Source organism: Bacillus sp. Y3 (assembly GCF_008123875.1).
Lineage (GTDB): Bacteria > Bacillota > Bacilli > Bacillales > Bacillaceae > Bacillus > Bacillus altitudinis.
This window is the reverse complement of record NZ_VSSC01000001.1, coordinates 634,388-692,058: the sequence shown is the minus strand read 5'-3', so window position 1 is coordinate 692,058 and position 57,671 is coordinate 634,388. Positions and strand designations below refer to the sequence as shown.

The following is a 57,671-nucleotide window of genomic DNA, read 5'->3' as shown; positions in this document are numbered from 1 at the left end:
GTTGTCACAAGAACGACAATAGCAAGAGTAACGTTGAATTTGTTTTTATAGGTTTTTACAAGTCTCCATTGATAATCTTTGTTTGATTTTGTGTTAAATTCGCCGTCTTCACTTAATAATTCTGGTCCAGCTTCTTTAAATTCTTTAATGTCTACTAGTTCATTGTTGATACGAAGTTCTTCTGTTGCCCGATCAAAAGAGACGGTATCTATTTGTTCACCATTATCAATCGTTATTGTTTGAGTGCTGCCTTTAACTACAGAATTGAAAGTATGTAGTTTGCCTTCAATTTCAGTTTGATAAGATTCTTTAATTCCTTGAGGTTCTAGGGTTACTGCGGCTACGGTTTGTAATGGAACTGTTAAAAATAGCGTCATGCCTAAAAGCCCGATTATGAACTTTTTCATTTTGGATATTTCCCCCTTGTTTTTTGTGCAATAATAAATATATGGATAAAAAATGCTTTTCTTTTAAAAAAAGTTAATTGAGGAGTGATTGATGTGTTTTGGAATTGGGTAGTAGGCATGATCGGGATAATCATAGGGGCTTGTATCTTTGCAACGGAGTTCGAAGATGCTACTTTCTTCACTCGCTTTATTTTCAAGCTTATTGCGATTTTACTTCTTGTGTTTTCAGTGGCTTTTATTAAGTGGCGGCGTAAAAAAATACAACAGCATAATAATTCATAGTACTCCCTCCTTTTTTGACATGTTTTCATCCTATCATTGATCGGTTTGAATTTGGGAATTCATTGGAAAATTTCTTTTTGGGTTGCGGTGACCGCAATTTAGGTTCTTTTATATGGGAGGCGAATGTATGATGACGGTAATATCAGTATTGATGATGTTAAATGGTGCTTGTTATTTTGCTGTTGTTTTCTTTTTATTGAGTGTCCCATTCATCAATATGGTCATTACTGGATAATAAAGAACAGGCTGAAGAGCCTGTTTTTTTTACTTAAAATACAAAAACACCACTGCGATTACGTATAAAAATCGATATGTCTTGTGCCCTACTTGCTTAAAAAATGCTTGCGCTATGCCGAAAATTTTACAAATCAATGGATAAATAGGGTTTTATTAGGAGTTGTTATGCTAACATTTATTAAAAATTGGTTTTCTAGGGGGATTGTAAATGGCTTCTATACCGTCTCCAGTTGTAGCGATCAAGATAAATGAATGGTATAAGCAAATAAAAAGATTCAATGTTAAAGAGGCTCAGAAGCTAAGAGAAGAGGTTAGAAAAGAAATCGATGTCATGGAAGAAGATGAACAGGCGGTTCTTTATTTTCAGTTGATGGAGTTCCGTCATCAATTGATGACAGACTATGTGCAGCCTTCTAAAGAACCACTTGAAAAATCGGATTACTTGAAAGCTGTAGAAGGACAAGGAAAGAAGATGTCAGCCATTCTTGAATACTATTTTAATTTTTTTCAAGGGATGTATGAATTCAAAAAAGGAGAGTTTATTAGAGCTATTGTGTTCTATAAGCGCGCGGAAAAGCGCCTAGAGCAAGTAGGGGATGAGTTAGAGAGAGCGGAATTTTATTATAAATTATCAGAAGTGTTTTATCACATGAAACAGACACACGTGTCTATGTATTACGTTGGTCTTTCTTATGATACTTATAAGGCACATAAGAGCAATTCTCTTTATATGATTCGAGAAATTAATTGTCTAACTGTTATGGCAGGTAATTTCATTGATTTTGAATGCAGAGAAAAGGCGCTTCCTCATTTATTGTCAGCTTTAGAAAAATCTAAGGCAATGTCTAATAAGTCAATGATTGTGAAGTCATTATTTAATATTGGGTGTTGTTTTAAAGGATTAGGTGATTTTAATAGGGCACTAGCTTATTTTAATCAGGTGATTCTAGAAGGAGAGCCTATTAATGCTACAGAGTTGCTTTTGGTTTATTATGAATTATCGTTATTTCATTTGAGTCAAAAGGAATTTATTGAGGGTGAAAGATTTTTCAAAAGAGGCTTGGAAGAAGCGAAGAATAGAAAAAATGATCTATTTTTATCGTTACTGATGGTATTGGACATTTTATTTTTAAAAACAGCAAACCTAAGTGAAGTCTTGAGCTCATTGGGAAAATTAGAGAATGAGAGGGGTTATCCATACATGGAAGACCTAGCGCTCGAAGCGGCTCGGTACTATAATGAGAATGGGCGTATGGATGAATCTGTAAAAATGTATGAAAAAGTGATGTACGCCCGAAAACAAATCCAAAGGGGCGACTGTTCATATGAATTTTAAAACGGTTCTTACTGGTTTTTTGAGTGCTTCAGCATTGCTAGGTGTGATCTCATTATCATCTGTCGATTTTGATGTGAATTCAAGAAATGCTACTTCTCCAGAATCCACTGATCTGACTGTAAGAAATGCTACAGGCAGTAGCGTTACTACTGAGGATTTTCCTCTTATAACTTTATCTCAACAAGATAACGATTTTGCTGTGAGGAACGGAACCCGTTCTAGTGAAAATCCTGATGTTCGTTTTGGAACCCGTGATTCTAGATTATCTACTTGATGAATCAAACAGATCTTTAGGGTCTGTCAGGCTGTCGAGGAAATCTCGACAGCCTAATTGTCCCCATTAAAACTTACATCTCTCCATTTTATAATAGAGAAAAGCATATACAATAACGGATCGGAGTGGTTATCGGTTCTACAAATCAGATCCGAAAGCATGTGCTCCGTCTCCTTTTCTTGAAAGCTGCACAAGATCTCAAAAGCACCAAAAGGCCATTTCAAGACATGTGTGGAAGGCCTTTTCATTCATTCTCACCTAACATCATGACGTGGAAAATAAAAAAGAATGTAGAAAAACATGAGTTTCTCTACATTCTGGGCACCCGAAAAGGGTGCTTTCTACCGATAATGCGCAAGAAATGTCTGTCTTGCTTTTTCATATGCTTCTGCATCAAAATGATCTCCGCATTTGTGAATACACCAGGGCTCCACTTGCCTTGCAATCCCAACCTCATATCCCTGCTGTGCAAACTCAAAAGACTGTGACACATCATAAAAATGAAAGCCGTCTAAAAGATCCTCACGCCACTTGATATCATATTGTGTTGCCATAAAAAGACCGTCAATAGCAGAAGCTTTGATATAACCTTGGGGCTCTGTCTGTGGATGACCAGATTCAAACGTTAGCAGCTGATAGGTGTCGTGCCGATATTCAATGACTTTCCCTCTGCAATCATGGCTCTCCCACCAGATTCCATTGTCTGGCACACTTTCTGCACCTATTACCCCAAGCATGCCAAGTGACGGATTTTGCAAGAAAAGTGGGATCAGCTCGAGAAGCATATGCTGTTTGACGATGAGTGTATCTTGATGAAGATAAATTTTAAACTGTGCAGGATGAGTGAGAGCTTCATTGTATCCAGAGGCCATACTTGATGCATGTCTAATGGGAAAAACCTCTACATGATACCCGTGCGGAGCAGGAAGTGAAGCGAGCTGCCGGAAGCAAGCTTGAAACATCGACTCATCATTTACACATAAAACAAATAAGATGGTGGGGCTACTCATTGAGTTGAACCGCCTCAACCACGTATTGATAGGCTGTCGCTGCCTCGTTAAAATCAAAACGGATGCCATGTTTTACGAGTAATTCATGTAGATCATTCATGACGCCCGTATAGGAAGGGTGTTGTACACGAATGGTTTCAAGCTCACGAACATGAAACCCGGCTGACTGAAAGAGGGAATGAATTTCGTGAAGGGTAAAGAAACGTAAATGTGTTTGATCCATTAATCCTGCATCTGTATAAGAAAATCTCCCAGCCAGTAATTCTAAAACCGTTGAAATATGACCAATATTCGGAATGGAAGACAAGATGACCCCTTCCTTTTTCAGAAAAGGTTTGACCTTTTTTAAAACGGCCCAAGGGTCCAATAAATGTTCAAGAACATCTCCGAAAATGATGCAGTCAAATTGTTCATGCTGATAAGGCAGCGCCATCTGTTCAATATTGCCGCATAAAACATGATCCAGCGCTTTCTCAGCCTGCTTTGCTGCATCTTCAAAAGATTCAATTCCATATATGGTACGGTCTTGTTGTTTTAAGACTTTGCCAAGCTGGCCTGTGCCGCATCCGATATCCAAGATAGACGTCCATTCCTTGCGAATACGATGGACAATCACAGGGTTCACACCGTGATAATATTGATCCTTCTTTTGATGATAATAAGATAGGGAATCTGAACTCACGCGCCACCCACCTTTCTTCTTTCTTGTGTCTTATGCTTAATATATGGGTGGGGAGCTTGGTTTTATAACGAAAATGGGCAATTTTCATGAATGATAGCTAAAAAGGGGTCATATAAAGAACAGGGAACGGACTGTCCTCCTAAAAATAGAAAGACAGAACCCCATTGAGTGGAAGGGATTGGTATGATGAGGTGTTCAATTATTGTAGCGTATCGTCATGAAAGGATGTTTAAAAGGTCAATTGACAGGTTAGAACTTTAGCCAAAGCAATCTGAAAGACAAAGGATAACGGCGTTGATTACGGTTTGTTTATCATCTTCTGATCACCGTTGGATGTTAAAAAAGCTTGTATTTCCTCGATGCCTAGTCCAATTTTTTTCGCTTCTTGAATCAAATAAACCCACTCTTCGTCAACTCTTCTTTTCACTTGCGTATCCATAATATCCTCCAGTTCAATAAGACATATTCATCTGCAACCAATGACTTGAACAAACCGTCTAGTAACTGTACGTGTATGTGAATGGAGTACAAAAATAGATTTTTGTCGAAAAATGATGACATTTAACCTATTTTGTAAAATCTATCACCTACCACGTTCCTAAAAAAATGACTAAAAAACCCATAAATATTGAATTCTTACTTCTCATAATAAACAATTGTAAAGTCAGTTAAAAGATTATAAATTAAAATAATGATAAAGACCTAAATCATTTGACTCATATAAACCCATAAGGTTGACATATGCCATCAGCGAGAACAAATTTCATCTTTACAGGACGCACATATTGTTCGTTTGGGAAGTTCTTCTTAAGATGTTATTCTAAAAGAAACAGAATTCACCAAGAAGGAATGAAGAAAGACATGTATAGCCTTTTTCAAAAGTATCAAGAAGTTGTCATGTATCTGATCATGGGTGTGTGTACAACCATTGTCAACATAGTCAGCTTCTATTTATTCGTTGAGATGTTTTCTATGGATTACAAAACAGCAACGGTTGTTTCATGGGTATTTGCTGTGCTCTTTGCTTATATCACCAATAAGAAGTATGTCTTCAAGCAAAAGGCTCGTGACACAAAAAGCCTGATGCGTGAGCTTTCTTCATTTTTTAGTGTCCGTCTCATGTCTCTAGGTGTAGATCTGGGGCTGATGATTTTATTTGTGAGCCAAATGGCGCTCAACGAAACCGTCGCAAAAATTCTTGTTAACTTTGTGATTGTCGTGGTCAATTATGTCGCCAGTAAATGGTTCGTCTTCAAGAAAACAAAAGAAGATGCGATTTAACACATGAAAAAGATAGGTGATGTGAAATGAGCAGCAGGCCAGACGAATTATATGATGCCATATATCAACAAACAGAAAAGCAGCATGAACAAGTGTTGAGGCTAGTCAAAGAAATGACCGCACATCCAGAAGCATTTTCTGAACAAGAAAAGGAAAAGATCAACCGAATGGACATTGCGCTTCAAACAGCGACGGACATTTTAGAAAATTTAATGACCCCTGATACGCAAATGACCATTGTTTTAAGACAAGGGAGAATTCGTGTTGACCTGACGAAAGCGTAAAAGAAGCAGCCAATTGAAAAGCGGCTGCTTTTTATTATGCATCGCTTGTTTCCCGGAGTTGCTTTGGAGACATGCCGATTTTCTTTCGAAAGACTTTATTCAAGTAATTCGCGTTTCGGTAGCCGCACTGTATGGCGATTTCTTCAATCGAGTATTTCGTTGTTTTCAGTAACGTTTCCGCCTTTTCTAAACGAATATTGGTTAAATAATGAATCGGTGTGAAGCCAGTTGCCTTTTTGAATTCCCTCGTAAAATGACTTTTGGATAAACGTGCCGCAGCTGCCATATCGTCAGGCCCAATCTCCTCGTGAAAATGGTGGCTTGCAAATAAGGCCGCTTGGACGATGGGCTCAGGCCATTTCTCCATTTGTCCCTCAAGCTTTGGCAAATATGAATACAGTTCCATGACAAATTGATAAGCAAGGCTAGACCCCTCAAATGGATTGGTAATCCGTCTTTCACTGGCTTCATCATAAATCTTCTTTAGCAGGCGGATCGGTTTGGAATTCGGATGAAAACGCATGACCTGCTTTCCTTGATCGATAAATTGATCAAAGCAAAGGTCACAGGCTTCCCCATAAAGTGTTAAATAGAGAAATTCCCAATGTTCACTGTCTTCTGGAAAATAGTATTGATAAGCACTGGGGCTTTTCACCAGAAAGGCCTGTCCAGGCAATACTTTGAATCGTTTCTGTCCGATTTCAATCATGCCGTGTCCAGACAGTGTGAGCTGAAAGATGCACTTGCCCTGATCCTTCCGCTCTACGCCATTCCAGCTGTATAACGAAGATGATTGAACTTCCCAGCCAACAGACCAGATTTGGGCCGGCAATGTCACATCAGAATGGTGAAAACGAAATGCAAATGCTTCCTTCTTCAAATTGGAAACCCTCCTTCACAGCAAAAAACAACCTTTTTCTATTTTGAATCATGTTACACCTCATATCACATCGTACCATTCACAGCAAAAAAAGGGTATTTTTTAACGATTTTTTTACCATTGAACTTCAGCTGACGGGGCAACTAAAATAAGATTATCAGAAGAGAAAAGGGGAATGGATATGATCGACACATTACGAGCAGCATTTCACCAGCAATTTGGAGATCAGGATGAACTCCGCTATTTTTTCGCCCCAGGCAGAGTCAATCTGATTGGTGAACACACAGATTATAATGGGGGCCATGTCTTTCCATGTGCACTCACTCTTGGTACATATGCTGCGGGAGCAAGACGATCAGATGGACGCGTCAGAATGTATTCCTTGAATTTTGAAGAAGAAGGTGTGAAAGAGTTCGACCTTTTTGAAATCGCTTTCTTAAAATCGGACGGCTGGGCGAACTATCCGAAGGGAGTATTCCAACAGTTTATCGAAGCAGGCATGGATGTGAAAGAAGGCTTTGATATTGTGTATGCTGGCAATATTCCAAATGGCGCAGGCCTGTCATCCTCTGCCTCTATTGAGCTCGTCACGGCTGTCTTGATCAATGAATGGTCGTCATTCGGCGTAACGCAAATCGACCTAGCCCTTCTTGCGCAGCGTGCTGAAAATGAGTTTATTGGCGTGAACTGCGGCATTATGGATCAATTTTCAATTAGTCTTGGAAAAGAAGGTCACGCTATTTTGCTCAATTGTGACACGCTTTCCTTTGAATACAGCCCATTTCGGCAAGAGGGTCTGGCACTTGTCATTGCCAATACAAATAAAAAACGAACACTTGCAGATTCCAAATACAATGAACGCCGTTCAGAATGTCAATCTGCTTTAAACGATCTTAGAAAAGAATTAGATATCGGTCATTTATGTGAGCTCACGGAGGATGAATTCGCTAAGCATGATCATTTGATACAAGATGAAACGTGTAGAAGACGTGCAAGACATGCCATCACGGAAAACGAGAGGACCATGAAAGCAGTAAATTTTCTGAAAGATGATAAAATGGAAGAACTAGGTGCACTCATGAAGGCATCTCACCTTTCTTTAAAGAATGATTATGAAGTCACTGGGCTTGAGCTAGATGCACTGGCTGAAGCCGCATGGCAACATCCAGGGGCGATTGGTTCGCGTATGACAGGTGCTGGCTTTGGGGGCTGTACCGTCAGCATTGTGAAAGAAGAGCTGCTGGACTCATTTATAGAAGAAACAGGTGCGATTTATCAAGAAAAAACAGGCATTCAAGCCTCTTTTTACACAGCTGGAATTGGAGGCGGCGCTAGAGAATTAACGAAGGAGGAATTTTGATGGCAATTTTAGTATGTGGAGGAGCAGGTTTTATTGGCAGTCATGCGGTAGCGGCTCTTTTGGCTAAAGGAGAACAAGTGGTGATTGTGGATAATTTGCAGACAGGTCATAAAGAGGCAGTCGTAAAGGGTGCCGTATTAGAAGAGGGGGATTTAAGGGATCACGCTTTTTTAAGACGTGTTTTTCAAACACATGACATTGAAGCAGTCATGCACTTTGCGGCAGATTCACTTGTTGGAGAAAGTGTAACAGACCCGCTGAAGTACTATGACAACAATGTCGGAGGGGCAACGGCTTTACTTCAGGTGATGAATGAATTTGATGTGAAACGCATTGTATTCTCTTCAACTGCTGCGACATATGGTGAACCAAAGCGTGTACCGATCGTTGAAACGGATGAGACGAACCCAACGAATCCTTATGGGGAAACAAAGCTCGCGATTGAGAAAATGCTGAAGTGGTCTGAGCAGGCATATGGTATTGAATATGTTGTGCTTCGTTATTTTAATGTAGCCGGTGCTCATACAGAAGGGATTGTCGGTGAAGATCATCAGCCAGAAACGCATTTAATCCCGATTATTCTACAAGTGGCTTTAGGAAAGCGTGATCAAATCATGATTTACGGTGATGATTATGAAACAGAGGATGGTACATGCATTAGAGACTACATTCATGTCATGGATTTAGTAGAGGCACACATTCTAGCGGTTGAGCGTCTGCGTGAAGGAAAAGGAAGCGCGACGTACAACTTAGGGAACGGCACAGGCTTCTCTGTGAAGCAGGTCGTAGAAGCTGCAAGAGAAGTGACAGGTCATGCCATTCCTGCACAGGTGGCAGAAAGACGTGCGGGTGATCCAGCTAAGCTGATTGCTTCATCAGAAAAAGCGCTGAAAGAACTAGGATGGAAGCCGCAATATGCAGATCTCCACACCATCATTCAAAGTGCATGGGATTGGTTTCAGAAACATCCAGATGGCTATCAAAGTGAGTAACGTGTAGCAGGCAGGGGAGGAGACAAAGGGAATGGCGATTGATATTTTTGAAAAGCTAGAACAGCTGATTCAATATGGGGTTAATAAAGAGCTGATATCACCACTAGATATGGATTATACAAGGAACCGGCTGCTAGAGGTGCTTGGTCTCGATGATGCTGAGGCAAGAACAGTCTCAGGAGACAGCGACCTTGAAGATATTTTAATGCCGATGCTCGATTGGGCAGTTGAAACAGGTCTTATTCCTGACGGGACAGATACGTATCGTGATTTATTAGATGCCAAAATCATGGGCTGCTTGGTGGCGCCTCCGAGTGTCATCTATGCAAAGTTTGAAGAGAAACGCAAGCATTGCGGACCAAAGGCAGCGACAAGCTGGTTTTATGAAATGCAGCAGCATGCCCACTATATTCATACAGGCAGAATCGCCAAAAATGTGCAGTGGTTTACACCGACAGAAGATGGTGAGCTTGAGATCACGATTAATCTATCGAAACCGGAAAAGGACCCAAAAGCGATCGCTGAAGCCAAAAAGCTTAGTCAAAAGCAATATCCTCTTTGCCTCCTTTGTAAAGAAAACGTTGGGTTTGGGGGACGCATCAATCACCCAGCAAGACAGAATCACCGGATTATTCCGGTGACACTTACAAATGAGTCGTGGTTTATGCAATTCTCGCCGTATGTGTATTACAACGAACATTGTATTGTGTTCAAGGGCGAGCATGAACCAATGCAGATATCTAAAAAGACCTTCGAGCGTCTGCTTTCCTTCATATCTATATATCCGCACTATTTCATAGGATCAAATGCTGATCTTCCCATTGTTGGAGGCAGCATATTAAGTCATGACCACTTTCAAGGTGGTGCTCATGAATTTCCGATGGCGAAAGCAAAGATGGAAGAAGTGTTTTCTCTCGAAAAGTTTCCGAGGGTGAAGGCGGGTATTGTGAAATGGCCGATGTCAGTGATCAGGCTTCAAAGTAGCGACCAGCAGACGCTTGCGGAGGCAGCGGATTTTATATTACATGAGTGGAAAATGTATTCAGATCCAGAAGCGGGGCTGTTCTCTCATACAGGAGAGACCCCGCACAATACCATTACACCAATTGCACGCCGTCATGGGGATGAGTACGAATTAGATCTCGTGCTACGAAATAACCGTACAGACAAGCAGCACCCCGACGGAATCTTCCACCCGCACAAAGAAGTTCATCATATTAAAAAAGAGAATATCGGTTTAATTGAGGTTATGGGTCTCGCCGTGCTTCCTGGAAGATTAGCAGAGGAATTAAGCCTGCTAAAAGCGGCGTTGCTATCCAAACACCCTCTTGAAGAAATCAAAGCCTGCCCGTCTATCATGAAGCACGAGTCATGGGCAGAGCGTCTGATCGAAGAGAATACCTTTACGAAGGACAACGTAGAAGCCATTTTACAAAAAGAAATCGGCCTCATTTTTTCTCGTATACTCGCGCAGGCGGGTGTGTTTAAAAGAACAGAGCAAGGGAAAACAGCATTTAAACGTTTCATTCAAACACTCCATACAGGCAGGTGATGAGTTGATGATTGAACAGGTAAGAACTTTAATGGAAGAAAAGCAACTCGACGGTGTTCTGATTCAAAAGCGTAATAACTTTTCTTGGCTTACAGGAGGAAGAAGAAACCACATTGTGTTAAACACGCCAGAGGGCGTTTGTCAGCTACTTGTGTTGAAAGACGATATTGTCCTAGTTGTGAATCAAATGGAAGAAAAACGAATCATTGAAGAAGAAATGGCGTATTTTGACCATCCCTTTCAAGTCGTCACAATGGATTGGTTTGAGGATGAGACTCCTTACATTCAAACACTCATAAAAGACAAACGAATTGGTGCGGACATTCAAATGGAAGGAGTGGAATGGATCGAACCCGATTTGTCTCGTGTTCGATCGATCCTTTCAGCGCCACAGCTCAGCCAATACGAAACCCTTTGTCATGACACTGCGGTTATTGTAGAAAGTGTCTGTCAAGAAATCGTTCCAGGACAGACGGAGCATGAAATTGCTTCGCTTGTTGCTCAAAGAGCGATCGGGCAGGGAATGACGATAGAAGTGCTGCTTGTGGCAACAGATGACCGGATTCATCAATATCGCCACCCGATCCCAACAGAAAAAGCACTTCAAAAGCATGCACTGGTTGTCCTTTGTGCTGAACGGCATGGACTCGTGGCAAATGTCACAAGATCCGTTTACTTTGGACAGCTACCAAAGGAGCTTGAAGAAAACAAGGAAAGGCTTGCGCGAATCGACACGGTCATGAATGCGGCTACTCGTCCAGGGAACACCATTGGAGATGTATTGAAGGCCGGCATTGCTCAATATGAAAAAGAAGGATTTCCTGATAGCTGGAAAAAGCTTCACCAAGGTGGCAAGACTGGATTTGTGTCTAGAGAGATCATTGCAGTTCCTACATCGGTGGAAGAGATCCAGCTTCATCAAGTATTCACTTGGAATCCTTCCTTACCAGGATTGAAATCAGAAGATACGATGGTCGTCGAGAAAGAGGGGAATCGCTTTTTAACCTATACAGGCAAGTGGACGTATATAGACATAGAACATGAAGGAAGCATCTATAGACGACCAGACATTTTGGTGAGAGACGAATAATGAGAAGCCGGCGATGAGCCGGTTTTTTGCTGGAAGTCTTTAGCGAGTTTCCACTCATTTATCACCATTACCAATCATTACAGCGCATAGGGGGAGGATCGATACTTTCTTTTCTTGTCGACTTGCGTTAAAATGAGTAAGGTTTTTGTTAAATATGGGGATACCTATTTTAGAATTGTTTACCTAGATAAAATTTCATAAAGTTAAATTGAAATTTGACCAAACTTTTTTATTGTGGTAAACCTAAATTTGACAAAGTTCTTGATTGTTTGTCCTTTGCCTTCAACTCTCAACTTTTCAAATTCCTAGAAATTTATTGTGTGTGCAATAATATAAATTTATGGCGAATTTATGACATTTCAATAGAAATCTGTTGAAAAATAAATGAACTTTTGAAAAAAGGGGAGCTAACTCCAACAGATTTTGATAGCATTACAAAGGGAAGAAAAGTTTTCGAAGGCAGATGGCTTTTCACAATTATTCAGCAATTTATACATTATTTAAGGAAGGATGGTGATCTTCTTGTTCAGAGCCATTAAACCTATGCTTTTATTAGCGATGCTCGTGAGTGTTTTTGTATTAGGAGGTTGCAGCAATATCGCTGTTTTAGATCCTAAAGGACCAGTCGCAGCACAACAAAAAGACTTAATCCTTTTATCTATTGGATTCATGCTCTTTATCGTTGGTGCGGTATTTGTACTGTTTACCATCATTTTGGTTAAATACCGTGAGCGTAAGGACGTTGGAAACGCCTCTTATAACCCAGAACTACACGGGAATACGCTTCTAGAAGTTGTCTGGACAGTGATCCCAATATTAATCGTTGCTGCCCTTTCAGTTCCAACTGTAAAAACCATTTACTCTTTGGAAGAGGCGCCTCAAGCAACAAGTCATAAAGATCCACTTGTCGTTTATGCTACAGCAGTTGATTGGAAATGGATCTTCAGCTATCCAGAGGAAAATATTGAAACAGTGAACTACTTAAACATTCCAAAAGATCAGCCGGTTTTATTTAAAATCACTTCCGCTGATACAATGGCATCACTATGGATTCCTCAGCTAGGCGGGGAGAAGTATGCGATGGCTGGAATGGAAATGGAACAATATCTTCAAGCTGATGAAGTAGGCACATATGAAGGAAGAAACGCCAACTTCACAGGCGAAGGCTTTGCTCAGCAAAAATTCAAAGTCAATGCGATGACGCAGTCTGACTATGATAAATGGGTAAATAAAACGAAAAAAGAAGCACCAAAGTTAACGAAGAAAACGTATGACTACTTGATGCTTCCTGATGCTGCAGATGTGCAGACATTCTCATCAACACATTTATCTTTTGCGAAGCACGGAGAGGATTCTGAATATGCACTCCAAGCACGCAAACGTTTAGGTTACCAATCAGTTTCTCCGCATTCCAAGACAGATCCTTTCGAGAATGTGAAGAACTATAAAAGAAAACTAGAAAACGAATAAACTGACTAAGGAAAGGAGGAGGCCGTTATGCATTTAAAATGGGATGAGTTTTTTGTAACTGGAGACCCATTAATTCTTGGTGCGCAAATTTCTATCGCTCTTACTTCCATTGCCATTGTGTTTGTTTTAACCTACTTCAAAAAGTGGAAATGGCTCTGGAAAGAATGGCTGACATCAGTTGATCATAAAAAGCTTGGAATCATGTATATCCTTGCTGCTGTGATTATGTTCTTCCGCGGTGGGGTAGACGGACTGATGATGCGCGCGCAGCTGGCGCTTCCTAATAATACGTTTTTAGATTCAAACCACTATAATGAAATTTTCACAACGCATGGTACGATCATGATTTTATTCATGGCGATGCCATTCTTAATTGGTTTAATCAACGTCGTGGTTCCTCTTCAAATTGGTGCACGTGACGTAGCATTCCCGTATTTGAACAACTTGAGCTTCTGGACATTTATGGTCGGAGCAATGCTGTTCAACATTTCCTTCGTTATTGGAGGATCACCAAGTGCAGGCTGGACGAGTTACATGCCGCTCGCCGGAAATGATTTCTCACCAGGACCTGGACAGAACTACTACTTGCTCGGGCTCCAAATTGCAGGTATTGGTACACTAATGACAGGTATTAACTTCATGGTGACCATCTTAAAAATGCGTACAAAAGGTATGACGCTTATGCGTATGCCGATGTTTACATGGACAACATTGATCACGTCTGTCATTATCGTTTTCGCATTCCCTGTTTTAACAGTTGCTTTAGCACTTATGACATTCGATCGTTTATTCGGTTCAGCATTCTTTACACTCGAAGCGGGCGGTATGCCAATGCTTTGGGCGAACCTTTTCTGGATTTGGGGACATCCTGAGGTATATATCGTTATCCTCCCGGCTTTCGGTATTTTCTCAGAAATCTTTGCGACGTTCTCAAGAAAGCAGTTGTTTGGTTACAAAGCGATGGTTGTATCGATTGTGGCAATCTCTGTTCTTAGTTTCCTTGTGTGGGTTCACCACTTCTTTACAATGGGGAACAGTGCAGCGGTTAACTCATTCTTCTCAATCACAACAATGGCGATTTCTGTACCAACAGGTGTGAAAATCTTTAACTGGCTCTTTACAATGTATCGAGGCCGTATCAGTTTTACATCCCCAATGCTTTGGGCACTTGGTTTCATCCCGAACTTCGTAATCGGTGGTGTGACTGGGGTTATGCTTGCGATGGCAGCTGCGGATTACCAGTACCATAACACGTACTTCTTAGTATCCCACTTCCACTATGTATTAATCGCAGGTACTGTATTTGCTTGTTTTGCAGGTCTTGTTTTCTGGTATCCGAAAATGTTTGGTTACAAGTTAAACGAACGAATCGGCAAATGGTTCTTCTGGGTATTCATGATCGGATTTAACATCTGTTTCTTCCCGCAGTACTTCTTAGGACTGCAAGGAATGCCAAGACGTATTTATACGTATGGACCAGAAGATGGCTGGACTGCACTAAACTTTATTTCAACAATTGGTGCATTCATGATGGGTATCGGATTCATCATCCTTTGCTATAACATTTACTACAGCTGGAGACACGCGAAACGTGAAGTGTCAGGAGACAGCTGGGGAGAAGGACGTACACTTGACTGGGCGACATCTTCTGCAATTCCGCCGCATTATAACTTTGCAGCACTTCCAGAAGTGACGACACCAGATGCATTCCATCATTGGAAGCAAAACAATGTTGACGTTCATCCTGAAAAAGAATTCAAGAAAATTCACATGCCGCACAATTCAGGCAGACCGCTAATCATGTCTGCATTCTTCGGACTTGGTGCATTCGGCCTTGTATTTGAATGGTACTGGATTGGCGTTATCGGCTTAATCGGTGTATTCGCAACAATGATTTTACGTTCATTTGAATATGACGATGGCTACTATATTCCTGTTGAAGAAGTGATTGAAACAGAGAAAAAGAATAAGGAGGCGCAGAAGTAATGGGACATAATGATAGCAGCTATGCAAATGCACCGCTTGAATATCAGTCTGAAACAGGACGTTTAAACATCCTTGGTTTCTGGATATTCCTTGGCGCGGAAATCGTGTTATTCTCAACACTTTTTGCGACCTACTTTGTTCTTCATGGCAGAACAGCTGGCGGCGTTTTGCCAGCTGAGCTATTTGATATGAAGCTTGTATTGATCATGACATTCCTGCTATTGGTGAGTTCATTTACATGCGGGATTGCGGTTCATGAAATGCGCCGTGGAAGTACAAAAGGGGTTGTCATTTGGACGATTCTGACACTGCTTCTAGGTGCAGGTTTCGTTGGTTTTGAGATTTTCGAATTCTTCCATTATGTACATGAGGGTGCGAGCATCCATACAAGTGCATACTGGTCTGCATTCTTTGTTCTTTTAGGAACTCACGGATTACACGTATCCATCGGTATCTTCTGGATTACGGGCGTCTTGTTCCAAATTAAAAAACGTGGATTAACACCACAAACAGCAGCGAAGATCTTTATCTCAAGTCTATACTGGCATTTCCTTGATGTTGTATGGATTTTCATCTTCACAGCTGTGTACTTGATCGGATTAGGGGGGCTTTTGTGATATGGCTGGAAAAACACATTCCTCAGCAGAGCACGAACACTTCCCTTGGAAACACGTAGTCGGCTTCATTCTCTCCATTGTGCTAACCATCTTAGCATTCTGGATTGCTATCGGAGCTGAAATTGGCAGTTCCGCAAAACTATGGATTATCTTTGGTTTTGCCTTCATTCAAGCATTCTTGCAGCTGTTCATGTTCATGCACATGACAGAGAGTGAGAACGGGACTGTTCAAGTCGGAAATACTTTGTTTGGTCTGTTCTGTGCGATCATTTTCGTCATCGGGTCTGTTTGGATCTTCGCGGCTCACTACAGCCACGGAGAGAACAGCAAAGACGGTTATTCACCAACTGCGCCAAAGCAGTCTGAGCATTCAGAGAAATAATAAAAAACCACTCATCTTTCATAGGTGAGTGGTTTTTATGCTGATTGTGATAACGCTTCCAATTGATGATGCGATATCTATCTGCTGCTGAATCTTTTGCGAATGAATGGAAGGCCATAGATGAGGAAAGCTGCAATGTGAGCCAGAATCACGTTAATGGCAAAGAATGCGATCATGAAGGTATGTCCTGCTGGAGATAAACTGCTTGTCATGTAAAGACCGAAGAAAATCCACATAATCATGATGGGTGGAATAGATGCTAATGCAATCTTTCTGTTTTCCAACCATAAAAACAGGGGTGTAGCTGTTGCAATACATAGGTACGCAAAGAACATATCCATCGTATCCAACTCCTTTGTAAGTTGATGTTCAATTCAAATGAGAGGTCAGGATGCAATTGTGTCTGTTTTTAGGAGATATTGTGAACATTTTGTTACAAATATTATACCACAATTGACTTTGAAGTAAACTCAATAATTGGAAAATGGGCCTTATTCCGCAGAAATTGTTTTTTTTGATACCTCAGTTAAGCTTATGCTGGCAAGATGTTCACCTTTCATATCGCCACATAAGTCATTGAATTTTCCCCTTAAAATCTGTAAAATAATCTTTTTAAAGGACTTATGATCGGTTGTCATGATAGAGTGGAAAGGAGTTTTTTCCTATTTTTAGGATGAAAAGTATTTCATTTTTTGAAATTAGAATGGAACCTTTCAGGTGTCACTTCCGTCATATTTAAGGTGAGTTGCTTTTGTGAAAATTTCAATCTAATATAAATAAGGGCTTTTATGTTTTGTAATAAGGGTGGTTAGTTCATGAACAAGCAGAATACATCTCCTTACTATCAGGGAGATTTGATTTTTATATTTTTAGCCTTCTTTGCCATCAGTGTCATCGCTATTTATGCTGCGGGACAGTTTGGGCAATATGGATCTAATGCATGGACCAGACAGATCATTTACTACATGGTCGGGGTCATCTGTATTGTGGCTATTAATTACTTCGATCTGGAACAATTAGAAAAGTTAAGTCTATATATTTTTATAGGCGGCATTATGCTCTTAATTCTTTTAAAAATTGCTCCTGCACAAATAGCAGGTCATGATTTTGCTCCAATTAAAAATGGTGCAAAAAGTTGGTTTGTGTTACCGGGAATTGGAACATTTCAGCCTTCAGAGTTCATGAAAATTGGTTTGATTATGATGCTCGCCTCTGTCATTGGGAAGGCGACCCCAAGAGGAAAACGAACATTAGAAGATGATATTTTCCTACTATTAAAAATTGCCGGCGTGGCTGCTGTACCAGTCGGACTCATCTTTTTGCAAGATGCAGGTACGGCTGCGGTATGTATGTTTATTGTCGTTGTCATGGTCTTTTTATCAGGGGTCAACTGGAAATTGATCTCTCTCATCGGTTCAGTGGTTGTGCTCTTAGTTGCCGCTGTGTTAGCCGTGATTATTCTATTCCCTGATTTCGCACAAAAGATCGGGATTCAGCAGTATCAGATCAATCGGATTACCGCTTGGCTGCCTGATAGTTCTTCGACAGCCAACCAAGCCCAGACACAGGATGCATCTGGATCGGATAAATATCAAGTCGAGCAAGCCATTATGGCAATTGGGGCAGGACAAATTTTCGGGAACGGTGTTAAAAACTTAAAAGTGTATGTTCCAGAAGCACAGACAGATATGATTTTCTCTATCATAGGGGAAGCCTTTGGTTTTGTCGGCTGCGCATTTGTGGTGATCATGTTCTTCTTCCTGATTTACAGGCTTGTTGTGTTGATTGATCGTATCCATCCTTATAGCCGGTTTGCGTCATTTTTCTGTGTAGGATATACAGCATTGATTGTCATCCATACATTCCAGAACATTGGCATGAACATAGGCGTCATGCCTGTAACGGGGATACCACTCTTATTCATCAGCTTCGGGGGAAGCTCTGTTTTATCAGTTCTGATTGGATTTGGTATCGCCTATAATGCAAGTGTTCAGTTAACGAAATATCAAAGTTATTTATTTAAATAAAACGGGTAAAGGGCAGTCTAAGCGTAGGCTGCCTTTTTGTCGTGAGTTCTAACTTTTGAAAAGCAATGTTCATTTGACTTATGATAGTAGGAGTGAAGGAGGTCTTCGAATTGAATAAAACGATAGAAACCATCTTAAATCATCGGTCCATCCGTTCGTTTACAGATGAGCGTCTGACAGACGAAGAAGTGCTGACACTTATCAAAAGTGCGCAGGCTGCTTCGACATCAAGCTATGTACAGGCGTATAGTATCATTGGTGTAACAGATCAGGAGAAGAAGGCGAAGCTTGCTGAACTGGCTGGAAATCAGCCATACGTTGAGAAGAATGGGCATTTTTTTGTTTTTTGTGCAGACTTGAAACGCCACGACTATATCGCAAAAAAAGCAGGGAAAAACCATCAAGAAGCGCTTGAGAATACTGAAGCCTTTCTTATCAGTGTGATTGATGCGGCGCTCGCTGCGCAAAATGTCAGTGTCGCAGCAGAATCTATGGGACTTGGCATCTGCTATATCGGCGGACTGCGTAATCAGCTGAAGGAAGTATCCGAATTACTTGAAACGCCTTCCTATGTGCTGCCGCTATTCGGCCTGGCCATAGGACATCCTGCCAATCAATCATCTCAAAAGGAACGGCTGCCCGTTGAGCTGATCTACCATGAAAACACATATCAGCAGGACGAAGCTCATGTGGATCGTTATTTAAAAGAATACGATGATCGTATTTCATCATATTATGAAGAACGAACAAACGGTGAGAGAAAAGATACATGGTCTGAGCAAATGCTTCGAGGCTTTAGCCAGCCAAAACGTGCCTTCCTCGGAGATTTTGTGAAAGAGAAGGGCTTTAATCGAAAATAAATCAGGAAATCCCCCTTTCGAGTGAGAGAGGGGGATTTCTGTAAGAGGTGCGACATCATGAAATTAAGTATACTGGATCAATCTCCTTTGATTGGAGATGCGACGCCTGCTGAGGCGCTGAAGCAAACCGTCGAGCTGGCGAAGCAGGCAGAGAAATGGGGTTATCATCGATTTTGGGTATCAGAGCATCACTTTTCAAACCGGCTCGCAGGATCGAGTCCAGAGGTGCTTCTCGGTCATTTATCAGCTGTGACGTCACATATCCGTATTGGCTCAGGCGGCGTCATGCTTCCCCACTACAGTGCCTATAAAGTAGCAGAGAACTTCAGAGTGCTCGAAGCCTTGGCTCCGGGCAGAATCGATCTTGGCATTGGACGTGCTCCTGGAGGTATGCCGATCTCCTCCATTGCCCTTCATCATGGAGAACGGAAGCGACTTGGTGATCAATACCCTGAGCAGGTAGAAGAATTAAGGGTGTATTTACATGATTTAGCCGATGAATTTTATCCGCTGCCTCACCTGACCGCTTCTCCGAAAGTAGAAACTGCCCCAGAGGTATGGATGTTAGGTTCCTCTGGAGGAAGTGCACGGCTTGCCGCAAAAGCAGGTGCAGGCTATACGTTTGCTCTTTTCATTAATGGAGAAGGCGGAGAAGACTCTGTGTCGCAGTATATCAGCCGATTTGAACCTTCGGAATTTGGTGATGAGCCGCGTGTCAGTCTTGCGGTCTTCGTTTTATGTGCAGAAACAGAGGAACAGGCAGAAAAATTGGCTGTCAGCTTAGATTTATCATTATTAGCCAATGAGCAAGGACAGAACCTTGGCGGCTTTCCTTCATTTGAACAGGCAAAGGCCTATTCCTACAGTCCATATGAACAAAAAAGAGTAGCAGCCAATCGACAGAGAATGGTTGTTGGCACACCATCTTCTGTGAAGCAGCAGCTGACAGCACTCGCAAAGGCGTATCGTACAGATGAAGTGATCGCTGTGACCATCACACATCACATACAAGACCGTCTCACATCATATCGTTTATTAAAAGAAGCTTTTGATGCATAACGTATGTCATTTTACCATTTGCGCAGCCAATAAAAAGGATAGAGTAGCATCATGGTGAGAATAAAGGCAGCTGTCACCGCCAAGCTAAGCGGATAAATGCAGGTGGTATAGACAGTCAGTTCACATGCTTGATGAAAAGGACGAGGCTGTTTTGTATGTAAAAAGGTAAAAAAATAAACCAAGGTGATCGTGAGAAAAAAAGCCGTCATAAAAGAAACGATCCATAGCCATATCAACATGAATTTCTCTTTCCTCCATACATGATAGAAAAGCCTTGTTGAGCTGATGGGCTCATACAAGGCTTTTTATGTGATTCTTATTTATTCAGGATAAATATCGAATGGTTCTTTCGTTTGAACCGTATCTGATTTGCCTTTCAGGCTTGCATACGCAAGCATTGTATACTCACCTGCTTCTAACTTCTGTCCTTTATTGATCGTGCCATTCCATTTCACACGATGCTCTCCTTTATCAACATGTTGATAAACTCCTGCTTCACCTAAATACTCTCCATCTGTCGAGTAGACGAGGAATGCAAGATTTTCAGCACCGCCTGGGAGATAGCTGCTAATAACATAGCTTCCAGCACGGTTATCCGGCTCTACGGAAACCGAAGTGACGCGCGGGTAATCAGGCTCTTTTACAATCAATAAAGTAGGGATTTCAGTGACCTTTCTGCCATTTTCGCGAATGGTGATACTGCCTTGGTACGTTCCTTTTTTCGTTTTTCCATAATTCACTTGTACTGCGGAAGTAAAGGACCCTGTGGAATTCCCTTTTACTGTGATTTTTTTCGTGCCGTTTGTGCTAATGCCGTTGCCATCGAACTTGTAATCAATGGTATAGGTTTTCGGTGCTTTTGACAGGTTTTCTACTTTGAACTTCTTCGTTTTGATTTGAACGCCCTTTTCTTTTAAGAAAGTGCCGTACGAATAGCTTGCATCAGACACAATAGAAGACGCTTGAAGTGATTCGATGATTCGAACGCTGCCTGTGCCCTGCGTATTGTGAGGGAACGGGCTGCCATTTGGGTCATACAATGTTTCTGCTGTATTCATCATCAGCGCTTTAATTTGCTCTGTAGAATACGATGGTTTTGCTTGTTTAATAATCGCTGCTACTCCGGCTACATGAGGAGATGCCATGCTTGTTCCTTGCTTCGATCCATAGCCGTATGGCTGAGAAGGATCGTGTGTCGGAATGGTGCTGACAATACTCACGCCAGGTGCTGAAAGATCTGGTTTGATCATCCACGTATCGACAACAGGTCCGCGAGATGAGAAGTCAGCGACTTGTTCACTTAACTCTTTCACAAATTGAATCGAGAAAGTCGTTGTATTGTTACCAGCCTCAATGGCTTTAACAAGCGCTGTTCCTTCTGCTTTTGACAGCTTAATCGTCGGAAGGGCCAGACCTGGTACATCCACAGGGATTTCTCCATCGGTATTGTTGTACATGACAACGCCGATCGCACCAGCAGCTTTCGCATTGTCCACTTTATCAACAAAGGCAATGGCTCCACGTTCAATCACTGCCACCTTTCCTTTGACATCGATGTTTTCAAAAGCTTTTTCGTCACCGATGCCTGCTTGGACGAGTGTGACTTGTTTTTGGTCAAGTGCTTTTAAATCATTTTCTTGATAGTAGCCCATCACTTTTGCCGTTGAATAGTTCGGGAATTTCACGTTGTATAGACTGTACGGAAGCTGAGTGGCTCCGACAGAAATAGCATCTCTTGATGTCCCAGGAGATCCAACGGTCCAGCTGTTTGGCCCGCTGTTTCCATTTGATGTCACAGCGACAACCCCTTCAGACATGGCCCAATCCAGTGCGATGCTTGTTGCATAATCAGGGTTATTCACACTGTTTCCAAGAGAGAGGTTCATGACATCGGCTCCGTCAGTGACAGCCCGGTCGATGCCTGCTAGGACATTTTCAGTTGTTCCTGATCCGCCTGGTCCAAGGACACGGTAGGCGAGAAGGGTAGCATCTTTTGCGACACCTTTAATTTGTCCATTTGCCGCAATTGTTCCTGCGACGTGTGTACCATGATCTGTCGATTCGCCTCTAGGATCTCCTTTTGGTGTTTCTTGTGGAGAATAGTCATTATCAACAAAGTCATAGCCTTTGTATAATCCGAAGTTTCCTTTTAAATCAGGGTGGGTATAATCTACTCCAGTATCAATGACAGCGACTTTTACTCCTTTTCCAGAGTAGCCGGCATCCCAAGCTTTTGGTGCACCGATAAATGGGGCGCTTTTATCCATGAGTGGAGAGACATCCTCATTTGGAAGCTGGACGCTTTTCTTTTTCACTTCATCTGTTTGATATGTAACATCCGGATAAACGGCTTTTACTCCGTCAACTGCGAGTAGTTTCGGGATTTCGTTTGCAGGAAGTTTCATAGAGAAACCAGAGAAGACTTTTTCATATTCTTGATGAACACTCGCTTTATCTAGCTTTTTGAGTGCTGCATTCTTTACTTTAGTTCGAGATTTTTTGAGGGAGGCCTTTGTTTGTGCTTCGCCTTCTTGCTTGGCTTCAACTAAGGATTTTTCCTTTAATTCAACAATGACAGTGGTGTGTTTTCTAGACTTAACATTGATTTCGCCGAAGATTTCTGCTTTTTCCAGTTCCACCTGTTTGTTCGATGGAGCGGCAGCAGCCTGACCTGAAAAGAATGTGGATAAGGTAAAAATAGTGGAGAACAATAGAACAGAAGAACGAGAGATTACTTTTTTCAATTAATTTTCCCCTTTCTAGCTGTGTATTTAGGGAGATAGCCTTTCTTTTTGTGGATAAATAGGAAAGATTCACTGCCCGTTATTAAGTATTCCATACGATGAAACCAATTCCTTTACTGAAATGGTCTTATTTTACATAGTCATAAAGAACTATTTTGTTTATAAAGTCACACTTATGCACAATAATCTGTTGATAACTCGATTATTCAGATATATATATGGAAAATAAAAAAATCTCATACACAAAATCTAGTAAGAGGGTGTTGATATGTGGATAAACCCTGTTGATAAGATGTGCTTATCTTTGGGATAGTGTGTGTATAAAATTTTCATAGAAACATTGTGGAACATGATCATCTTCTGCACTTTTCAACAAAACTTCTGAAAACTAGTTCGTTTTTTCACCCAGATTGTGACAAACCTCTCTTTTTTCTCGGGATATGATAGGAACAGTTAATTTGCTAGAACTGCTAGATTCTAAGTAAATCGGAGGGATGTTCAGTGAAGAAATGGAAGAACTGGTTGAGTGTATGGTTTGGTTTTGTGATGAATGTGCTTGTGAATCCTGGTGAGCTGCTGAAGAAGCAGGGGGTGAAAGTGGCAGCAGTGGATGGAGGATTCTTTCTTGCGATGAATGAGAGAAAGCTAGAGAAACTGGCAGATGAAAAGAAAAAGAAGCGCAGGATAGAAAAGCCGTTTCAAGAAAGTCTGATGATGCTTTATGAAAAGACAACGAGAGAGGCTCGTGCCGGTCCGTTCTTATCTTTACAGAAAAGTTGAAACAGGGTAAAATCCCACATAAGACACGTTATCTGTGGGAGAGGATGCCCCTTGAAGATATATAAAATATTGAATAACAATGCAGTGGTTGTAAAGGAGGGTGATCAGGAGAAAATTGTGATGGGGCCCGGAATTGCTTTTCAGAAGGGGAAAAATGACGTCGTTCCCGTTCAAAAAATAGAGAAGATTTTTGTTGTGCGTGAAGAAAATGAGAAATTCAAACAAATTCTTGCGACATTGCCAGAAGCGCATATTGAGGTGGCAGAGCATATTATTAGTTATGCAGAGGGTGAACTCATGATGCCGCTCAGTGATCATATCCACATTTCACTGACAGATCATTTATCCTTTGCCATTGAACGCGTTCAAAAAGGCATTGTGCTATATAATAAATTGCTTGGTGAGATCAAAGTCTTATATAAGCAGGAATATGATATTGGAAAGTATGCCATTCGTTATGTAAAGGAGCGGCTTGGGGTTGACCTGCCGGACGATGAGGCAGGGTATGTGGCACTTCATATTCATACGGCCAAAATGAATACGGAGTCCATGAAGAAGACGGTCAAATACACAACGATGATCAAAGAAATGATCGAGCATATCGAAAGCGTTTTTGAGCGCTCGATTGATGAGGATAGTATTTCATATCAGCGGCTTGTGACACATTTGAGGTATGCATTAGGCAGGTTGGAATCAAATGAAGCATTTCAAATCATGGACGATGACATGCTGACTTTTATCCAAACAAAGTATGATTCGGCTTACCGGTGTGCACTTGGACTGGCTGATTTGCTGAAAAAAGAATATGGACTTCATCTCCCTGAATCGGAGATCGGCTACATCACGCTGCATGTCCAGCGTCTGCAGGATGCCGAATTGGTGTAAAGGTTGTGCCTGTCCGCAGGCTTTTTTTTATGCACACTACTCTAATTAGTGTATATGGGTCATTTGATTCGAAAAAATAGGTTGACGCAGGTCACGCTCTTATACTATGATGAAAGCGTAATCAAAAACCAATATCGTGGGATTGTGACTGTCAGGCAGGCAAGACCTAAAATTTGCGTAACGAGGGGACGTGTATGTCCTTTAATCGTTAGTGAATTTTAGGTCTTTTTTGTTTTAAAAAAAGGGGGAGACAACATGGATTATCAAAAAACAGCCAAAGAATTAACAACATTATTAGGCGGCAAAGAAAATGTCATTAGCGCAACACATTGTGCCACACGACTCCGATTGGTGATGAAAGATGAGGCGTTGATTGACAAAGATGCCATTGAAGAACTTGAGGGTGTGAAGGGTGCCTTCTCAAGCTCGGGTCAATTCCAGATCATATTTGGAACAGGTTCTGTCAACAAAGTATATGAGCCTTTTGCTCGTGAGGCGGGTCTTGAGGCAGACGACGAGAATCAAAAACCTGCCAGCCATGATGAAGCCGTGAAGCAAAAAATGAATCCACTTGCACGTTTTGCCAAGACGCTATCGAATATTTTTGTACCAATCATTCCAGCAATTGTAGCAAGCGGTTTATTAATGGGCCTATTAGGCATGATGAAAGCCTTCAAATGGGCTGATCCAAGCTCTGCCATCTTCCAAATGCTAGATATGTTCTCAAGTGCTGCCTTTATCATTTTACCGATTTTAATTGGGGTTAGTGCAGCCAAAGAGTTTGGTGGAAATCCATATTTAGGAGCCGTCATTGGGGGCATTATGATTCACCCGAGCTTGCTGAATCCATGGGGACTGACAGACGCAAAACCAGAATATATGCATCTATTCAACTTTGATATTGCTCTTCTTGGTTACCAAGGAACGGTCATTCCCGTGTTATTGACTGTGTATATCATGTGCGTGATTGAAAAGAATTTAAGAAAAGTTGTGCCGAACAGTATTGATTTACTTGTGACACCGTTTGTGACGGTGATTGTGACTGGATTTGTGACGTTTATTGCTGTAGGACCGCTAGGAAGAATGCTCGGTACAGGAATCTCAAATGCACTCACTTATGTTTATGACCATGCAGGATTCTTAGCTGGACTGATTTTCGGAGGAGCTTATTCTTTAATTGTACTGACAGGTGTTCATCATAGCTTCCATGCGATTGAGGCAGGACTTCTGAATGATATTGGACGGAATTATTTGCTGCCGATCTGGGCCATGTCCAACGTCGCTCAAGGCGGAGCAGGGCTGGCGGTCTTTTTCTTAGCAAAGCGTGCAAAAACGAAAGAAATTGCATTACCAGCAGCATTTTCTGCTTTCTTAGGTATTACTGAGCCGGTCATATTCGGTGTGAATCTTCGTTATCGTAAGCCATTTATTGCTGCAATGATCGGAGGTGCATTAGGCGGGGCGTTTGTCGTCTTCACGAAGGTAGCCGCCAACGCTTATGGTTTAACAGGGATTCCGATGATTGCCATTGCAGCCCCATTCGGTTTACAAAATGTGGTAAATTATGTTATTGGTATGTTAATAGCTGTTGCTGTTTCATTTATTCTTACCATCATCTTTAAAGTCAAAGAAGTCGAAAAATAATCAAGGAGTGGTCACCAGTGATGACAATAACGGACGCAGCACTTCGTCAAAAGGTAACAGATCGTATTCGAAACTATGAGCATTTGGTGAAAAAAGATGTGTACCGTCAGAACTTCCATTTAATGCCCCCAGTTGGTCTTTTAAATGACCCAAATGGATTGATTCAGTGGAAGGGAGTCTATCATGTGTTTTATCAGTGGCAGCCATTTAAAACAGGACATGGTGCAAAATTCTGGGGTCACTACACATCAACCGATCTAGTGAATTGGAAGCATGAAGAGGCTGCCCTCACGCCAAGTGATTGGTTTGATCAAAATGGCTGTTATTCTGGCAGTGCAGTCATTGACGATGGTCGTATGTATGTGATGTATACCGGAAATGTCCGTGATGAGCAAGGGAACCGTGAGACATATCAATGTTTAGCTGTTTCAGAGGATGGAGTTCATTTTGAGAAAAAAGGTGTCGTGGCGACTTTGCCAGCAGGATTCACTGCACATTTTCGTGACCCGAAGGTGTGGAAGCGGAATGGAAAGTGGTACATGGTCCTTGGAGCACAAAGTGAAGATCTCAAAGGACATCTTGTCTTATTCACATCTGATACATTAGACAATTGGACGTTTCAAGGCATTATTGCAGGCAGTGGAAAGAATGGATTAGATCATTTCGGATACATGTGGGAATGTCCGGATCTGTTTGAATTAGACGGTCAGGATGTATTGATCGTGTCACCACAGGGGTTGAAGCCTGATGGATTCAAATACAACAATACACATCAATCTGGTTATTTTGTTGGTACATTGGATGATCGTACCTACCAATATACACATGGAGCGTTTGAGGAGCTGGATCGTGGCTTTGACTTTTATGCACAGCAGACTTTTCAAGATGAATCGGGCAGACGCATTTTAATGGGATGGATGGGTGTACCAGATCAAGGGGAAGAGCATCATCCAACCATTTCTTATCAATGGATCCATTGTTTGACGATTCCGAGAGAGCTTCGTTTAGATGATGAAGGACGTCTTATTCAAAAGCCGGTAAGTGAACTTCGATCTATGCGGACAAATGAGCAGGAGCATGTTTTTCACGTTAAACGATCTGTTCATTCCATTCCTGTTGAAGATATGACGAGCGCAGAGGTATTCATTGATCAAATTGAAACACAAAAAGGGTTTGAATGCTGTATCCGTGCTGCTGCTCGTATCATTTATGATAAAGATGAAGGCAAACTAACGTTAGAGCGAGATCGATTTGAAGATCGAACAAAGGAAGTTCGTGCAGTAGAAATTGAGGAATTACAGGATCTGCATATCTTTATTGATGCATCATCGATTGAGATTTTTGTCAACGGAGGCCGGGAAGTATTTACTGCACGTTACTTTCCTTCCCCGGGAAATAAATCAATCTCCATCAGTGGTAGAAATGAAACGAAGCTTAAATTGAAGACGTGGCATTTGCAAAAAGAAGCAGATCAATGATCTGCTTTTTCTAGTGAGATCAACCTGTATCTTAAAGCCTATATCATGTATATACAAGTTTGGCCTAAAGCGGTTTGATGACGTTTTACATATATGATAACAGGTTCAATTATGGTATCATTTTAAAATATATACAGCTGAGGCTGACGTTTATCCAAATGCGGTAGGACAAAAAGGGGTTGTTTACTTGAATTCAAAACAGCAGCCGACGACTAGAAAACGCTTGGAGACAATGGCAGATCATGTTGAAGATAAACGTGAAGAATATAAAGAATTGCTGATTCAAGTCCAATCTATTCTCGGTGAACCTTCTCTAGAGCAGGAAGAATTAAAAGAGAAGCTGTCAGATACGTATAAACAAATGAAAGAATATGCCTTATTTGTTGAATCCATTGAAGCCTTTATTCGAAAAATGGCGAAAGAATCCGATCAGCAAAAGTAGGTAAAAAAGTATGGTGAAAGAGTGTACCTGGGTGCGGGTATGCTTTTTTTATTTTAGTCAGATTATTCAGAAATTTAAATGAAAGCGTTGACATTCCTTTTGTCATGGTACAAAATAAATAAAAATTCATCTGAGCATATACAGGAGGAACGATATGAACCATGCAACCAAGAAATGTCTGATCACCTTTATCATTGTGCTATTTTCTATGAGTTTTCTTCATCCTTCCGTTTCATCTGCCCGAACGCAACACACATCATTTTTTACACCTACTGCCTCCGTACCATCTGGTCAATATTATCGCTCACAAGAGGTGGCACTCCATTCCCAGGTGCCAAAAGCTTCTCTTTATTACACAACAGATGGCAGCCAGCCGACAACTCAAAGTCAGCGATATACAAAGCCTATTCATATCGATACCGATACGACTTTGAAAGTAAGCGTTTACAAAAATAGACATCGCTTAGCTACGTCTACATACAATTATCGTTTTGTCACACGAGAGGACATTGCCTCATCATTTTTATCTTTTGAATATCAAGGAATGCCTTATCGGTTATACATTCCGAAAAATCATAAGAGGGGTAAAGCTTATCCTCTCGTCCTGTTCTTACATGGAGGAGGGGAGCGGGGAACTGATAATCAAAAGCAGTTACTTGCAAATGATGGTGCAGTCTTATGGGCTTCTCCTGAAGTTCAAAAGAAACATCCTGCATACGTACTAGCACCTCAGGCTCGAAATGCTGTGGATGGGGGTTTTGCTTTAACAAGAAACGCGCAAAATGAAATCGACCTGACAAATGTGTTTCAATTTTCACCAGATTTACACAAAGCGTATGAAGTGCTTCAGCATGTGTTAACTTCTTATAAGATTGATCAGAAAAGGATTTATGCGACTGGTTTATCTCAAGGCGGATTTGGCTCGTATCAGTTAAACATCACATATCCTCGTTTGTTTGCAGCGATGATTCCTATTGCGGGGGGTGCAGATCCAAGTAAGGCAGGAATTTTAGCGAACAAGCCAATATGGGCATTTCATGCAGAGGATGATTCCATTATTCCTATCAGTTATGCGAGAAATACAATTCAAGCGATTCAAAAAGCTGGTGGAAGACCGATTTATACCGAGTATGCAAGCAAGTATGGGTATGATCATGCATCATGGACGCCTGCTTATGAGACGCCAGGCTTAACAGATTGGTTATTTGCACAGAGACTCAGCTTACGATAAACAAAAAAAACCGATTCACCCAAGCGGCGGATCGGTTTTTTTTGTTTTATTTGTCCAAACGATGTGCGGAATGTTTCGTTGGTCCGATGTATTCGTTTAGTTGGAAAGAGCCTTTAATGGCAGCTGTGATGAATTCTTTTGCTGCATAAATGGCTTCTTTCACGTCTGAGCCGTTGGCTAGTTCAGCTGTGACTGCGGCTGAGAATGTGCAGCCTGCGCCGTGTGTGTACTCTGTGTCGATCTTGTCTGTTTCAAGGCGTTCGAAGGTTTGTCCATCATAAAGCAAGTCAATCGCTTTATCTGGGCTTAGCTTACCGCCGCCAGTGATGACCACATATTTTGCACCAAGTTCATGGATGCGTTTTGCGGCTTCTTCCATTTGTTCCATCGTTTTGATCTCACCAATGCCGCTTAATTGACCTGCTTCGAAAAGGTTAGGTGTGATAACTGTCGCCAGTGGCGTGAGCTTTTCGCGCAATGCTTCAGCATGCTCTGGGTAAAGGACTTCGTTCGCACCTTTACATACCATAACAGGATCAATGACGACATTTTTCAGCTCATATGTTTTGATCGTTTCAGCTGCGAGTTCAATGACGTCAACTGTTGGTAGCATACCTGTTTTTAACGCATCTACACCGATGCCTTCCACGATCGTTGAGAGCTGTGCGCGGATGGTTGATGTATCGATTGGAAACACTTGATGATCCCAGTTGTTATGAGGATCCATTGCAACGACAACGGTTAAAGCTGTCATCCCGTAGACGTTTTTTTCTTGAAACGTTTTTAAATCTGCTTGGATACCTGCACCGCCGCTTGAATCCGAACCTGCAATGGTGAGTGCTTTATTCATAGACATAGTTGCTGAACCTCCAATGTGATGTGTAACAGTTACTGTTCTATCCCTTATTATAATCAGCTTTTCCATTTATCACAATGAAACGGCATAAAAAAGCGTTCCACTCTTCATGGAACGCCTCATTCTTTATCTTTTACAAATCACCAATTTCCCTTTTTTCAGCTCCTCTAAAAGCGTTAAGGCTAATTCTTGATCGGCGCCGGTCGACATGATTTTGGCCATCAGTTCATCATCCCTGGTGCGAATGATATTGGCGATTTGATCTAAAATCCCTTGATCGACAGCTGTCATGCTCTTTGCTTCCGTGTACTCAGTAACGGTATCAGAGCGTTCGGGGTCATACGCAAACACAAACACATCGTCCTTTGCTGATTGTATCTGTTCGATCGTCTGTTTGGCTTCTTTACTATTCTCAACTGTGAAAAATTCCATCATCATCACTCCTTTTCATCAAAAATTCCCATTTTCTCGATCGATCAAACCGTCTTTTATATCATGAGAAGAAAGCCGATTTATGTTTTAATGAAAAAGACGAATCTATTAAAGGAGTTAGGCCGATATGAAGATTTCTTTATTAATTGTGACACATAACCGGCTGAGCGCATTGTGTGAACTGCTTGAATCCATCTCGAGACAAAGCGTACAGCCTTTTGAAATTGTGGTCGTAAATGATGCAGGAGAGCGAGTGGACGTGATTCAGGAACTCTATCCAGAGCTGCCAATCCGCTTGATTCATTTAGATGAGAATGTCCAGCATGTGAACGCAAGAAATGTTGGGGTGCGGGAGCTGACAGGTGACGTCATTATGCTGAGTGATGACGATGATTATTTTACACCTTGTCATATTGAACGTATGAGCAAGGCGCTGGAAGACGCTGATTTTGTCTTTTCGGATGCGGAAATTGTTTCGTTTGAAGAACGAGGTGCGACTCGTTTTCCAGTATCAAGACGTTTGTTTGCTTATACAGCGGACATTGAGGACATGCGTGTTTTTTCTACATATGTTCCTTCTGGCAGTATGTACAAACGCCGCATACATGATGAGATCGGCTATTTTGATCCAGCGATGCATCACTACTGGGACTGGGACTTTTTCCTGCGTGTTACGCAGCATGCACGAGCCAAACGAGTGCCAGCTGCCAGTGTGATCTATGCGTTCTTTGATGGTGGGGGCAATCAGTCGAGTGATCTTGGTGAAACAAGGAAGAACTATTTAGATGATCTGAGTGAAAAGCATGGATTGGGTGATTTGCCGACAGCGAATTTTGCTGTCCTATTAGAAGAACCAGCGATGAAAAAACGAGAATCAGAGAGTGAGATTGTATGGGATGGAAAACCGATGATCTCAAGATTGGCACAGCAGACAGAAGGAGGACAACCGCAATGAAGCCATTTTTAAATGATAGCTGGTGGGCTGTGATGAAAAGTGAATTTGAACAGCCATATTATCAGGAATTACGTGAGTGGGTAAAGGAAGAATATCGTACGCAGATCGTGTTTCCAAAGCCAGATGACATTTATCGTGCCCTCCATTTGACGTCGTATGAAGATGTGAAGGTCGTGATTTTGGGACAAGACCCTTATCATGGCCCAGGACAGGCACACGGATTAAGCTTTTCTGTTCAGCCTGGTGTCAAACATCCGCCATCTTTGAGAAATATTTTTCAGGAGCTAAAGGATGATCTCGGCTGTCCGGTCCCTAACCATGGCTCGCTTGTCAGCTGGGCAGAGCAGGGTGTCTTGCTGTTAAACACTGTGCTCACTGTAAGAAAAGGGGAAGCGAACTCGCATAAAGGCAAAGGCTGGGAACGTGTGACAGACCGCGTCATCGACGTCCTGAATGACCGAGATCAGCCAGTTGTTTTTGTGCTTTGGGGCAGACACGCGCAAAATAAAAAAGAACGCATTGATCAAAGCAAGCATTACATCATTGAGTCACCTCATCCAAGTCCTTTTTCTGCAAGAAACGGCTTTTTTGGCAGCCGTCCGTTCTCAAAAGTAAACGCCTATTTAAAGCAAATGGGGATCGATGAAATCAACTGGTGTATCAAGGACATCGAATCAAAATAGGACGAGGGAAAATCCCTTCGTCCTGTTTATTTTAAAAATTTGCGGACAATGTCGAGTCCGTTTTTCGCATTTGGATAGCGGAAAGAAAAATCAAAGCGATTGGTCTGGCGCAGGACGCTTTTTTCATGTGTAAAGGTGAAAAAGCTTTCTTTTCCATGATATCGTCCGATGCCGCTTTCACCAACGCCTCCAAATGGTAAATATGGAGTGGCGACATGCATCAGTGTATCATTAATGCAGCCCCCGCCAAATGAGAGGTTGTCTAGAATATAAGCTTCTGTTTCTTTATTTGTTGTAAATAAGTAAAGAGCGAGCGGCTTCGGTCTTGCCTTAATCATGTCAGCTGCCTCTTGAAGAGAACCAAATGTGATGACCGGCAAAATAGGTCCGAAAATTTCCTCCTGCATCACAGGATCTTCCCATGTAATGTGATCTAGAATGGTCGGTGCGATTTTGAGCTCTTGTTCATTGCGCTGTCCACCTGTCACCATCGTGCCATTTGAGAGAAATTGTGAAAGTCGATCAAAATGACGCTGGCTGACATTTTTTCCGAAATGCGGATTTGTTTCAGGCTGGTCCCCGTAAAAGTCTCGGATACAGGTCGTCATTTCACGCAATAGTTCTTCTTTGATCGATTCATGAACAAGTAAATAGTCTGGTGCAATACATGTTTGACCAGCATTTGTGAATTTACCAAAGGTGATTCGTTTCGCAGCGAGTTTGATGTCTGCATCAGGCATGACAATGCATGGACTTTTTCCGCCGAGCTCAAGTGTGACAGGTGTGAGATGTTTTGCGGCCGCTTCCATGACGACTTTGCCGACGGCTACACTCCCAGTAAAGAAAATATAATCAAAAGGCAGTTTCAGAAGCTCTGTGCTGACATCCACACCGCCTTCAACGACCGCTGCAAGATCTTCTTGAAACACGCTTTCCACAATCGTGCCAATCACGTTTGAGACGTGCGGCGTTAATTCTGACGGTTTTAAAGTAACGGCATTTCCCGCAGAAATGGCTCCAACTAATGGCGAAAGGGCCAATTGGAAAGGATAGTTCCAAGGGGCAATAATTAGAACACTTCCGTACGGTTCCTTAATGATCATACTTTTTGATCCGATATGGGTCAGAGGTGTTTTCGCGCGAGATGGTTTGGCCCATTTGTGAAGATGTTTGACGGTATGATTGATCTCTTCATATACCATGCCAATTTCTGTTGTATAGGCTTCCTGTTCGGATTTATGTAAATCATGGGCTAAGGCTTGTAATATGTCCTTTTCATGATGTTTAATGGCTTTTTTTAAATCGTTAAGAAGACGGATTCGATCTTGAACCGCTGGTGTTTGCACGTTTTTTTGTTTGTGAATGAGTTCAGTGAGTTTGCTCATCTTTCAGTCCTTTCAAAGACGATATTGTTTCTTTTTTATTATGTGTGAATCTTGGGTAAGGGTCAAATCAGAGGAACAGAAGCACACAGCTTTGAAAAAATGAGCCCATTCGGTTTGTTCATTTGGTAAAATAATGTTGGAAAACGAATTTTTTAGATTGGAGGGTCTACCCTTGAATATTCATATATCAAGTCTGCTTCAAAAAATGGAGGAAGCCATTCAAAAAGCAAAACAAAGTGGAAATGATGAAGAGGTGAAACGTCAAGCGGCGGTCATTTCTTCACTATGTGATGTCATTCTCGACACGTCATCACAGGTGCAAATGCCGCAGTCTTCGGTTATTTCACCACCTCCATCTATACAGACACCATCTGCACCGGCTGTGTCTACGGATCAAGCCATGCTAGAGAAATTGATGGGCACTAGCGGTGCAAAGAAATTTCAGCATAAAGAAGAGGGTCAACAAGAGAAAGATGGCAACGGTGACTCTATTTTTGATTTTTAATGGTCTTGTCACGACAAAGGGAAGGTGATCGGGTTGAAACTATTTTTGGGCGCCATTCAGTGGATGGCATTTTTTATCGCAGCTTCTATTGCTGTGCCGATTGCGATTGCACAAGCATTTGAATTAAATCAAGTGCAGTCGGCGGAACTGATTCAGAGTACATTCTTTTCACTTGGACTTGTGGCGATGGTGCAGTGTTTATGCGGTCATATGCTGCCGATCAATGAAAGTCCAGCAGGGCTGTGGTGGGGGGTATATACCCTTTATGCAGGCATGACAGGGACGATTTTTGCTACATATCCTGAAACCTTGCAAGCATTGCAAGGGGCGTTAATTTTTAGTGCAGCGTTCTTTTTTATTTTTAGTCTCTTTAAAATCATTAATTGGCTTGCGTCTTTATTTACGCCGGTTGTCACAGGTATTTATTTGCTGCTGCTTGTTGTGCAGTTAAGTCAGCCAATCATGAAAGGGCTGATGGGGATCGGCTATCGGGGAAATCAGGTAGATGGGCTTGTCTTTTGTCTATCGATCTTGATTATTGTCATCACCTTCATGATCAGCCGCTCAAAATGGCATTATTTAAGACAGTTTTCTGTGTTATTCGCACTTGCAGGCGGCTGGCTGTTATTTGCTTTACTCGGACTAGCGAAGCCTGTTCGCATTCCTGAGCAGATCATTGAGTTTCCAAAACTGTTTCCGTTTGGCATGCCGGTCTTTGACAGTGGACTGCTTGTCACGTCCTTTTTTATTACGATCTTACTCATAGTGAATATGCTGGCAAGTATTCGAATTGTGGAAAGTTCCGTCAAGGCATTTGGTGAACTGCGTGAGCGGAAACGAGCCAGACCGGCTGGTTTTGTCGCCGCATTTGGTCATTTGCTAAGCGGACTGATTGGTGCGATTGCGCCTGTTCCTATTTCAGGGGCAGCGGGTTTTATACAAACAACCAAAATTCCATCGAGAAAGCCATTTTTCCTTGGCAGTCTGCTCATTGTCCTCATTAGTTTATTTCCATTATTGATGAGCTTTTTCTCTGCATTGCCTTCACCTGTGGGGCTGGCTGTGAACTTTGTGGTGTTCTCTTCTATGATTGGGATTGCTATGTCTGAATTCGATCAGTATGAAAAAGAAGACATCCCGCGCATTCGATTTGTGCTTGGCATCGCTGTTTTAGCAGGCGTGGGCGCAATGTTTGTGCCACAAGGTGCATTGAAAGGCATGCATCCTGTGCTGATTTCTTTATTGAGCAATGGTCTTGTTCTTGGCACGCTGATTGCAATTGTGGTCGATCAAGTGCTGCTGCGAAAGAAGAAGAAATCCGACAATCTCGTGTCAGCATCATAGGAAAGTTGAATGTTGGATAAGACCCGCGCTATGATAAACATAATTGACGAGATAAGGAGAATGACGAATGAAACTATTTTTCATATTAGGTGCCATTAACGCCATGCTTGCGGTTGGTCTTGGAGCCTTCGGTGCACATGGATTGGAAGGGAAAATTCCTGAAAAGTATATTGAGATATGGAATAAAGGGGTTCAATATCAGATGTTCCATGCCATTGGCCTATTTATTGTCGCCTTTCTGGCAGATAAGCTGTCAGGTGTTTCCCTAGTGCCGACCGCTGGCTGGGTGATGCTGGCAGGCATTCTTTTCTTCTCAGGAAGCCTTTATGTGCTTGCCTTGACTCAGGTGAAGATTTTAGGTGCTATTACGCCAATTGGCGGAGTGGCGTTTATCGCTTCTTGGATCATGCTAGTGATTGCAGCAGCAAAAAATTTATAAGCTAGGAAAACCGATGCTCTCATAGGGGCATCGGTTTTTTTCTTAACTCCAATAAGGAGAATAGTTCGGAGGTGCTTGATAATAAGGTACATAGTGGGAAGGGGGGACAGGGTGAGTTTGTGCCTCTTCCTCCCGGTGGCAGAAAGGTCCGATAAACACACCAGGCTTCACAGGCTGCGTCGCCTGTTTCCACTGCGTTTCGTTCATGCAATAAGTATGTGCCATGATGTGAGAAGGCGTGAGGGTTAGAAGGTCTGAACCTAAGATGACTTCTGGTGTCGATGCGTTAAAAATGGCTAACAAATGGGTTTTGTCCTGTAAGGCGACTTCGTAATGCCACCAGCCTTGTGGCACATTGGCTACCTGCCCGGGGGTAATGGTGTAGGTGGACAGCTTTTTTGTAAAAGGGTTCAGCATGGATACAGCAGCAGAGCCGGCGATACAATAAACAAGCTCGGCAGCATTTTGATGATAATGAGGCTCTACTACTTTGCTTTTACTCAAATATATATCCAGCAGAGATACTTGATCGAGCGAATTTAATTGTTTTTTTCCTAAAACATTAATCAGGTTGTGTTGGTCATATTTCACAAGGGGGCTTTGATTCAAATCAAATGAATATTTGACATTCGGCGATGTATAATCCAGCTCAACAGTCATTGATGTCACCTCTAGGCGTTTAATAAAAACTACTAGGCATCTTATGAGCCTTCCCCCGAAGGTGTGTCAAAAACCTAGACAAAAGAAAAAAGCAAGGGCGTCTGCACCTTGCTGCTAATATGACCTTGAGGTTATCTCGGAGAATACGTAGACATCGAGTATGGATAGTCATATTGAATTTCCCCATCAAACGTAATGTAATCAAGATAGATCGTTAACAATAAGTATCGTGTCCCTGTTTTGTTATCACTGATGATAATGTGATCACGTCCTGCGGCCTCAATGACCCCTCTAAAAATCTTAGAGTTCCATTCTTTACTTGCCTCAAACGTCATATAGATCGTGGCTACTTTGCCGCGGTTTAATCGTAAAATATTTTCAATATAGGACTGCTCAAGCGGCAGCTGACCGGTGACGTTCTGCTGATAAATCGGTCCAGAAGGAATTTGATAGGGCTGCCCGCCACTTTGCCCACCTTGGCCTCCTTGTGAAGTACCAGTAGACGGCATTGGCGAATACCCCTGCTGCATTTGACCTTGCATTTGACCCTGCGTTTGGGGAGGGACTGAATAACCCATCTGCTGCGCAGGATACGGATTTGCTCCATATTGTTGCTGGCGAAAATCTTGACCTTCGAAACCCGAACCTTGCCCAAATTGATTTTTCAATTTCATAACGTTCCTCCTCTTTCCTCATGGTGTTCTAAACAGAAGGCAGAAAAGCGCCTGTTGTTTCCATAGCATTCTTTTTCTCTTTCACACTATGAGACAGGAAGAGAGAATATGTACATTGAACGAAAAAAAGGAACTGCTTTGTGCAGTTCCTCAGTATTCAGACAAACCCCGTATTCGTACTGCCTAGACTGCAAAGGTTTCCAACAATCTAAGGAATGCCTCTTTACATCAACCAATTCATAGCCCGCTGCACGTCATAAAGAAGGGTCATGATGAGAAAAAATAAGGCGATCGGTGCGATGGCAATGATAAAGGCCTGCCATATTCTCAGCTTCATCACAGCAACAAGGCCTAAAACAGCCATCCCAAATATCCATGCCTTGGTATACGCATCAACCAGTGGTAAAACACTGAGATAATACCATACTTCATAGTGCTGGTCTAAATAGGGTGAGATTTTCACAAATGTATACGGACCAAGCAACCCCACAGTAAAAATCCAAGTAAGAGCAAATAAGGTGGAAGGAAAAATGACCGTCAGTGTGCAAGCTTTAAGCACATCTCGATACGGCGCTTTACTGCCAAAAAACAGTCGTCCTAACCACTGTAAAATGAATGAACCGAAAAATAGAAGAAAATTGCCTACTAAAATACCAAAACCTGCTCCGTGTAACAGAATAAAAGGATATGGAATATGATTGCCCATATACTCACTAAAATACCCTTCGTACATCCAGCTAGTACCAGCGATACTTGCAAGGAGTATCATCAGCCACATGGGAATAGAGGTATGTTCATATGAGCGAATAATCGTTTTTGTCGCGACAAAAATTTTAAAGAATCGAAAAAAACCTTTTGCTTCCTCTTCTTGGGAGAGATCACTCTTCATATACTCCAATGTACTTTACTCCTTTAATACACATAAATGATTACTTATATTACCAAAATTTTTACGTTTTTCAAAGATAGATCATGAAAAAAATCCAATTTTATAAAAAATAGGTCACTCTACAGTCTCTTTAAGAGGAGACACATATGATAACCATAGTTTAAAAGAGACCGAGGTGAAAACATTGACGAAAGTAACGGTCATTATGACGAGCTACAACAAAGCGGCCTACGTTGGCAGATCAATTGAAGCGGTGCTGCAGCAGACCTTGTCAGACCTTGAACTTTTTATCATGGATGATGGATCAAACGAACAAACCCTTGCTGCTATTGAGCCTTTCCGTAAAGATCCACGCGTCCATTTTATCCAAAGCGGGGTGAAAACGCTGGAGGAAAGAACGGCGAAAACCCGCTATGCCGTCCTCATTAATCAAGCATTAGAACAGGCAAAGGGCGAGTATATTTCCTATGCCACAGATGACAATGTCTACGCACCAGACCGTTTAGAGAAGCTCACGAATTATTTAGATGCTCGTCCGAATGAAGAAATTGTCTATTCTAGTTCAAAAGTTATCTATTTAAATAGCGAAAGAGAGCCAGTAAAGGAAACGATTCGACCTGCGCAAACGGTGCAGTGGAATGCACCTTGTGCTATTGATCACTGTTCAGTTGTACATCGTGCATCCATTTTAACAAAGATTCGAGCTGAGTTTGGATCCTACTGGGACGAGAGTCCGCATTTTTATCGAATAGGGGATGCCCGGTTCTTTTTTAGATTAAATCACTTTTATCCGTTCTACCCTTTTGATGAGGTATTGGATACAAACTACATCACAGAACAGTCTATTCATTATCAGTTGGCAGAAGAAGAGAAAAGCGATTTTATTCAAGCACTTCCTCCGCAGTCTACCTGCAGGGAGCTCCGCCATATATTAAAACAAAGACATGGGAGGTGACCTTAAGTGTCGCATTATATTCATCATTATTGGCAGGTGTACTTTGAGTATGTGAATCTGATGAAAGACTTATCCTATCGCCACATACCCCTTGGATTAATCAGTAATTTTTATCAATACATCAGTCCTGAAGTGAGGGAACGTATGGAAGATAAGGCGTTTGGTGAAGAGCTGACAACGACTTGTCCAAAGCCGCAAGACATTCAGCCCTTTTTTGATCAGCATAAACAGCAGATCAAGCGTACCCCTTATCGTCCGAGTCATGGAAAGGTGCTTCTTCACTTTGAACACTTGCGTTTTACTGAACAAAATTACACGCGGTTTCATCCGAACCAAACAGTGGTGCTCGCGCGCTGGAAGAAGGCTGATTATTTCGGGTTACCGGTGATCAGCAAGCCGGAATTAGCCGGAGAGGTTAATAAAGAAGCCCATGTTGAATATATTGAAAAAGCAAATGCTCTATTGAAACCTTACGCCCAGCATCCTGTCTTTGGCAATGTCTTTTTTAGAGAAAAGCTTCGGAAGGACCTTGTGCAATTTATTGATGTGATTGACCAAATAGAAACGCTATTTGAGATGCAGCCCATCACAGCTGTTGTTGTTGGTACGACGGAGGATGCTTATAGCCGTGTGCTCGCCTTACAAACTGTGAAGCGCCATCTCACAAGTATTTGTCTTCAGCACGGTGCGCTCATGGGAGACGAAGCCTTTTTGCCGATTTTCACCACCTGCCACGGGGTGTTTGGAAAATATGAAAAGGACTGGTATGTAGATAAAGGCTGTCAGCCTGAGCAGGTGGAGATCACAGGACACCCGAGATTTGATTTGGTGCAGGAGCGAACACCGCTTCAACAGGAAATGGTCTTTCGTAAATTGAACTTCAACCCTGCTAAAAAGACTGTGCTTGTGGCAACACAGCCGTTTTCAGAAGCCTTTTACGGTGATGTTCTTAAAACGATTGCAAAACGGAAAGACATTCAGCTGATTATGAAGCCGCACCCGTGGGAAATCGCTCGAAATCGTTTAAATGACTATACAGCGATTGAGCGTGCGGGGAACCATGTGAGATTAATTAAAAAAGAGATCGACTTGTATGACCTCCTGCCGTATATGGATATGGTCATTACGCTCACATCAACAGTTGGTCTGGAAGCAATGCTCTTTAAAAAGAGTGTACTGATTGGAAAAATGATAGAAGGCAGAAGATACCCTTATTACGAGTCGCTTGGCAGCTGCCACATGGAAAACCCTATTGAGCTGGCCGAGAAAGCGATCCGTATTTTATCGGATGAACAAGAAATGAAGCTGTCGAAACAGCAAGGGGCTCGTTTCATTCAAGAACATTATCCGCATGCACAATCGACCGATGTTCTGCTTTCTCTGCTCAAAACAAAAACAGGCGTGGATTTTCAGAGATGAAGATAGGGGTGTGCAAGCGATATGGGACAAAAGAGAGCACAGTTTCTTCCTTATGCACTGCCTTTTATTGAACAGGAAGAAATTGATGAAGTCATTGGAACATTAAAGTCCGGCTGGTTGTCCACCGGACCAAAAGTGAGACAGTTTGAAGAAGAGTTTAGGCAGCTGACTGGAGCGAAGCACGCAATAGCAGTGAATTCATGTACAGCTGCTCTATTTTTAGCGTTAAAGGCGAGAGGCATTGGAGCTGGTGATGAGGTCATCACAACGCCTCTGACGTTCTGCGCAACAGCCAATACGATCATCCATACGGGGGCAGCCCCTATTTTCGTCGATATTGATCCGGCGACACTCAATCTAGATGCGAAAAAATTAGAAGCGGCCATTACACCACATACGAAAGCGGTTGTCCCTGTACATTTTGCTGGTCAATCGTGTGATATGGACCAAATTTTAGCGATTGCCAAGAAGTATGATTTGTTCGTGCTGGAGGATGCCGCTCATGCCCTTTATACGACCTATCACGATCAACCGATTGGATCAATTGGTGATGCGACCGCTTTTAGCTTCTATGCAACGAAAAACATAGCGACTGGTGAAGGCGGCATGCTGACGACAAATGATGATGCACTTGCGGCTAGAATCAGAAGGCTGGCGCTTCACGGGATGAGTAAGGGAGCGTGGAATCGTTATGGAGAAAAGGGAACATGGTATTACGAGGTCGAGGAACCGGGCTATAAAATGAACATGTTTGACGTGCAAGCATCGTTAGGGCTCGTTCAGCTAAGACGGTTGAAGGATATGCAGACACGTAGAGAACAGATTGCGAAGACATACAATCAGACATTTCAACATGAAGCTGGTCTCATCTTACCGCCTGTACATGATGAGGGAAGACATGCGTGGCATTTATATGTACTGCAAGTTGATCCAAAAGAAGCACTGATCACACGCGATGACATGATTGATCAGCTGCAAAAGGAATATAAAATCGGCACGAGTGTTCATTTTATTCCCGTTCACTTGCATCCATATTATCAAGAGACCTACAACCATTCACCAGAGGATTTCCCTGAGGCACTCACTTATTACAAACGAACGCTTTCGCTCCCGCTCTATCCAAGTATGACAGATGAAGATGTGCAGGATGTCATCACCGCAGTTGTGTCAATTTTAAAAGACAAGAAGGCCTCTTCATGAAAGTCGTTCATGCAATAGACGATCAGGTGCTGGCAGCTTGGCTGAAAACATATGGTCATGAAGCGGAACGCATGACAGGATTCAAGCAGTTTGCTCTTGTCAGCGGCGCTAAGCTCAAAGCAGTGCTGCTATACGAATGGTCCAAATGGGAGAGCGGTATTTTTGACAAGCATATTTTTCATGTGAAGTTTGTGGAAGCTGAATCAGCGCTGCTCTTTAAAGAATTGATGGAGAGATTCATCAATTGGATGAGAACAGAAAAATGTGATTTTTTCTTTTTACGTCTTGAGGCGGCTGATCTTGAAAAAAACCGCATTGTTCAAAAACTATCCCATGTGTATTATGTCGGTGGTCTCACTAGGCTTGAGGCACCGCCTGCTCTCATGGAGATGCCATTATCAGATCAAGATGTGGTGATGGGTGTGCCAGATGAAAAGGATTACGATGAGGCGGTCTTACTAGGTGATCAGGCTTTTGTGAAAAGCCGTTATGCCCTTGATCCATATTTAGACCAGCGTGTTGTTCAGCATTTTTATCAGGAGTGGATGAGAAACAACCTACTTGGACGCGCAGATATTAACCTCGTTGCCAAGGTAAATGATGAAGTGGTTGGCTTGATTCAAGGTATGACAAAGGGGCATGAGATGGGGCTTGAGCTTTTTGCGATTAGACCGGACGTTCAAGGAAAAGGGATCGGAAAAAAGCTGTTTATTGAGATGATGAAAGTGTCTCATCACAGAGGGCATCACTTCATTTCTGCGGGGACACAGCTTCATAATACGACAGCCATCCAGCTGTACGAAAAGATGGGGTTTAGGACAACAAATGCCTTTTTGTATTACCATGTGTGGCCGAAAAAAGGAGAGAGGTAAGATGGCGCATTTCTATATCGGAGATCGCAAAGTGGGAGATGATGCGCCTGTCTTTATCATTGCAGAGGCAGGCATTAATCATGATGGAAAGCTGGATCAGGCACTTGCTTTAATTGATGTGGCAAAAGAAGCAGGGGCTGACGCGGTGAAGTTTCAAATGTTTCAAGCGGATCGGATGTATCAAAAGGAACCGGGGTTATACGAAACGGCCAAAGGAGAAGAAGTGTCTATTTTTTCTTTAGTGGAACAAATGGAGCTGCCGCCTGAATGGCTGCCTATCTTATTGACACATTGTAAGGAAAAAGGACTGATGTTTTTAAGCACCGTGTGTGACGAAGAATCGGCTGATTTATTGAATCAAACGAATCCGCCTGCTTTTAAACTGGCATCCTATGAAATCAACCATTTGCCTCTTTTGCGTCATACGGCTTCTTTTCAAAAGCCGATCATTTTTTCAACAGCTGGGGCCACCATTGCAGATGTTCATGAAGCATACGAAACGATTACGAGCCAGCAAAATAAGCAAGTCGCCATCATGCATTGTGTGGCAAAGTATCCAGCGCCTAGAGCGTATACGAACCTGCGGGTGATTCAAACCTTAAGGTCCGCTTTCCCTGAAGCAGTCATTGGCTTCTCAGATCATAGCGAACACCCGACGGAAGCGCCAGTAGCCGCTGTGAAGCTCGGGGCAGCAATGATTGAAAAACATTTTACAATAGATAAAACATTACCCGGAGCGGATCATTCATTTGCTCTTAATCCTGAAGAATTAAAGGAAATGGTTCAGCACATTCGAGCAGCAGAAAAGCAGCGGAATCAAGCAGAAATAGACGTTCATTCATTACCAGAGGAGCTTCTTGGCAGTTCTTATAAAACGACAACAGCCATTGAAGGGCAGATTCGAGAATTTGCGTATCGAGGAATTTTTACGACAAAAGGCATTGCAAAGGGTGAGACCCTCACGTCAGAAAATGTAGCCGTGCTGCGCCCTGGACAAAAAAATCAGGGGTTGCATCCGCGATATATGTCGGTTCTACTTGGCACAATGGCTGTGAGAGACATCCCAGCTCATACAGGCGTTTCGTGGAAAGACGTACTGACGCAGGAGTCTCATGATGATGCATGATGTGCTTTTTGTCATTCAGGCTAGGATGGGGTCAACAAGACTGCCTAAAAAAGTGATGAAACCGATCGGCGGCATGGCGCTGATTGATTTGATTGTGGAGCGGGTGAAGCAATCAGATGATTACCATCACAAAATGCAAAACCTTATGATTGCCACAACGGTCGAGCCAGAGGATGACTATTTGGCTCAATATTGTATGTCAAAGGGCTATAAGGTGTTTCGAGGCAGTGAGGCAGATGTGCTTGAGCGGTTTGCGCAGATTGTCCGCCAATTTGAACCTAAAACGGTTGTACGTTTAACGGGAGACAATCCATTTATAGATCCTTCGCTTTTGTCGAAAATGCTTGAAAAACATAGACAGGAAAAGGCTGATTACACATATACGGACGGAACACCACTCGGTATTTCCGGGGAAATGATTGAAGCATCTATTTTATGTGAAATCGACAAATTTCCTCTCACTTATTCAGAACGTGAGCATGTCACGCTGTATATCAGAAAGCATCCCGAGCAATTTTCCCTTCAATTATTCACACCGCCCAAAGAACTTGCATATCCTGCTTATCGATTCACGATTGATACAGAAGAAGATTATGTGTTTGCTACCCGTTTACTAGAGAAAGCTGGTGGTTCTATTGCTGTGCCGACAGCTGAGCTCATTTCCATCTGTGAACAACATCCAGACATTGTTCGTTTGAATCAATCTGTGAGACAGAAGGATGCTGAATGAACAAAAAAATCATGATTGTTGTTTATGGGGGTTTTTTAAGAGGAATGGGTCATGTTGTCAGAATGAAACATTTGGCAAAAGAACTGCTTCAGGAAGGGAACGACTTATATTTCTATACAAATGAACAGATTTGTGTCGAAATGCTTTCGCACCCAGAGTGGCACGTTCACATGGTGTATGAGTCGAATGCGCTTCTCCAGGTCCAACAAGACATCAAAAAGCTAAAGCCTGACCTTTTAGTCATAGATGTCCTTGATTGTGATCTTCAGTTTCTTCAAATGATCAAAGACTCCTGCGATAGTGCGAGGCTGGTCTTATTTGAGGAAAAAAGAGAGGAAGCCTGTCAGCTTGCAGACACGGTCATAAACGGCATTTATGGCGGTCTGGACGGGAAGCACGAGCAGCTTAATGGCACGGCTTATTATCATGGAACGCCCTATTTATTGTTAGATCACGAGTTTAAACGATTCAAAGACACATATGAGGTTCGGAAAGAATGTAAAAAGGTGGTCATCAGTCTTGGCGGTAGTGATCCGTGCGGCCTGTTATCAAAGGCTGTATCGGCGCTTCTTCAAACAAATCACCTAGACATTTTAGCGGTCGCAGGAAAAGCCTCTCACATCAAAGAGCAAGTAGAGGCGGAACATATCCAATTCATTCAACATACAGATCAACTACCGGTTCTTTTATCAGAAGCTGATGTGGCTATCGTAGCAGGCGGTATGACGTTATATGAGGTAATTTGTATCGGGGTGCCCAGCATTGTCCTATCGCAAGTAGACCACCAAGCAGTGACAGCGAGCATGTTTGCGCAAAAGGGAGCTTGTTTTCACCTTGGATTAGGTGCCCTTGTGGAAGAAAAAGACCTGTTGCAAGCTGTTCAAAAACTGTCTGACAGCTATTTTCTCCGCAGAAGCATTCATCTTAATGGACGTTCACTCATTGATGGAAAAGGAATCGAACGAGTGAAAAACATTCTCATACACCTCATGAATTCACACCAAAAAGAACATAAGGATGTGTAGATGTGAAGGGAGTTATTTTAGCAGGAGGAAAGGGATCACGGCTGGCACCATTAACGAAGATTTTCAACAAACATTTGCTGCCGGTTGGTCCATATCCGATGATTTATTGGTCATTATTCAAACTGAAAGAAGCAGGAATTGTAGATGTGATGCTGATTTCACAGGAAGAACAAATTCCGTTGTTTCAAAAGTTATTGGAAGATGATCGTGAACTTGGGATGAACATTGTGTATCAAGTACAGCCAGAAGCGTCTGGTATTTCCGATGGTTTATCCTATGCAAAGTCCTTTGCTCAAGGGGAAAAATTTGTGCTGATGCTTGGTGATAATGTATTTGAAGATTCATTACGCCCTTTTGTCGACGCCTTTAGGCAACAAGAAAGCGGAGCCAAGGTTTTATTGAAAGAGGTGGCAGATCCAAAACGGTTTGGCATTGCAGAAATTGATCCTGCTCATCACCGAATTTTATCAATTGAAGAAAAGCCAGAGCATCCGACGTCATCTTACTGCGTCACGGGCATCTATTTTTATGATCAAGACGTCTTTCAATATATCGAGGAAATCTCGCCGTCAGATCGAGGTGAACTAGAGATTACTGATGTGAATAATCTCTACATCTCAAATAGCCAGCTGACCTATGATATGTTAAAAGGGTGGTGGATTGATGCAGGAACTCATGAATCTCTCCACGAAGCATCAACAAAAATGTTTGAAACGATGAAGGAAAAAGAGGGATACGAATGACGAAGTCTTATTTAATTACAGGTGGAGCAGGGTTTATTGGACTGAATTTTGTGAAGCTGCTGCTTCAAGAATCCGATGTCCGGCTGACCGTATTTGATAAATTAACATATGCCAGTCATCCAGAGGAGATGGAATATTTATCAAAGCTGCCTCATGTCCGTTTTGTCCAAGGAGATATCACGCTACAAGACGAACTAGATCAAGTATTTGATGAAGCCTATGATGCCATCATTCATTTCGCAGCAGAATCACATGTCGATCGCAGTATTGAGTCAGCAGAACCCTTTATCCAAACAAATGTCCTTGGTACCTATCGTATGCTTGAAGCGGTCTTAAAGGGAAAGGCGAATAAACTCATTCATATTTCCACAGATGAAGTATATGGAGATTTGGAGCCGGATGATCCTGCTTTCACAGAACAAACACCACTCTCACCGAATAATCCTTATTCAGCAAGCAAGGCAAGTTCAGACCTGCTTGTGAAATCTTATATCCACACCCACCAATTACCCGCAATGATCACAAGATGCAGCAACAACTACGGACCTTATCAGCATGAAGAAAAATTAATCCCAACCATTATTAGAAAAGCGGTCAATGGTGAAAAGATTCCGATTTACGGAGACGGCCAGCAGATCCGCGATTGGCTGTATGTAGAGGATCATGCGAGAGCCGTAAAACAAGTAGTAGAAAACGGAACAGCCGGTCAGGTGTACAATATTGGCGGCGGCAACGAGAAAACAAATCTTGATTTAACCAAAACCATTCTCACACATCTAGGCATCTCTCATGACCAAATCGCGTTTATTCAAGACCGGAAAGGGCATGACAGGCGGTATGCCATTGATGCCAGTAAGCTAAAAGAAGAGCTTGGCTGGGTGCAGGCAACTTCATTCGAAAAAGGTATCGAAAAAACGATCGATTGGTATCGTGCCAAATATGATCAAAGTGAAGAAGGGTGACCGATGAAAGTTTTAATCACCGGTGCAGGCGGCCAATTAGGGAAAGAATTGACGAAACAGCTGAAAGAAAAAGACATCACAGTCATTGCTTTAACAAGGAGTATGCTGAATATCACAGATCAACAGGCCGTCAGACATGCAATGAGACATTTCCGTCCGGATATTGTTGTCAGTGCGGCTGCTTATACGTCTGTGGATCAATGCGAAACAGAAACGGAAAAAGCCTATCTTGTGAATGGGATTGGCGCCTACTATACAGCGCTTGAAGCTAAGAACGTAGGGGCTGATGTATTACATGTCAGCACAGATTATGTGTTTGATGGGCAAGCGGATACCCCTTACCAAGTTGATGCACAAGCAGATCCGCAAACCATTTATGGAAAGAGTAAAAAACTTGGAGAAGAATTGATTCATCTTGTGTCAGATGAAGTGAAGATCATTCGGACATCGTGGCTTTATGGACATGAGGGACATAATTTTGTGAATACCATTCTTCGACTGGCTGAAACGAAGGATCATTTGCGCATCGTCAATGATCAGTTAGGGTCTCCTACTTATACAAAGGATGCCGCAGAAGCTTTGATTCACTTGTTTGACCAGAAAGCAGGTATTTATCATGTCAGTAACCGAGCAAGCTGTTCATGGTTTGACTTTGCGACAGAAATTGTGGCAGCAAGCGGTCTGTCTACGACAATTGAACCCATTTCCACTGAAGAGTATGGTTTCCAAACACCTCGGCCCGCCTACTCTGTTTTAGATCTGCAAGCGATTGAAGCGACAGGCTGGAAGCCAAGACATTGGAAGGATGCACTTCACGAATACTTGCAGAAAGAAGGGAGATTCGAGCAGCATGATTGATGGTGTACAAACGAAAAAACTCATGAAACATTGTGATGATCGCGGCTTTTTCGCAGAGCTTATTCGAGATGACGAACCGATGCTGAAGCGCTTTGGGCAGGCGTCGTGGTCGAAAAGCTTTCCGGGCGTGATCAAAGCCTTTCATTATCATGAAAAACAAGACGATGTTTGGTTTTTCCCAGCAGGTCATGCACAGGTCGTTTTATACGATTTGAGAGAGGATTCTCCGACAAATGGTCAAACCGATGTGTATTATATGGGAGAAGATAATCCGATGCTGCTCCTCATCCCAAAGGGAGTTGCCCATGGCTACCGCGTATTAGGAGAGACGCCGCTGCAGATTGTGTATTTTACAACAGAATCGTATGATCCAAAAAAACCAGATGAGAAGAGAATTGCGTGGAATGATGAGGCGATCGGATTTAATTGGGAAACGACATTTAAATAGAGAAGAGAGGCCTTTCGCAGGAGAAAGGTCTTTTTTTGTTGAAATACATTCTGTATGTGTCATTTTATGTATATTGATGAAAAGGGATGTGGATGAGTTTGTCTAAAAGAATTGCATTTGTAACAGGGGCAAGTACAGGCATTGGAAAGGCAATCGCAATAAAACTTGCCGCTCAGAGCGATATGAAGGTGATCATCAACTCTAGAAATAGGGCCTCACTTGAACAGACGAAACAGCACATTCAAGATATGACAGAAACAAAGGAACCGCTGTCTCTATTTTGTGGAGATATGTCGCTTGAAGCAGTGAGGTCGGAAGCCTTTGAAGAAATAGAAAAGGAGTTTGGCAGACTCGATGTGCTGATCAATAACATTCCAGGAGGAAAGCCAGATACATTTGATTCATGTGAAACTGACCAGATGCTGGATGCTTTCTCCCAAAAAGCCATCGCTTACGTCGATACAATGAAGCGTGCAGCCGCATTGATGAAAAGACATGAATATGGACGGATCATTCAAATTGTCGGGAACCTGTGGAAGGAACCTGGTGAACAAATGTTTACGAATAGTATGATGAATGCAGCGATTATTAATGCCAGTAAAAATGCAGCGACACAGCTTGCGTCGTCTAGTATTACGGTAAATTGTTTAAATCCAGGTTTTATTGCAACCGATCGGTATGAACAATTTATCGGCAATATGATGACGAAGCAGGCATTGTCACGAGAGCAGGCTGTACAAGCTGTCGCATCAGGTATCCCAATGCAAAGAGTGGGTTCAGCGAGTGAGATGGCGTCATTGGCAGCTTTTATGGCATCAGAGGAAGCTTCTTATATCACAGGTCAACAAATCTCAGTAGACGGTGGAACGATGAAAAGTATATAAACTGAAAAAAACCCGCTATTGGCGGGTTTTTTGATGAAATCGAATGGGGAGGATGGACAGGCGATCGATAAAGAGAGCAAGCTCCTCAATCGGGGCAACCATTGAAATGCGTACATGACGGCTTCCATTGGCTCCAAATACTCCTCCAGGCGTGACGACAACATCGGCATGTTCGAGTAAATAGTCAGCAAAGGCATGAGAATGTTCAAAGTCATCAGGAATCGGAGCCCATAAATAAAAGGCGCCGGGTGGACGTTCGATTGTCCAACCAAGCTTTCTCGCCGCTTGCCGGATGAAGAAATTGATTCGTTGAAGGTATATCGCCTTTAATGATTGAATATGACGGTCATCACTTTGCAAGGCAGCAGTCGCTGCATGTTGAAATCCGCCATACATACTGACAAACACGTGGTCTTGGAAGGTGTTGATGGCTTGGATGATCTCCTCATTTCCAACAGCAAAAGCGACTCTCCATCCTGCCATATTAAAAGTCTTTGATAGAGAATATAATTCCACTCCTACACTTTTCCCGAGAGGAGTATTCATGAAGCTCACGGGTGTTTGTTCATAATGAAATGAACCATAGGCGAAATCATGAATAACATACAGCTCGTGAGCGTCCGCAAAGGTAGCAGCCTCTTCAAAGAATGCCTCATTTGCAACAGCGCCCGTGGGGTTATTCGGATAATTCAAGAACAGTACTTTTGCTTTTTTGACTATGTCAGGATCAATTGAGGAGAGATCTGGTAAATAGCCATTTTTCTCTTCAAGTTTGATACTGTATGGCTTGGCGTCCGCCATCAAAATGCCTGAATGATATTCAGGGTATCCTGGATCGGGAACGAGTGCGATATCTCCTGGATCAAGCAGACACTGACTCATGACATACAGCCCCGTTTTTCCGCCAGTGAAAAGAGCAATTTCCTTCTGCGGATCAATCTCAGCACCGAATTCCGATCTATAAAAATCTGCAATAGCTTGTTTGAAAAAGTCAAAGCCTCTAAAAGGGGCATATTGTTGAAATGGCAAAACATCCGCTGACTCCTGTAGGGCACTCACGATATGGGGAGGAGTTGGTAGATCAGGGTTCCCCTGACCTAGATTCATGATGTTTGCTCCGTTTTTTGTCTTTTGAGCTATTTTTTCAAAAACGGTGCCGAATTTCTGTTCAGGCAGCCGTTCAATCATTTTAGATGCTAACATTTTCACCACAGCAGCCTCTCTTTCTATCCCTTCACTAATTCATCCATTAACTGAATCGTTGCCTGTTTCTGAATGTTGCGGATGGACGCGGCAACATCTTGTGAGGATGATCCTTTTAATTCAAGAGATACGATTCCATTAAAAGCTTCAAATAATTCAAGATCCACAATAGTCCCTTTGGCAGGGAATGATTGACTGACAATCGCAGTATCTCCAACGAATGCCTCCTCTGGAATAGACACATGATCAATGGTGATATGTGTGGCTTCAGGTGGGATAAGCCCACTCTCTTTAAAATGCTGAGGGTACAGGTGGCAGTCCGCTACATAAAATGTATGTCCAGAAAGCAGCTGTTTTGGCAGTACAGCCTTTTTACCATCAACTAATACATCAATCAATAGCTTGGCCATATCGACGCCAAAGACCTTTTTAATATTCGGAATCATATTCCAGCCAGCGAATCGAGCGGCTGATTCGATCAGTCCAGTTTCTCGATTTTTCATGAGTTTGATTTCTGTATGGGTTGCACAATGTTCAAGACCTAGCCCTTCATTTGCCTTCCTTGCTGCTTCAATGATGATTTGCTTGGCTTCATTGTCTAAGATCGTCGGAGTGATATGAGCCGTTTCTGTAAAGCCGATTTGAGGGGTTTTATCATGTATGACAAAAGGGAGATATTCGCCCTCTACGACCAGCCCTTCTACACTGACATAATCAGCATATCCTTCATCTTCATACCAATCTTCGTAAGCACCCTCTAAATATGTTTCAGCGACAAACGGTGCTTCATACGTGACAGCGTCTGGGACTGGTATGGTTTCCAAATACGATTGTACTTGTAAAAACAAGTCATCACTTCCGGCTTTGTCATGAAACAAGGTGACGCCAATAGAACTGGCTAAATATGTAGGCTTTAAAATGAGCGGTGTTCCGATAGACTCAATGGCTTTTTGGAAATCAGATAAAGTCGTGACAGGCTGAGTTTTCACCGCTTTGACGCCAGAGGCATTGAATGCAGCCCTCATTTGGCTTTTATCACGCGCCATTTCGGCTGCCTTGACACCGGCACCTCGTAGCCCAAGACGTTCAGCGGCCTTTGCCATCGGTGCAATGAATAATTCATTATTGGTCGTGATTGCATCTGCTTTGAAAAAGGAAGCTACTCGAATGAAGTCTTCCACAACTTCTTCTTCTGATTTTGGATAATCATCATGTGCCCAGTAAATAGAATCAGGGTGTTCAAAAGAAGGGTGTGTCTCAAAATAATCACGGTCTTTGATGACGGCAATGGAGTATTTTTCGATTAGCTCGGCATGTCCCTTTGTAATCGCAAAGGGTCTTGGGATATAAGAAACGATATGGTATGATGCCGCCACGCTTTCATAAAACATATGAGGCGGGCATCCTCCTAAGTCAGCAATGACAAGTACAGTTTTTTTACTCAATGAAAGCACTCCTTTTATCTAGCGGTGTAACCGCCATCTGCAGTGACGACACTTCCAGTCATATAGCTGGATAGGTCAGAGGCGAGAAACAGCATCACGCCAGCAATTTCTTCAGGTTTTCCAAGCCGTAGCATAGGATTCACCTTTGCTTTTTCCTTTTTGACGATCTCGAGACTTTCTGTGTGATTGTCTAAAAAGGACTTCTCGTTTAATGGTGTATCAATGATGCCAGGGGCAATACAATTCACCCTGATTTGATGAGCGGCATAGTCGATGGCCATTGATTTGGTGAGCTGAATGACACCGCCTTTTGTTGCGTTGTATGCAGGAATGTCAGGCCAACCCACAAGACCTCCGACAGATCCGGTATTGATAATACTTCCACTCTTCTTTTCAAGCATATGCGGCAATGTATGCTTACTCATGAGAAAGACGCCGGTCAGGTTGACCTGAAGAATACGATGCCAATCCTCCAGTGCCATCTCATGAATGGGTGAGACAATTTCGATGCCTGCATTGTTAATGAGGACATCAATGGCACCGAATCGGCTCAGCACGCTCTGAACGGTTTGGTGACAGTCAGACTCCTTCGTAATATCTGTTATAAAAAATGCAAGGTGCTCATGCGGTAATGACTCAATGAGTTGGTTGCCGCTGCTTTCATTGATGTCAGCGACAGCTACTTTTGCTCCATGCTCGAGGAAGAGCTTGACAGCAGCAAGCCCAATCCCCGACGCACCTCCTGTAATGAGGACAACTTTTCCGTCTAACTTCATTTCTTCACCTTAGATGCTTTTGGTTTTAAGCGATTATAGCGGGGAGGGAAGAAGAGATTAATAGACTTTGAAGCTTCTGGCTTTGGATTGATGGCCCCGTGATCTTCCCGTGGGTCACAGAAATAGGTGGTGCCAAATTCCATCTTTTCTGTAAAGCCTTCGATTGTCATATCATACCCTCCGCTGATGCAAATGCCGATTTGTTCATTTCTATGTTTATGAAAAGGCATTTCTCCACCGTTTCCAGGGATATTGGCAATCATCAGCTCCATCCAATCCTCCACAAAAAAAGTCACTTCCATGCCAGGGAGTAAATCCCGTGTTTTGAAAATGTCTAAGAAATAAGTGGGGGGAGCTGTATATTCTTCGTCATCCTTTAATCTCTTAATATCAATGGCGATCACTTCTTCATCTGTCAGATTTGAAGCGCCGTGAGGGACAAACGGTGGTGCGATATAGGCTGATTCTAATGGGGTGAGCAGTTGAGTCGATTGGCCGACAGTCATTTGAAGCTCGCCCTTTAACACAATACCGATTTGTGCTTCGGGATGTTCGTGAGGTTCAATGATCGTGCGGGGAGGGACGTATGAAATTAACACTTCCGTACCGCCTCTTACAGTGGAATATTGGATGACGCCATTATCCCATTCTAATTTTTTCGCTTGAGGAAAATATCGTTCTTGCGTCTTTTGTTCAGTTTGCATCTTATATCTCTCCTTTTCCGAATATGGACCAGCTCATGGGTATACTTTTAAACGTTCGAATGAAGATGAGGCCATATGTGGCTCTTGCCACCTCATTCGTTAAAGCAAAATCAAATTCGCCGTCCCTTACTTTCTGCGCGGCAGTACTTGTAGAATTAACAAGTTCAAATTCAGCATTTTGGTGAATGAAATATTGAATTAAATTGACAGGTGCAGGATGTGAGACAATTTTTAAATGGTGGAGCATTTGTTCATTGAATGGGAAATCAGGTCTGACAGCCAACCCATACATGGGTGTGTCACATCTGAAAATTTGTAAAAGCTGTAGATCTGGTCTCATGTAGAAGTGTTTGATGCCTTCATATGCGTGTGGAACGAGAGTAAATTGAAGTGGTTGAGAGAGAGTATGTTCAATGCAAGTTTCGAATGTGTCATAAAGGGATAGTTTCGTATGAGTGCCGAGTGTAGTGGTGGATTGAGAGATGAAATGTTTTGCTGCGTATTCACTGCTTGTCCCCTTAGGGCCTAGTGTGTTGACTGTAAACATCTTGGGTGAAGGGCTAGGCTCTTCTTTGAAATGAAACACATCATTCTTTAGGATCATGTTTACCATCCAATCTTTTTCAAATTTTTACTAGATTATAAAATTTAAAATTGGTAATTGTCAACAAATTTTATAAAAAATGTATTTTACGATGATATTAAAAATTGATCTAAAAAACTGCACATATCGAGATGTGCAGTGAAATGTGCTTACGTTTCAAGTGTAGTTGGTTGTTTTTTCTGTAAGGCACGTTCTCGTTTATAGCTGCCGAAGCTGATGATAAAACCAACAAGTGTGATTAATGCACAGACAAGACCTACCGTATGATATCCGAAATGGACATAAACGGGTCCCATCAGTGCGGAACCGAGCATAACAGCAAGGTTGGAGGCCAGGCTGTAAAAAGCCATCACTTTCCCGCGATGGGTTTGAGAGCAGTCGCTTAGAACGGTGCTTAGAAGCGTGACAGATAAGCTTTGCATAGCACCCCAAATAAATAGGGCGAAAATCAGCAACATCCACGAGAATGGCGCATAAGGAAGCAAGGCTAGAACAAGCGCAATTCCACCCAGCACGAAGACAAGGGAACGGGTTTTACCGAACCAGTCTGCTAATTTTCCAGTAAACATACTCATAGAAAAGCCGACGCCATAAGCCATAATAAGAAGTCCAGCTGTTGATTGTCCGCCATCAAACAGACTTTGCAAATAAGCACCTAAAAACGAGTACATGCCGTAAAATCCAAGCATATTGCAAAACGTCACAGTCAAATAGGCAGGCACACGATCAATTTTCAAAGCTCCCCATAAAGAGCCTGTTGTCTCTCTAGCTTGAGGTGCCTTCGGATCAGCTGCTCTGACTTGTTTTCTTGATTCAAGGATGACGAGCAGCAGGACAATGAGACTCATCATAGCGAAGATCCAAAACGTCCAGCGCCAGTTTAAACTCTGGCCGATAAAGGCGCCAATGGGCACACCAAGGACAAGAGAAAGAGACCAGCTCGATACAATGAGTCCCATCACTTTGCCGCGATATTCGTATGGAACCCGGTCGCCCACAAGAGCATAGGCTGTTGGCACAAATACACCAGTTGCCAGCCCTGAAATAGCACGGCCTGCAAAAAACACTGCCAAATTTGGGGCAGCAGCACACATCACTGTTCCAATTAAAAAGAAGGACAGCCCAATTATCAAACACAGCTCTCTTGAATATCGGTCCCCTAAAGGAACGAGTAGCGGAGCTCCAACCAGCACAGCTAACCCATAAATGCTGATGGAAAGAGCGAGAACATCAAGAGAGTGCTGAAAGGAGTTTGATAAATCAGGCAGCAGTGGTGAAATCACCAGTTCCTCCGATCCCGCCGCAAAAACGCCAAGTGTGAGTGCAATGGCAAGTGTGATGGGAAATGTTTTAGAAGCCTGGCTGTCTAAAGATTCTTTCATCAAGTGATCCCTCCATACTTGCTTTTTCATTCAATTCCGTTAAAATAAATTCTACCATTATTTAGTTTTATTTTACATTTCGTATCATAAGTATCATCATAAAATACTTTTCAAATGGAACGATTTTGGGATAGGAGCGTAACGAATGAAAATCACCGATGTGGATGTGCATATTTTAAACGAATTGAGAGAAGATGCCCGCTTATCAATGAGGGAATTGTCCAAACGAGTGAATTTATCGGCGCCTGCGGTAGCAGAAAGAGTGCGAAAACTAGAGGATGCAGGGATTATCGAAGGGTATTCTGTTCAAGTCAATTATAAAAAGCTGGGTCTGATGATAGACTGTTTACTGGAAGTCACCGTATTAAATGGGGAGTATCAGCGTTTTGTGACATTTATGAACCAGCATCCACGTGCGTTCTTTGCTTATCGAGTGGCAGGACAGTCCTGTTTTTTCATTAAGCTGTCTGTTTCTTCTCTTGAAGAAATTGAAGCCTTTATTCAAGATGTGTCTGGCTTTACAAAAACGGTCTCCCATATTGTCTTATCAGAGCATTCCTTTACCCATCCCATTCAGGAACGTGTGAAACAAATAGAAGAGCCAGAAATGACCGTGGTGAAATAGAAAAAGGACCTGCCCTCAGGTCCTTTTGATTCGTTTATCTGACTGATAGCTCATGATCGTAATGATCAATCCAATGAATGTTACACCTGCCGCAAAGAGTGGGACAAGCTGTAAATGTGTGATTTCGATAGCAAGACCGCCAAGCGCTGCACCGCCGGCATTTCCAATATTAAAGGCAGAATGACTGAGCGTTGATGCGAGTGTCGGGGCTTCATGTGCCATGTTCATCGTGCGGTATTGCAAGGTAGGAACGAGAATAAATGAAATAATTCCCCAAACAAAAATCGTCAGCACGGCAGGCACTTTAAAGGCAGATGTATATGTGAATAACAACAGAACAGCCATCAGCAAGATCAATGTGATGATAATACTCGGCATCAGCTTCCAGTCGGCAAGCTTTCCGCCGACTAAATTCCCAATGGTGACCCCAAGCCCAAAGAGGACAAGAATGAGGGTGACCCCGTTTTCCTGAAAGCCAGTCACTTGCAGCAGGATCGGGCTGATATACGTAAAGGCGGTAAACACACCCGCAAAACCGAATATCGTCATCGCAAAGGAGACGAGAACCTGCGGCTTTTTCAACACCGATATTTCATTTCGAATATCTAATACTTCTTCTTTCGATTGATTTGGTACTAAACTGATTATACCGATTAAGGAAATGAGACCAATGACGGCAATGACGAGAAATGACATGCGCCAGCCGAATTGATTTCCGATAAAGGTGCCAAATGGCACACCCAGTACATTGGCTACTGTCAGTCCTGTAAACATGAAGCTGATCGCACTTGCGCTTCGCTCCTTAGGAACAAGCCGTGCAGCCATAATGGCGCCGACACCAAAGAAGGTACCATGAGCAAATGACGTTAAAATACGTGCAACCATCAATAGATCATAAGAAGACGATACAGCTGCGACAGCATTTCCTGCTACGAAAAGAATCATTAATAGAATGAGGAGACGTTTTCTCGACATTTTTCCAGTTGATAACGTTAAAATAGGGCCGCCAACTGCGACACCGAGTGCATATCCGGTAATCAACTGACCTGAAGCAGAAATAGATACATGAAGATCATTTGCGACATTTGGCAAAAGTCCCATGATCACAAATTCAGTCATGCCAATCGAAAACGCACCGAGCGTTAACGCAAAAATAGCGATGGGGAAGTTTTTCATGATGAGATCACCTTTCTAAACAAATACATAAAAAGGCTTCGGAGAGATCCGAAGCCTTAAGAGTTTATCATACATGGAAATAAGACGCTAGCTGCTCGTTTGCTAATCGGTTTCCAACAAAGAAGGAACCAAATTCGCCGTAACGTGCACTCACTTCATCAAATCGCATTTCGTAAACCAATTTTTTAAATTGAAGCACATCATCAGAGAAAAGAGTGACGCCCCACTCATAATCATCAAAGCCAACAGAACCTGTAATGATCTGTTTTACTTTCCCAGCATAGCTTCTGCCAATTAAGCCGTGACTTCTCATAAGGGATTTGCGCTCATCCATTGAAAGCATGTACCAGTTGTCATTGCCAGAACGTCTTTTATCCATTGGATAGAAACAGACATATTGAGAAGTAGGAAGCTCTGGATAGAGGCGCGCACGTACATGC

61 protein-coding genes (2 of these 61 running past the window's edge) are annotated in these 57,671 nt (G+C 42.4%); 39 read left to right on the top strand and 22 right to left on the bottom strand.

The genetic code is table 11. The annotated features are described in order from the left end of the window. Positions 1–407, bottom strand: the 5' portion of a protein-coding gene (locus FXF70_RS03540) for a hypothetical protein (protein WP_048001151.1). It extends 265 nt beyond the left edge of the window; only the first 407 of its 672 coding nucleotides appear in the window; the start codon lies at positions 405–407; the stop codon falls past the left edge of the window. Between the two features lie 727 nt (positions 408–1,134). Here FXF70_RS03540 and FXF70_RS03530 point away from each other — a divergent pair. Both FXF70_RS03530 and FXF70_RS03525 read left to right on the top strand, forming a co-directional pair. Continuing rightward, positions 1,135–2,262 carry a response regulator aspartate phosphatase gene (locus FXF70_RS03530; RefSeq protein WP_148779835.1) on the top strand — a complete coding sequence of 376 codons (1,128 nt, stop codon included), beginning with the start codon at positions 1,135–1,137 and terminating at the stop codon, positions 2,260–2,262. Beyond that, positions 2,252–2,536, top strand: coding sequence for a hypothetical protein (locus tag FXF70_RS03525; RefSeq protein ID WP_017360144.1), 285 nt, complete (start codon positions 2,252–2,254; stop codon positions 2,534–2,536). Before FXF70_RS03530 ends, FXF70_RS03525 begins: the two co-directional genes overlap by 11 nt. 341 nt (positions 2,537–2,877) lie before the next feature. Here FXF70_RS03525 and FXF70_RS03515 read toward each other — a convergent pair whose 3' ends face one another. The 3 genes from FXF70_RS03515 to FXF70_RS03505 all read right to left on the bottom strand — a co-directional run bounded on the left by FXF70_RS03515 (position 2,878) and on the right by FXF70_RS03505 (position 4,667). Next, on the bottom strand, positions 2,878–3,546 hold the full coding sequence (locus FXF70_RS03515; RefSeq protein ID WP_148779833.1) for a glycosyltransferase family protein: 669 nt from the start codon (positions 3,544–3,546) through the stop codon (positions 2,878–2,880). Next, on the bottom strand, positions 3,539–4,228 hold the full coding sequence (locus FXF70_RS03510) for a class I SAM-dependent methyltransferase (RefSeq protein ID WP_008345507.1): 690 nt from the start codon (positions 4,226–4,228) through the stop codon (positions 3,539–3,541). Before FXF70_RS03510 ends, FXF70_RS03515 begins: the two co-directional genes overlap by 8 nt. Before the next feature lie 298 nt (positions 4,229–4,526). Continuing rightward, positions 4,527–4,667 carry an anti-repressor SinI family protein gene (locus FXF70_RS03505; RefSeq protein WP_008345506.1) on the bottom strand — a complete coding sequence of 47 codons (141 nt, stop codon included), beginning with the start codon at positions 4,665–4,667 and terminating at the stop codon, positions 4,527–4,529. A 458-nt stretch (positions 4,668–5,125) separates the two neighbouring features. Between FXF70_RS03505 and FXF70_RS03500 the strand changes: the two genes are divergently transcribed. Beyond that, entirely contained in the window at positions 5,126–5,509 is a 384-nt protein-coding gene (locus FXF70_RS03500; RefSeq protein WP_024719496.1) for a GtrA family protein, read from the top strand. Between the two features lie 26 nt (positions 5,510–5,535). Beyond that, complete coding sequence (locus tag FXF70_RS03495; RefSeq protein WP_008345502.1) at positions 5,536–5,793, top strand: hypothetical protein; 258 nt, start codon at positions 5,536–5,538, stop codon at positions 5,791–5,793. A 34-nt stretch (positions 5,794–5,827) separates the two neighbouring features. On the opposite strand, the gene FXF70_RS03490 is transcribed toward FXF70_RS03495, so the two are convergent. Further along, positions 5,828–6,673 (bottom strand): AraC family transcriptional regulator, encoded by an 846-nt coding sequence (locus tag FXF70_RS03490; protein WP_007497828.1) that lies wholly within the window; start codon positions 6,671–6,673, stop codon positions 5,828–5,830. A 181-nt stretch (positions 6,674–6,854) separates the two neighbouring features. On the opposite strand from FXF70_RS03490, the gene FXF70_RS03485 reads away from it, so the two are divergent. From FXF70_RS03485 to qoxD, 8 genes are all read left to right on the top strand, one after another. Next, complete coding sequence (locus FXF70_RS03485) at positions 6,855–8,033, top strand: galactokinase (RefSeq protein WP_035390213.1); 1,179 nt, start codon at positions 6,855–6,857, stop codon at positions 8,031–8,033. Continuing rightward, positions 8,033–9,025 carry a UDP-glucose 4-epimerase GalE gene (gene galE, locus FXF70_RS03480; protein WP_024719494.1) on the top strand — a complete coding sequence of 331 codons (993 nt, stop codon included), beginning with the start codon at positions 8,033–8,035 and terminating at the stop codon, positions 9,023–9,025. Before FXF70_RS03485 ends, galE begins: the two co-directional genes overlap by 1 nt. Before the next feature lie 31 nt (positions 9,026–9,056). Next, positions 9,057–10,577: a UDP-glucose--hexose-1-phosphate uridylyltransferase gene (gene galT, locus FXF70_RS03475; RefSeq protein ID WP_046344743.1), complete on the top strand. Its 1,521-nt coding sequence runs from the start codon at positions 9,057–9,059 to the stop codon at positions 10,575–10,577. A gap of 7 nt (positions 10,578–10,584) precedes the next feature. Then, complete coding sequence (locus tag FXF70_RS03470; protein ID WP_035389879.1) at positions 10,585–11,667, top strand: M24 family metallopeptidase; 1,083 nt, start codon at positions 10,585–10,587, stop codon at positions 11,665–11,667. Positions 11,668–12,180: 513 nt separating this feature from the next. Further along, a complete protein-coding gene (gene qoxA, locus FXF70_RS03465; protein ID WP_089374137.1) occupies positions 12,181–13,137 on the top strand; it encodes a cytochrome aa3 quinol oxidase subunit II in 957 nt (318 codons plus the stop codon). A gap of 27 nt (positions 13,138–13,164) precedes the next feature. After that, positions 13,165–15,123 carry a cytochrome aa3 quinol oxidase subunit I gene (qoxB, locus tag FXF70_RS03460; RefSeq protein ID WP_007497822.1) on the top strand — a complete coding sequence of 653 codons (1,959 nt, stop codon included), beginning with the start codon at positions 13,165–13,167 and terminating at the stop codon, positions 15,121–15,123. Then, positions 15,123–15,740, top strand: coding sequence for a cytochrome aa3 quinol oxidase subunit III (gene qoxC, locus FXF70_RS03455; protein WP_007497820.1), 618 nt, complete (start codon positions 15,123–15,125; stop codon positions 15,738–15,740). The genes qoxB and qoxC overlap by 1 nt, the downstream gene beginning before the upstream one ends. Before the next feature lies 1 nt (position 15,741). Beyond that, positions 15,742–16,122: a cytochrome aa3 quinol oxidase subunit IV gene (gene qoxD, locus FXF70_RS03450; protein ID WP_148779832.1), complete on the top strand. Its 381-nt coding sequence runs from the start codon at positions 15,742–15,744 to the stop codon at positions 16,120–16,122. Between the two features lie 77 nt (positions 16,123–16,199). On the opposite strand, the gene FXF70_RS03445 is transcribed toward qoxD, so the two are convergent. Then, the gene (locus FXF70_RS03445; protein WP_008345491.1) at positions 16,200–16,463 is read right to left on the bottom strand and encodes a spore morphogenesis/germination protein YwcE; all 264 of its coding nucleotides are present in this window, start codon (positions 16,461–16,463) and stop codon (positions 16,200–16,202) included. Between the two features lie 474 nt (positions 16,464–16,937). On the opposite strand from FXF70_RS03445, the gene FXF70_RS03440 reads away from it, so the two are divergent. The 3 genes from FXF70_RS03440 to FXF70_RS03430 all read left to right on the top strand — a co-directional run bounded on the left by FXF70_RS03440 (position 16,938) and on the right by FXF70_RS03430 (position 20,068). Further along, positions 16,938–18,149 carry an FtsW/RodA/SpoVE family cell cycle protein gene (locus FXF70_RS03440; protein WP_008345489.1) on the top strand — a complete coding sequence of 404 codons (1,212 nt, stop codon included), beginning with the start codon at positions 16,938–16,940 and terminating at the stop codon, positions 18,147–18,149. 110 nt (positions 18,150–18,259) lie between these two features. Then, positions 18,260–19,009, top strand: coding sequence for an oxygen-insensitive NADPH nitroreductase (nfsA, locus tag FXF70_RS03435; RefSeq protein WP_046344738.1), 750 nt, complete (start codon positions 18,260–18,262; stop codon positions 19,007–19,009). 54 nt (positions 19,010–19,063) lie between these two features. Continuing rightward, positions 19,064–20,068, top strand: coding sequence for an LLM class flavin-dependent oxidoreductase (locus FXF70_RS03430; RefSeq protein WP_289346073.1), 1,005 nt, complete (start codon positions 19,064–19,066; stop codon positions 20,066–20,068). An 11-nt stretch (positions 20,069–20,079) separates the two neighbouring features. Here FXF70_RS03430 and FXF70_RS03425 read toward each other — a convergent pair whose 3' ends face one another. Both FXF70_RS03425 and FXF70_RS03420 read right to left on the bottom strand, forming a co-directional pair. After that, positions 20,080–20,307, bottom strand: coding sequence for a hypothetical protein (locus tag FXF70_RS03425; protein ID WP_148779831.1), 228 nt, complete (start codon positions 20,305–20,307; stop codon positions 20,080–20,082). A gap of 81 nt (positions 20,308–20,388) precedes the next feature. Continuing rightward, on the bottom strand, positions 20,389–22,812 hold the full coding sequence (locus tag FXF70_RS03420; protein WP_048001147.1) for a S8 family peptidase: 2,424 nt from the start codon (positions 22,810–22,812) through the stop codon (positions 20,389–20,391). 501 nt (positions 22,813–23,313) lie between these two features. On the opposite strand from FXF70_RS03420, the gene FXF70_RS03415 reads away from it, so the two are divergent. From FXF70_RS03415 to FXF70_RS03390, 6 genes are all read left to right on the top strand, one after another. Then, the gene (locus tag FXF70_RS03415) at positions 23,314–23,592 is read left to right on the top strand and encodes a hypothetical protein (RefSeq protein WP_048001146.1); all 279 of its coding nucleotides are present in this window, start codon (positions 23,314–23,316) and stop codon (positions 23,590–23,592) included. A gap of 51 nt (positions 23,593–23,643) precedes the next feature. Beyond that, positions 23,644–24,477 carry a PRD domain-containing protein gene (locus tag FXF70_RS03410; protein WP_026050173.1) on the top strand — a complete coding sequence of 278 codons (834 nt, stop codon included), beginning with the start codon at positions 23,644–23,646 and terminating at the stop codon, positions 24,475–24,477. A gap of 255 nt (positions 24,478–24,732) precedes the next feature. Beyond that, positions 24,733–26,121, top strand: coding sequence for a sucrose-specific PTS transporter subunit IIBC (locus FXF70_RS03405; protein WP_008345474.1), 1,389 nt, complete (start codon positions 24,733–24,735; stop codon positions 26,119–26,121). A gap of 20 nt (positions 26,122–26,141) precedes the next feature. Beyond that, positions 26,142–27,599: a sucrose-6-phosphate hydrolase gene (locus FXF70_RS03400; protein ID WP_148779926.1), complete on the top strand. Its 1,458-nt coding sequence runs from the start codon at positions 26,142–26,144 to the stop codon at positions 27,597–27,599. A gap of 187 nt (positions 27,600–27,786) precedes the next feature. Next, positions 27,787–28,041, top strand: coding sequence for a hypothetical protein (locus tag FXF70_RS03395; RefSeq protein WP_008359596.1), 255 nt, complete (start codon positions 27,787–27,789; stop codon positions 28,039–28,041). A gap of 154 nt (positions 28,042–28,195) precedes the next feature. Further along, positions 28,196–29,272 (top strand): chitobiase/beta-hexosaminidase C-terminal domain-containing protein, encoded by a 1,077-nt coding sequence (locus FXF70_RS03390; protein ID WP_148779830.1) that lies wholly within the window; start codon positions 28,196–28,198, stop codon positions 29,270–29,272. Positions 29,273–29,318: 46 nt separating this feature from the next. Here FXF70_RS03390 and FXF70_RS03385 read toward each other — a convergent pair whose 3' ends face one another. Beyond that, on the bottom strand, positions 29,319–30,128 hold the full coding sequence (locus FXF70_RS03385; protein WP_008343648.1) for a bifunctional hydroxymethylpyrimidine kinase/phosphomethylpyrimidine kinase: 810 nt from the start codon (positions 30,126–30,128) through the stop codon (positions 29,319–29,321). A 126-nt stretch (positions 30,129–30,254) separates the two neighbouring features. Further along, positions 30,255–30,560 carry a general stress protein gene (locus tag FXF70_RS03380; protein ID WP_017360126.1) on the bottom strand — a complete coding sequence of 102 codons (306 nt, stop codon included), beginning with the start codon at positions 30,558–30,560 and terminating at the stop codon, positions 30,255–30,257. 127 nt (positions 30,561–30,687) lie between these two features. Between FXF70_RS03380 and FXF70_RS03375 the strand changes: the two genes are divergently transcribed. Together FXF70_RS03375 and FXF70_RS03370 are read left to right on the top strand one after the other, a co-directional pair. After that, positions 30,688–31,515, top strand: a complete 828-nt coding sequence (locus FXF70_RS03375; RefSeq protein WP_007497795.1) for a glycosyltransferase family 2 protein — start codon at positions 30,688–30,690, stop codon at positions 31,513–31,515. Next, positions 31,512–32,198: a uracil-DNA glycosylase gene (locus tag FXF70_RS03370; RefSeq protein ID WP_017360124.1), complete on the top strand. Its 687-nt coding sequence runs from the start codon at positions 31,512–31,514 to the stop codon at positions 32,196–32,198. The genes FXF70_RS03375 and FXF70_RS03370 overlap by 4 nt, the downstream gene beginning before the upstream one ends. A 26-nt stretch (positions 32,199–32,224) precedes the next feature. Here FXF70_RS03370 and FXF70_RS03365 read toward each other — a convergent pair whose 3' ends face one another. After that, positions 32,225–33,583, bottom strand: coding sequence for an aldehyde dehydrogenase (locus FXF70_RS03365; RefSeq protein WP_148779829.1), 1,359 nt, complete (start codon positions 33,581–33,583; stop codon positions 32,225–32,227). A gap of 172 nt (positions 33,584–33,755) precedes the next feature. Between FXF70_RS03365 and FXF70_RS03360 the strand changes: the two genes are divergently transcribed. The 3 genes from FXF70_RS03360 to FXF70_RS03350 all read left to right on the top strand — a co-directional run bounded on the left by FXF70_RS03360 (position 33,756) and on the right by FXF70_RS03350 (position 35,871). Beyond that, positions 33,756–34,088 carry a YwdI family protein gene (locus FXF70_RS03360; RefSeq protein ID WP_008343634.1) on the top strand — a complete coding sequence of 111 codons (333 nt, stop codon included), beginning with the start codon at positions 33,756–33,758 and terminating at the stop codon, positions 34,086–34,088. A 33-nt stretch (positions 34,089–34,121) separates the two neighbouring features. Then, positions 34,122–35,432 carry a purine/pyrimidine permease gene (locus FXF70_RS03355; protein ID WP_007497786.1) on the top strand — a complete coding sequence of 437 codons (1,311 nt, stop codon included), beginning with the start codon at positions 34,122–34,124 and terminating at the stop codon, positions 35,430–35,432. Positions 35,433–35,499: 67 nt separating this feature from the next. After that, positions 35,500–35,871: a DUF423 domain-containing protein gene (locus FXF70_RS03350; RefSeq protein WP_003215282.1), complete on the top strand. Its 372-nt coding sequence runs from the start codon at positions 35,500–35,502 to the stop codon at positions 35,869–35,871. 42 nt (positions 35,872–35,913) lie between these two features. On the opposite strand, the gene FXF70_RS03345 is transcribed toward FXF70_RS03350, so the two are convergent. From FXF70_RS03345 to FXF70_RS03335, 3 genes are all read right to left on the bottom strand, one after another. Continuing rightward, complete coding sequence (locus FXF70_RS03345) at positions 35,914–36,531, bottom strand: cupin domain-containing protein (protein WP_007497783.1); 618 nt, start codon at positions 36,529–36,531, stop codon at positions 35,914–35,916. Between the two features lie 131 nt (positions 36,532–36,662). Then, positions 36,663–37,205 carry a spore coat protein GerQ gene (gerQ, locus tag FXF70_RS03340; RefSeq protein ID WP_007497781.1) on the bottom strand — a complete coding sequence of 181 codons (543 nt, stop codon included), beginning with the start codon at positions 37,203–37,205 and terminating at the stop codon, positions 36,663–36,665. Between the two features lie 223 nt (positions 37,206–37,428). Next, positions 37,429–38,103, bottom strand: coding sequence for a YIP1 family protein (locus FXF70_RS03335; RefSeq protein ID WP_007497779.1), 675 nt, complete (start codon positions 38,101–38,103; stop codon positions 37,429–37,431). A 175-nt stretch (positions 38,104–38,278) separates the two neighbouring features. On the opposite strand from FXF70_RS03335, the gene FXF70_RS03330 reads away from it, so the two are divergent. The 12 genes from FXF70_RS03330 (at position 38,279) to FXF70_RS03275 (ending at position 49,316) form a co-directional block, all read left to right on the top strand. Next, a complete protein-coding gene (locus tag FXF70_RS03330; RefSeq protein WP_025208175.1) occupies positions 38,279–39,049 on the top strand; it encodes a glycosyltransferase family 2 protein in 771 nt (256 codons plus the stop codon). Between the two features lie 6 nt (positions 39,050–39,055). Then, complete coding sequence (locus tag FXF70_RS03325) at positions 39,056–40,468, top strand: capsular polysaccharide export protein, LipB/KpsS family (protein WP_148779828.1); 1,413 nt, start codon at positions 39,056–39,058, stop codon at positions 40,466–40,468. A 21-nt stretch (positions 40,469–40,489) separates the two neighbouring features. Then, positions 40,490–41,668 carry a DegT/DnrJ/EryC1/StrS family aminotransferase gene (locus FXF70_RS03320; RefSeq protein WP_148779827.1) on the top strand — a complete coding sequence of 393 codons (1,179 nt, stop codon included), beginning with the start codon at positions 40,490–40,492 and terminating at the stop codon, positions 41,666–41,668. After that, a complete protein-coding gene (locus tag FXF70_RS03315) occupies positions 41,665–42,540 on the top strand; it encodes a GNAT family N-acetyltransferase (RefSeq protein ID WP_148779826.1) in 876 nt (291 codons plus the stop codon). The genes FXF70_RS03320 and FXF70_RS03315 overlap by 4 nt, the downstream gene beginning before the upstream one ends. A gap of 1 nt (position 42,541) precedes the next feature. Next, the gene (locus FXF70_RS03310) at positions 42,542–43,666 is read left to right on the top strand and encodes an N-acetylneuraminate synthase family protein (RefSeq protein ID WP_148779825.1); all 1,125 of its coding nucleotides are present in this window, start codon (positions 42,542–42,544) and stop codon (positions 43,664–43,666) included. Beyond that, on the top strand, positions 43,656–44,396 hold the full coding sequence (locus FXF70_RS03305; protein ID WP_108611083.1) for a cytidylyltransferase domain-containing protein: 741 nt from the start codon (positions 43,656–43,658) through the stop codon (positions 44,394–44,396). Before FXF70_RS03310 ends, FXF70_RS03305 begins: the two co-directional genes overlap by 11 nt. After that, positions 44,393–45,421: a glycosyltransferase gene (locus FXF70_RS03300; RefSeq protein WP_148779824.1), complete on the top strand. Its 1,029-nt coding sequence runs from the start codon at positions 44,393–44,395 to the stop codon at positions 45,419–45,421. The genes FXF70_RS03305 and FXF70_RS03300 overlap by 4 nt, the downstream gene beginning before the upstream one ends. A gap of 2 nt (positions 45,422–45,423) precedes the next feature. Beyond that, a complete protein-coding gene (locus tag FXF70_RS03295) occupies positions 45,424–46,164 on the top strand; it encodes a sugar phosphate nucleotidyltransferase (RefSeq protein WP_017360113.1) in 741 nt (246 codons plus the stop codon). Continuing rightward, the gene (rfbB, locus tag FXF70_RS03290; RefSeq protein WP_098680519.1) at positions 46,161–47,126 is read left to right on the top strand and encodes a dTDP-glucose 4,6-dehydratase; all 966 of its coding nucleotides are present in this window, start codon (positions 46,161–46,163) and stop codon (positions 47,124–47,126) included. Before FXF70_RS03295 ends, rfbB begins: the two co-directional genes overlap by 4 nt. A 3-nt stretch (positions 47,127–47,129) precedes the next feature. Further along, entirely contained in the window at positions 47,130–47,984 is an 855-nt protein-coding gene (gene rfbD / locus FXF70_RS03285; protein ID WP_039165197.1) for a dTDP-4-dehydrorhamnose reductase, read from the top strand. After that, positions 47,977–48,432: a dTDP-4-dehydrorhamnose 3,5-epimerase family protein gene (locus tag FXF70_RS03280; protein WP_148779823.1), complete on the top strand. Its 456-nt coding sequence runs from the start codon at positions 47,977–47,979 to the stop codon at positions 48,430–48,432. Before rfbD ends, FXF70_RS03280 begins: the two co-directional genes overlap by 8 nt. Positions 48,433–48,524: 92 nt before the next feature. Continuing rightward, positions 48,525–49,316 (top strand): SDR family oxidoreductase, encoded by a 792-nt coding sequence (locus tag FXF70_RS03275; RefSeq protein WP_316246465.1) that lies wholly within the window; start codon positions 48,525–48,527, stop codon positions 49,314–49,316. 15 nt (positions 49,317–49,331) lie between these two features. On the opposite strand, the gene FXF70_RS03270 is transcribed toward FXF70_RS03275, so the two are convergent. The 6 genes from FXF70_RS03270 to FXF70_RS03245 form a co-directional block, all read right to left on the bottom strand. Further along, positions 49,332–50,525 (bottom strand): aminotransferase class I/II-fold pyridoxal phosphate-dependent enzyme, encoded by a 1,194-nt coding sequence (locus FXF70_RS03270; protein ID WP_187424752.1) that lies wholly within the window; start codon positions 50,523–50,525, stop codon positions 49,332–49,334. Between the two features lie 17 nt (positions 50,526–50,542). Further along, on the bottom strand, positions 50,543–51,964 hold the full coding sequence (bacD, locus tag FXF70_RS03265; protein WP_008343609.1) for an alanine--anticapsin ligase: 1,422 nt from the start codon (positions 51,962–51,964) through the stop codon (positions 50,543–50,545). Between the two features lie 14 nt (positions 51,965–51,978). Next, on the bottom strand, positions 51,979–52,740 hold the full coding sequence (locus FXF70_RS03260) for an SDR family NAD(P)-dependent oxidoreductase (RefSeq protein WP_007497757.1): 762 nt from the start codon (positions 52,738–52,740) through the stop codon (positions 51,979–51,981). Next, complete coding sequence (gene bacB, locus FXF70_RS03255; protein ID WP_017368257.1) at positions 52,737–53,444, bottom strand: 3-((4R)-4-hydroxycyclohexa-1,5-dien-1-yl)-2-oxopropanoate isomerase; 708 nt, start codon at positions 53,442–53,444, stop codon at positions 52,737–52,739. The genes FXF70_RS03260 and bacB overlap by 4 nt, the downstream gene beginning before the upstream one ends. A gap of 1 nt (position 53,445) precedes the next feature. After that, positions 53,446–54,048 (bottom strand): bacilysin biosynthesis protein BacA, encoded by a 603-nt coding sequence (locus tag FXF70_RS03250; RefSeq protein WP_065461268.1) that lies wholly within the window; start codon positions 54,046–54,048, stop codon positions 53,446–53,448. 149 nt (positions 54,049–54,197) lie between these two features. Beyond that, entirely contained in the window at positions 54,198–55,430 is a 1,233-nt protein-coding gene (locus tag FXF70_RS03245) for an MFS transporter (protein WP_039963017.1), read from the bottom strand. A gap of 145 nt (positions 55,431–55,575) precedes the next feature. Between FXF70_RS03245 and FXF70_RS03240 the strand changes: the two genes are divergently transcribed. Continuing rightward, the gene (locus tag FXF70_RS03240; protein WP_008343601.1) at positions 55,576–56,055 is read left to right on the top strand and encodes an Lrp/AsnC family transcriptional regulator; all 480 of its coding nucleotides are present in this window, start codon (positions 55,576–55,578) and stop codon (positions 56,053–56,055) included. A 15-nt stretch (positions 56,056–56,070) separates the two neighbouring features. Here FXF70_RS03240 and FXF70_RS03235 read toward each other — a convergent pair whose 3' ends face one another. Continuing rightward, entirely contained in the window at positions 56,071–57,231 is a 1,161-nt protein-coding gene (locus FXF70_RS03235; protein WP_048002987.1) for an MFS transporter, read from the bottom strand. A 67-nt stretch (positions 57,232–57,298) separates the two neighbouring features. Beyond that, positions 57,299–57,671, bottom strand: partial view of a hydrogen peroxide-dependent heme synthase gene (gene hemQ, locus FXF70_RS03230; protein ID WP_148779820.1) — the 3' end only. It continues 398 nt past the right edge of the window; only the last 373 of its 771 coding nucleotides appear in the window; the start codon falls outside the window, past its right edge — the gene reads right to left on this strand; the stop codon is at positions 57,299–57,301.

Excerpts from the sequence above, each read along its gene's own strand:
- FXF70_RS03500 (WP_024719496.1), top strand. The coding sequence starts at position 5,126 with ATGTATCTGATCATGGGTGTGTGTACAACCATTGTCAACATAGTCAGC.
- FXF70_RS03280 (WP_148779823.1), top strand. The coding sequence starts at position 47,977 with ATGATTGATGGTGTACAAACGAAAAAACTCATGAAACATTGTGATGAT.
- FXF70_RS03365 (WP_148779829.1), bottom strand. The coding sequence starts at position 33,583 with ATGAGCAAACTCACTGAACTCATTCACAAACAAAAAAACGTGCAAACA.
- gerQ (WP_007497781.1), bottom strand. The coding sequence starts at position 37,205 with ATGAAATTGAAAAATCAATTTGGGCAAGGTTCGGGTTTCGAAGGTCAA.
- FXF70_RS03400 (WP_148779926.1), top strand. The coding sequence starts at position 26,142 with ATGACAATAACGGACGCAGCACTTCGTCAAAAGGTAACAGATCGTATT.
- FXF70_RS03275 (WP_316246465.1), top strand. The coding sequence starts at position 48,525 with ATGAGTTTGTCTAAAAGAATTGCATTTGTAACAGGGGCAAGTACAGGC.
- rfbB (WP_098680519.1), top strand. The coding sequence starts at position 46,161 with ATGACGAAGTCTTATTTAATTACAGGTGGAGCAGGGTTTATTGGACTG.
- FXF70_RS03485 (WP_035390213.1), top strand. The coding sequence starts at position 6,855 with ATGATCGACACATTACGAGCAGCATTTCACCAGCAATTTGGAGATCAG.
- FXF70_RS03495 (WP_008345502.1), top strand. The coding sequence starts at position 5,536 with ATGAGCAGCAGGCCAGACGAATTATATGATGCCATATATCAACAAACA.
- FXF70_RS03385 (WP_008343648.1), bottom strand. The coding sequence starts at position 30,128 with ATGTCTATGAATAAAGCACTCACCATTGCAGGTTCGGATTCAAGCGGC.
- qoxC (WP_007497820.1), top strand. The coding sequence starts at position 15,123 with ATGGGACATAATGATAGCAGCTATGCAAATGCACCGCTTGAATATCAG.
- FXF70_RS03390 (WP_148779830.1), top strand. The coding sequence starts at position 28,196 with ATGAACCATGCAACCAAGAAATGTCTGATCACCTTTATCATTGTGCTA.
- FXF70_RS03250 (WP_065461268.1), bottom strand. The coding sequence starts at position 54,048 with ATGATCCTAAAGAATGATGTGTTTCATTTCAAAGAAGAGCCTAGCCCT.
- galE (WP_024719494.1), top strand. The coding sequence starts at position 8,033 with ATGGCAATTTTAGTATGTGGAGGAGCAGGTTTTATTGGCAGTCATGCG.
- FXF70_RS03525 (WP_017360144.1), top strand. The coding sequence starts at position 2,252 with ATGAATTTTAAAACGGTTCTTACTGGTTTTTTGAGTGCTTCAGCATTG.
- FXF70_RS03345 (WP_007497783.1), bottom strand. The coding sequence starts at position 36,531 with ATGACTGTTGAGCTGGATTATACATCGCCGAATGTCAAATATTCATTT.
- FXF70_RS03315 (WP_148779826.1), top strand. The coding sequence starts at position 41,665 with ATGAAAGTCGTTCATGCAATAGACGATCAGGTGCTGGCAGCTTGGCTG.
- qoxB (WP_007497822.1), top strand. The coding sequence starts at position 13,165 with ATGCATTTAAAATGGGATGAGTTTTTTGTAACTGGAGACCCATTAATT.
- FXF70_RS03515 (WP_148779833.1), bottom strand. The coding sequence starts at position 3,546 with ATGAGTAGCCCCACCATCTTATTTGTTTTATGTGTAAATGATGAGTCG.
- qoxD (WP_148779832.1), top strand. The coding sequence starts at position 15,742 with ATGGCTGGAAAAACACATTCCTCAGCAGAGCACGAACACTTCCCTTGG.
- FXF70_RS03370 (WP_017360124.1), top strand. The coding sequence starts at position 31,512 with ATGAAGCCATTTTTAAATGATAGCTGGTGGGCTGTGATGAAAAGTGAA.
- FXF70_RS03405 (WP_008345474.1), top strand. The coding sequence starts at position 24,733 with ATGGATTATCAAAAAACAGCCAAAGAATTAACAACATTATTAGGCGGC.
- FXF70_RS03425 (WP_148779831.1), bottom strand. The coding sequence starts at position 20,307 with ATGTTGATATGGCTATGGATCGTTTCTTTTATGACGGCTTTTTTTCTC.
- rfbD (WP_039165197.1), top strand. The coding sequence starts at position 47,130 with ATGAAAGTTTTAATCACCGGTGCAGGCGGCCAATTAGGGAAAGAATTG.
- FXF70_RS03300 (WP_148779824.1), top strand. The coding sequence starts at position 44,393 with ATGAACAAAAAAATCATGATTGTTGTTTATGGGGGTTTTTTAAGAGGA.
- FXF70_RS03505 (WP_008345506.1), bottom strand. The coding sequence starts at position 4,667 with ATGGATACGCAAGTGAAAAGAAGAGTTGACGAAGAGTGGGTTTATTTG.
- FXF70_RS03350 (WP_003215282.1), top strand. The coding sequence starts at position 35,500 with ATGAAACTATTTTTCATATTAGGTGCCATTAACGCCATGCTTGCGGTT.
- FXF70_RS03245 (WP_039963017.1), bottom strand. The coding sequence starts at position 55,430 with ATGAAAGAATCTTTAGACAGCCAGGCTTCTAAAACATTTCCCATCACA.
- FXF70_RS03440 (WP_008345489.1), top strand. The coding sequence starts at position 16,938 with ATGAACAAGCAGAATACATCTCCTTACTATCAGGGAGATTTGATTTTT.
- FXF70_RS03260 (WP_007497757.1), bottom strand. The coding sequence starts at position 52,740 with ATGAAGTTAGACGGAAAAGTTGTCCTCATTACAGGAGGTGCGTCGGGG.
- FXF70_RS03305 (WP_108611083.1), top strand. The coding sequence starts at position 43,656 with ATGATGCATGATGTGCTTTTTGTCATTCAGGCTAGGATGGGGTCAACA.
- FXF70_RS03240 (WP_008343601.1), top strand. The coding sequence starts at position 55,576 with ATGAAAATCACCGATGTGGATGTGCATATTTTAAACGAATTGAGAGAA.
- bacB (WP_017368257.1), bottom strand. The coding sequence starts at position 53,444 with ATGCAAACTGAACAAAAGACGCAAGAACGATATTTTCCTCAAGCGAAA.
- FXF70_RS03310 (WP_148779825.1), top strand. The coding sequence starts at position 42,542 with ATGGCGCATTTCTATATCGGAGATCGCAAAGTGGGAGATGATGCGCCT.
- galT (WP_046344743.1), top strand. The coding sequence starts at position 9,057 with ATGGCGATTGATATTTTTGAAAAGCTAGAACAGCTGATTCAATATGGG.
- FXF70_RS03320 (WP_148779827.1), top strand. The coding sequence starts at position 40,490 with ATGGGACAAAAGAGAGCACAGTTTCTTCCTTATGCACTGCCTTTTATT.
- FXF70_RS03530 (WP_148779835.1), top strand. The coding sequence starts at position 1,135 with ATGGCTTCTATACCGTCTCCAGTTGTAGCGATCAAGATAAATGAATGG.
- FXF70_RS03235 (WP_048002987.1), bottom strand. The coding sequence starts at position 57,231 with ATGAAAAACTTCCCCATCGCTATTTTTGCGTTAACGCTCGGTGCGTTT.
- FXF70_RS03470 (WP_035389879.1), top strand. The coding sequence starts at position 10,585 with ATGATTGAACAGGTAAGAACTTTAATGGAAGAAAAGCAACTCGACGGT.
- FXF70_RS03375 (WP_007497795.1), top strand. The coding sequence starts at position 30,688 with ATGAAGATTTCTTTATTAATTGTGACACATAACCGGCTGAGCGCATTG.
- FXF70_RS03380 (WP_017360126.1), bottom strand. The coding sequence starts at position 30,560 with ATGGAATTTTTCACAGTTGAGAATAGTAAAGAAGCCAAACAGACGATC.
- FXF70_RS03445 (WP_008345491.1), bottom strand. The coding sequence starts at position 16,463 with ATGGATATGTTCTTTGCGTACCTATGTATTGCAACAGCTACACCCCTG.